Source organism: Aliagarivorans taiwanensis DSM 22990, from assembly GCF_000429505.1.
In the GTDB taxonomy this organism is placed as follows: domain Bacteria; phylum Pseudomonadota; class Gammaproteobacteria; order Enterobacterales; family Celerinatantimonadaceae; genus Aliagarivorans; species Aliagarivorans taiwanensis.
Genome location: NZ_KE386911.1, coordinates 13,044 through 70,714, shown reverse-complemented (window position 1 = coordinate 70,714; position 57,671 = coordinate 13,044). Strand labels below are relative to the sequence as shown.

At 53.1% G+C, this 57,671-nt stretch carries 44 protein-coding genes, 2 tRNA genes and 1 riboswitch (1 of these 47 only partly in view); of the genes, 27 read left to right on the top strand and 19 right to left on the bottom strand.

What is annotated here, in order from left to right:
• The 4 genes from leuB to G462_RS0120410 form a co-directional block, all read left to right on the top strand.
• Positions 1–22, top strand: the 3' portion of a protein-coding gene (leuB, locus tag G462_RS0120425) for a 3-isopropylmalate dehydrogenase (protein WP_026960618.1). It extends 1,085 nt beyond the left edge of the window; the window shows 22 of its 1,107 coding nt (coding positions 1,086–1,107); the start codon falls outside the window, past its left edge; it ends in the stop codon at positions 20–22.
• Positions 23–93: 71 nt separating this feature from the next.
• Positions 94–1,266 carry a cystathionine beta-lyase gene (locus tag G462_RS0120420; RefSeq protein WP_026960617.1) on the top strand — a complete coding sequence of 391 codons (1,173 nt, stop codon included), beginning with the start codon at positions 94–96 and terminating at the stop codon, positions 1,264–1,266.
• Between the two features lie 126 nt (positions 1,267–1,392).
• Entirely contained in the window at positions 1,393–4,518 is a 3,126-nt protein-coding gene (locus G462_RS0120415) for a GGDEF domain-containing protein (RefSeq protein ID WP_157378705.1), read from the top strand.
• Between the two features lie 45 nt (positions 4,519–4,563).
• On the top strand, positions 4,564–5,202 hold the full coding sequence (locus tag G462_RS0120410) for a hypothetical protein (protein ID WP_157378704.1): 639 nt from the start codon (positions 4,564–4,566) through the stop codon (positions 5,200–5,202).
• 55 nt (positions 5,203–5,257) lie between these two features.
• On the opposite strand, the gene G462_RS0120405 is transcribed toward G462_RS0120410, so the two are convergent.
• From G462_RS0120405 to leuC, 3 genes are read right to left on the bottom strand one after another with little or no spacing between them, the layout of a single operon-like run.
• Positions 5,258–6,850: an alpha-isopropylmalate synthase regulatory domain-containing protein gene (locus G462_RS0120405; protein WP_245579594.1), complete on the bottom strand. Its 1,593-nt coding sequence runs from the start codon at positions 6,848–6,850 to the stop codon at positions 5,258–5,260.
• A gap of 30 nt (positions 6,851–6,880) precedes the next feature.
• Positions 6,881–7,498 carry a 3-isopropylmalate dehydratase small subunit gene (gene leuD, locus G462_RS0120400; RefSeq protein ID WP_026960613.1) on the bottom strand — a complete coding sequence of 206 codons (618 nt, stop codon included), beginning with the start codon at positions 7,496–7,498 and terminating at the stop codon, positions 6,881–6,883.
• A 25-nt stretch (positions 7,499–7,523) separates the two neighbouring features.
• A complete protein-coding gene (gene leuC, locus G462_RS0120395) occupies positions 7,524–8,927 on the bottom strand; it encodes a 3-isopropylmalate dehydratase large subunit (RefSeq protein ID WP_026960612.1) in 1,404 nt (467 codons plus the stop codon).
• A 560-nt stretch (positions 8,928–9,487) separates the two neighbouring features.
• Between leuC and G462_RS0120390 the strand changes: the two genes are divergently transcribed.
• The 4 genes from G462_RS0120390 (at position 9,488) to G462_RS0120370 (ending at position 14,754) form a co-directional block, all read left to right on the top strand.
• Positions 9,488–11,596 carry an alpha-amylase gene (locus G462_RS0120390; protein ID WP_026960611.1) on the top strand — a complete coding sequence of 703 codons (2,109 nt, stop codon included), beginning with the start codon at positions 9,488–9,490 and terminating at the stop codon, positions 11,594–11,596.
• A gap of 218 nt (positions 11,597–11,814) precedes the next feature.
• Entirely contained in the window at positions 11,815–13,095 is a 1,281-nt protein-coding gene (locus G462_RS0120380) for an Nramp family divalent metal transporter (RefSeq protein ID WP_026960610.1), read from the top strand.
• Positions 13,096–13,177: 82 nt separating this feature from the next.
• Positions 13,178–13,792, top strand: coding sequence for a hypothetical protein (locus G462_RS0120375; protein ID WP_157378702.1), 615 nt, complete (start codon positions 13,178–13,180; stop codon positions 13,790–13,792).
• A complete protein-coding gene (locus G462_RS0120370; protein WP_026960608.1) occupies positions 13,780–14,754 on the top strand; it encodes a M48 family metalloprotease in 975 nt (324 codons plus the stop codon). The genes G462_RS0120375 and G462_RS0120370 overlap by 13 nt, the downstream gene beginning before the upstream one ends.
• A 48-nt stretch (positions 14,755–14,802) precedes the next feature.
• Here G462_RS0120370 and G462_RS23605 read toward each other — a convergent pair whose 3' ends face one another.
• Both G462_RS23605 and G462_RS0120360 read right to left on the bottom strand, forming a co-directional pair.
• Positions 14,803–15,228: a SufE family protein gene (locus tag G462_RS23605; RefSeq protein WP_051326895.1), complete on the bottom strand. Its 426-nt coding sequence runs from the start codon at positions 15,226–15,228 to the stop codon at positions 14,803–14,805.
• Positions 15,221–16,429 carry an aminotransferase class V-fold PLP-dependent enzyme gene (locus tag G462_RS0120360; protein WP_026960607.1) on the bottom strand — a complete coding sequence of 403 codons (1,209 nt, stop codon included), beginning with the start codon at positions 16,427–16,429 and terminating at the stop codon, positions 15,221–15,223. The genes G462_RS23605 and G462_RS0120360 overlap by 8 nt, the downstream gene beginning before the upstream one ends.
• A 423-nt stretch (positions 16,430–16,852) precedes the next feature.
• Between G462_RS0120360 and nhaD the strand changes: the two genes are divergently transcribed.
• Together nhaD and G462_RS0120345 are read left to right on the top strand one after the other, a co-directional pair.
• Positions 16,853–18,283 carry a sodium:proton antiporter NhaD gene (gene nhaD, locus G462_RS0120350; protein ID WP_035478594.1) on the top strand — a complete coding sequence of 477 codons (1,431 nt, stop codon included), beginning with the start codon at positions 16,853–16,855 and terminating at the stop codon, positions 18,281–18,283.
• 291 nt (positions 18,284–18,574) lie between these two features.
• Positions 18,575–19,639, top strand: coding sequence for a glycoside hydrolase family 43 protein (locus tag G462_RS0120345; RefSeq protein ID WP_211234253.1), 1,065 nt, complete (start codon positions 18,575–18,577; stop codon positions 19,637–19,639).
• A 77-nt stretch (positions 19,640–19,716) separates the two neighbouring features.
• Here G462_RS0120345 and G462_RS0120340 read toward each other — a convergent pair whose 3' ends face one another.
• Positions 19,717–20,124, bottom strand: coding sequence for an ACT domain-containing protein (locus G462_RS0120340; protein WP_026960604.1), 408 nt, complete (start codon positions 20,122–20,124; stop codon positions 19,717–19,719).
• Between the two features lie 279 nt (positions 20,125–20,403).
• Between G462_RS0120340 and G462_RS0120335 the strand changes: the two genes are divergently transcribed.
• Positions 20,404–20,805, top strand: a complete 402-nt coding sequence (locus G462_RS0120335) for a hypothetical protein (RefSeq protein ID WP_026960603.1) — start codon at positions 20,404–20,406, stop codon at positions 20,803–20,805.
• Between the two features lie 65 nt (positions 20,806–20,870).
• Here the strand turns inward: G462_RS0120335 and G462_RS0120330 are convergent, their stop codons facing one another.
• From G462_RS0120330 to imuA, 3 genes are read right to left on the bottom strand one after another with little or no spacing between them, the layout of a single operon-like run.
• Positions 20,871–23,942, bottom strand: coding sequence for an error-prone DNA polymerase (locus tag G462_RS0120330; RefSeq protein WP_026960602.1), 3,072 nt, complete (start codon positions 23,940–23,942; stop codon positions 20,871–20,873).
• Positions 23,942–25,378: a Y-family DNA polymerase gene (locus tag G462_RS0120325; RefSeq protein ID WP_026960601.1), complete on the bottom strand. Its 1,437-nt coding sequence runs from the start codon at positions 25,376–25,378 to the stop codon at positions 23,942–23,944. The genes G462_RS0120330 and G462_RS0120325 overlap by 1 nt, the downstream gene beginning before the upstream one ends.
• Complete coding sequence (gene imuA, locus G462_RS0120320) at positions 25,379–26,035, bottom strand: translesion DNA synthesis-associated protein ImuA (protein WP_026960600.1); 657 nt, start codon at positions 26,033–26,035, stop codon at positions 25,379–25,381.
• A gap of 506 nt (positions 26,036–26,541) precedes the next feature.
• On the opposite strand from imuA, the gene G462_RS0120315 reads away from it, so the two are divergent.
• Positions 26,542–26,940 (top strand): hypothetical protein, encoded by a 399-nt coding sequence (locus tag G462_RS0120315; protein ID WP_026960599.1) that lies wholly within the window; start codon positions 26,542–26,544, stop codon positions 26,938–26,940.
• Between the two features lie 26 nt (positions 26,941–26,966).
• Here G462_RS0120315 and G462_RS0120310 read toward each other — a convergent pair whose 3' ends face one another.
• A complete protein-coding gene (locus tag G462_RS0120310) occupies positions 26,967–27,302 on the bottom strand; it encodes a translation initiation factor (RefSeq protein ID WP_211234252.1) in 336 nt (111 codons plus the stop codon).
• 148 nt (positions 27,303–27,450) lie between these two features.
• On the opposite strand from G462_RS0120310, the gene G462_RS0120305 reads away from it, so the two are divergent.
• The 3 genes from G462_RS0120305 to G462_RS23600 are packed head-to-tail and all read left to right on the top strand — an operon-like array spanning position 27,451 to position 30,247.
• Positions 27,451–27,678: a FeoA family protein gene (locus G462_RS0120305; RefSeq protein WP_026960597.1), complete on the top strand. Its 228-nt coding sequence runs from the start codon at positions 27,451–27,453 to the stop codon at positions 27,676–27,678.
• Entirely contained in the window at positions 27,675–29,972 is a 2,298-nt protein-coding gene (gene feoB, locus G462_RS0120300; protein ID WP_051326894.1) for a Fe(2+) transporter permease subunit FeoB, read from the top strand. Before G462_RS0120305 ends, feoB begins: the two co-directional genes overlap by 4 nt.
• A 32-nt stretch (positions 29,973–30,004) precedes the next feature.
• The gene (locus tag G462_RS23600) at positions 30,005–30,247 is read left to right on the top strand and encodes a FeoC-like transcriptional regulator (RefSeq protein ID WP_051326893.1); all 243 of its coding nucleotides are present in this window, start codon (positions 30,005–30,007) and stop codon (positions 30,245–30,247) included.
• A 25-nt stretch (positions 30,248–30,272) separates the two neighbouring features.
• Here the strand turns inward: G462_RS23600 and G462_RS0120290 are convergent, their stop codons facing one another.
• On the bottom strand, positions 30,273–31,790 hold the full coding sequence (locus tag G462_RS0120290; protein ID WP_026960595.1) for an EAL domain-containing protein: 1,518 nt from the start codon (positions 31,788–31,790) through the stop codon (positions 30,273–30,275).
• 158 nt (positions 31,791–31,948) lie between these two features.
• Positions 31,949–32,120, top strand: a riboswitch (Lysine riboswitch).
• Positions 32,121–32,195: 75 nt separating this feature from the next.
• Here G462_RS0120290 and G462_RS0120285 point away from each other — a divergent pair.
• Positions 32,196–33,803 (top strand): Na+/H+ antiporter NhaC family protein, encoded by a 1,608-nt coding sequence (locus G462_RS0120285; protein WP_026960594.1) that lies wholly within the window; start codon positions 32,196–32,198, stop codon positions 33,801–33,803.
• Between the two features lie 120 nt (positions 33,804–33,923).
• Here the strand turns inward: G462_RS0120285 and rsmS are convergent, their stop codons facing one another.
• From rsmS to dinG, 5 genes are all read right to left on the bottom strand, one after another.
• On the bottom strand, positions 33,924–34,079 hold the full coding sequence (rsmS, locus tag G462_RS24415) for a pleiotropic regulatory protein RsmS (protein WP_084405168.1): 156 nt from the start codon (positions 34,077–34,079) through the stop codon (positions 33,924–33,926).
• A 71-nt stretch (positions 34,080–34,150) separates the two neighbouring features.
• Positions 34,151–34,966 (bottom strand): YccT family protein, encoded by an 816-nt coding sequence (locus G462_RS0120275; protein WP_026960593.1) that lies wholly within the window; start codon positions 34,964–34,966, stop codon positions 34,151–34,153.
• A 2-nt stretch (positions 34,967–34,968) separates the two neighbouring features.
• Positions 34,969–35,577, bottom strand: coding sequence for a primosomal replication protein PriC (priC, locus tag G462_RS0120270; RefSeq protein WP_026960592.1), 609 nt, complete (start codon positions 35,575–35,577; stop codon positions 34,969–34,971).
• On the bottom strand, positions 35,565–36,344 hold the full coding sequence (locus G462_RS0120265; protein ID WP_026960591.1) for a sulfite exporter TauE/SafE family protein: 780 nt from the start codon (positions 36,342–36,344) through the stop codon (positions 35,565–35,567). Before G462_RS0120265 ends, priC begins: the two co-directional genes overlap by 13 nt.
• 5 nt (positions 36,345–36,349) lie before the next feature.
• Positions 36,350–38,365 (bottom strand): ATP-dependent DNA helicase DinG, encoded by a 2,016-nt coding sequence (gene dinG, locus G462_RS0120260; protein ID WP_026960590.1) that lies wholly within the window; start codon positions 38,363–38,365, stop codon positions 36,350–36,352.
• Between the two features lie 396 nt (positions 38,366–38,761).
• Between dinG and G462_RS0120255 the strand changes: the two genes are divergently transcribed.
• The 3 genes from G462_RS0120255 to G462_RS0120245 all read left to right on the top strand — a co-directional run bounded on the left by G462_RS0120255 (position 38,762) and on the right by G462_RS0120245 (position 42,787).
• The gene (locus G462_RS0120255) at positions 38,762–39,745 is read left to right on the top strand and encodes a porin (RefSeq protein WP_026960589.1); all 984 of its coding nucleotides are present in this window, start codon (positions 38,762–38,764) and stop codon (positions 39,743–39,745) included.
• Between the two features lie 356 nt (positions 39,746–40,101).
• On the top strand, positions 40,102–41,097 hold the full coding sequence (locus G462_RS0120250) for a porin (protein ID WP_026960588.1): 996 nt from the start codon (positions 40,102–40,104) through the stop codon (positions 41,095–41,097).
• A 553-nt stretch (positions 41,098–41,650) separates the two neighbouring features.
• Positions 41,651–42,787 (top strand): porin, encoded by a 1,137-nt coding sequence (locus G462_RS0120245; RefSeq protein ID WP_169720204.1) that lies wholly within the window; start codon positions 41,651–41,653, stop codon positions 42,785–42,787.
• Between the two features lie 61 nt (positions 42,788–42,848).
• On the opposite strand, the gene G462_RS0120240 is transcribed toward G462_RS0120245, so the two are convergent.
• Genes G462_RS0120240 through G462_RS0120230 form a run of 3 tightly spaced genes read right to left on the bottom strand, consistent with a single transcriptional unit; the run spans position 42,849 to position 45,974 of the window.
• Entirely contained in the window at positions 42,849–43,181 is a 333-nt protein-coding gene (locus G462_RS0120240; protein ID WP_035478592.1) for a TusE/DsrC/DsvC family sulfur relay protein, read from the bottom strand.
• Between the two features lie 25 nt (positions 43,182–43,206).
• Positions 43,207–45,258: an FUSC family membrane protein gene (locus G462_RS0120235; protein ID WP_084405164.1), complete on the bottom strand. Its 2,052-nt coding sequence runs from the start codon at positions 45,256–45,258 to the stop codon at positions 43,207–43,209.
• A gap of 50 nt (positions 45,259–45,308) precedes the next feature.
• On the bottom strand, positions 45,309–45,974 hold the full coding sequence (locus G462_RS0120230; RefSeq protein WP_026960584.1) for a Bax inhibitor-1/YccA family protein: 666 nt from the start codon (positions 45,972–45,974) through the stop codon (positions 45,309–45,311).
• A gap of 243 nt (positions 45,975–46,217) precedes the next feature.
• Between G462_RS0120230 and G462_RS0120225 the strand changes: the two genes are divergently transcribed.
• The 8 genes from G462_RS0120225 to G462_RS0120190 all read left to right on the top strand — a co-directional run bounded on the left by G462_RS0120225 (position 46,218) and on the right by G462_RS0120190 (position 57,666).
• Positions 46,218–47,135 (top strand): manganese-dependent inorganic pyrophosphatase, encoded by a 918-nt coding sequence (locus tag G462_RS0120225; RefSeq protein WP_026960583.1) that lies wholly within the window; start codon positions 46,218–46,220, stop codon positions 47,133–47,135.
• A 464-nt stretch (positions 47,136–47,599) separates the two neighbouring features.
• Positions 47,600–52,237 carry a glutamate synthase large subunit gene (gltB, locus tag G462_RS0120220; protein ID WP_026960582.1) on the top strand — a complete coding sequence of 1,546 codons (4,638 nt, stop codon included), beginning with the start codon at positions 47,600–47,602 and terminating at the stop codon, positions 52,235–52,237.
• Between the two features lie 9 nt (positions 52,238–52,246).
• Positions 52,247–53,737 carry a glutamate synthase subunit beta gene (locus G462_RS0120215; RefSeq protein WP_026960581.1) on the top strand — a complete coding sequence of 497 codons (1,491 nt, stop codon included), beginning with the start codon at positions 52,247–52,249 and terminating at the stop codon, positions 53,735–53,737.
• A gap of 180 nt (positions 53,738–53,917) precedes the next feature.
• A tRNA-Ser gene (locus tag G462_RS0120210) sits at positions 53,918–54,008 on the top strand.
• A 208-nt stretch (positions 54,009–54,216) separates the two neighbouring features.
• Entirely contained in the window at positions 54,217–54,861 is a 645-nt protein-coding gene (gene uvrY, locus G462_RS0120205) for a UvrY/SirA/GacA family response regulator transcription factor (RefSeq protein ID WP_026960580.1), read from the top strand.
• Positions 54,861–56,717, top strand: coding sequence for an excinuclease ABC subunit UvrC (uvrC, locus tag G462_RS0120200; RefSeq protein ID WP_026960579.1), 1,857 nt, complete (start codon positions 54,861–54,863; stop codon positions 56,715–56,717). Before uvrY ends, uvrC begins: the two co-directional genes overlap by 1 nt.
• Before the next feature lie 46 nt (positions 56,718–56,763).
• Positions 56,764–57,306, top strand: a complete 543-nt coding sequence (gene pgsA / locus G462_RS0120195) for a CDP-diacylglycerol--glycerol-3-phosphate 3-phosphatidyltransferase (RefSeq protein WP_026960578.1) — start codon at positions 56,764–56,766, stop codon at positions 57,304–57,306.
• A 284-nt stretch (positions 57,307–57,590) separates the two neighbouring features.
• A tRNA-Gly gene (locus tag G462_RS0120190) sits at positions 57,591–57,666 on the top strand.
• The last annotated feature ends 5 nt before the right edge of the window (positions 57,667–57,671 follow it).

Below are 57,671 nucleotides of genomic sequence, written 5' to 3'. Positions count from 1 at the left end.
GAATGCTTGCCCTAAACCTTAAGCGTTTACCAACGCGGTAAAAACAGTTCAAGCCAGCCGCCGGCTGGCTTTTTTGTCCTCAGGATCGACCCAATGAAGAATAATACCAAGATCGTAAACGCAGGCCGCAGCCCACGCTGGACCCAGGGGTTGGTGAACCCACCGGTATCACGCGCCTCCACCGTGGTGTTTGATAGCGTTAAACAGATGAAAGAAGCCACCGGCAAACGTCATGACAAGACCTTGTTTTACGGACGCCGTGGCACCCAAACCAGCTTCGCCTTCCAAGAAGCGATGACCGAACTAGAAGGTGGTGCAGGCTGTGCCATCTATCCCTGTGGTACCGCAGCGATCACCGCATCCTTGCAGTCGTTCTTGCAAGCTGGTGATCACCTGTTGATGGTGGATACGGTATACGAGCCGACTCGCGACTTTTGCGACAAGATGCTCAGCCGCATGGGCGTAGAAACCACTTACTATGACCCGATGGTTGGCGAGGGGATTGAGCAGCTGATCAAGCCAAATACCCGAGTAATCTTCCTCGAATCGCCCGGCTCACTGACCATGGAAGTGCAAGACGTGCCGGCGATCACCCGTGTGGCCAAGCAACACGACATCGTGGTGATGCTGGACAACACCTGGGCCTCGCCGCTGTACTTTAACGCCTTTGATTACGGCGTCGACATCTCCATCCAAGCTGCCACTAAATACCTGGTAGGGCACTCGGATGTAATGCTCGGTACCGCTACTGCAAACGAACGTTGTTGGGATCAGCTACGTGAGAATTCCTACCTGCTAGGCCAGTGTGCCTCACCCGATGATATCTATCTGGCGATGCGCGGCATTCGCACCTTGGGCGTGCGTTTGGCGCAGCATCAGCAGAGCGCACTGAAAGTCGCGAACTGGCTAGCTGCACGTGATGATGTTGATCATGTACGCCATCCTGCGCTGGCAAGCTGTCCGGGCCACGAGTTCTTTGAGCGCGACTTTAGCGGCAGCTGTGGCTTGTTCTCCTTCGTGATGAAGGGCGGTAATCAGCAGGCGCTAACCGCCATGCTCGATGGGATGCATCACTTTAAGATGGGCTACTCCTGGGGCGGTTATGAGAGCTTGATCTTGGGCGTCAACGGCGTGGATAAACTGCGCACAGCAACTGAATGGCAGCAAACTGGCAGTTTGATCCGAGTACATATCGGCCTGGAAGATGTTGATGATCTGATTGCCGATCTCGATGCGGGGCTCGCCCGCTTTAATCAACACCTATAGCGGATATAACTATTTTTCGTAACTGCTCTTAGCAAATAGCCGCAAATTGTGACCCAGTTTGCGGCTACTAACCTCACGTTCCAGTAACATAGCCTTTAGTCAATAAGATTCAACGAGTTACCTTGATTGGAAAGGCTTAGTTCACAAGCGCCAGAGACGGCACAAGCAGGCATCCCTCCAGGCTTACATTTTTTCTCCACCCATGAGCATGGGCTTTTCCCCTATGCCCAAAGCGTGGCGTTGGCGCTAAATAGTCCGTTTTGGCCGATTCAGCTAAATAGTTCGGCTATGACCTCGCCAATGGCGGGCTTGCTACCTTTGCTGCGCCGCGAGGTCCATCGCCAACGCTTGGATGTAGATACGCTGGCACACAGCGTGACCCAGTATATCCCGATCCAACAAGCGCTGAGCAACTGGTTGGACGGTCGCGTGGTGGTGCGTGATGAGCTTGCCATCCTCGAAGATTTAAGCTTTGAACAGGGGTTAATGTTCCAAGCGCTAACTGCGCTGATGGACGAGGTGTTTGAAGACAACGCTGTTATCGCTATCGAAGGCGGCGAGCACTTATCTCATTCCAGCCTGTTGTGGCTGCGCAGTCTAAGCGAATTCCCGCTGAAAAAGACATTGTGGCTGATGGTTGGTATGGACGCCTCAGCCAGTTTCTCGACTCGCCAAGAAGACGAGGTGTGGGACAATTTTCACGATTGGGTGGATGACAACTTCACCTTGCAGGCGCCGCCTGCCAATTGCTCGGCGCTGCGCAAACGGCGGCTAGAGTACTTCAGTGATATCGAGCCGGAACTGGTGATGCAGAACCTTCAGCTGATGGCGTGGCCAGAGGCTGAGCTGGCGGCCAGACAGTGCCTGAGTGAGCCGGAGCGTTGGAATAAACGGCAACTGCTCACCTTACATCTGAATTTATCGGAAGCACTGGTAAATCAAGGGGAGTGCGAACAAGCGCTGAACCAGCTCAAGTTGATTCAGGAAACCGATCTGCTGGAACACTACCCACAGCAGCTGTGTATGGTTCAACTGCTAAGCAGCCTCTGTTACGTGCGTTTGCAAAGCTTTGAGCGGGCGCTGGAGAGCGCCGATTTTGCCTATCAGATTGCTGCGCGCAATTCTCACCAGCACAATCGGGTACAGGCACTGTTTATCAGCTTTTTTGCCCATGATAAAAGCTGTACGCCCATTGCACTGGACGACTTCCGCAGTCTGGTTACCCAGTTACGACAACAAGATATGCCGTGTTCGCTGCTCTATTGTCTGCGTAACTTCTACTCTTATCTGCGTTTTTATGACGATCTTACCGGACGTGAAGCGCGCAGCGTGACTGATCAGGCACTTCGCTTGGCGCGCACCATTGGCCACACCCAAGGGATCGCCGCCTGCTATCACAGCAAGGGGATTATCTGCTCCTACTTCAACGACTATCGCAATACCTTGCGCTGTTTTGCCGTTAGTTCGAAGATCCGCGAGAAGCTCGGTGATGATATGGAATGTGTGCGGATCTACAACGGCAGTGGCTACTTTAATACGCTCACTGAGAACTATCAGACAGCGTTTACGCAATACAAGTTGGCGTTTTCTAAGGCGCGGGAGCTGAGTGAACATAGTGAGCTACTGGTCACTCTGTATAACTTCGCTTGGCTGTTTTATTGCGCGCGCGACTATCAGCGCGCCTGCGACATCCTCAATAACTTGGTGAAGATCTGTCGTATACGGCGTTTAACCCATTTCCCCTTCCGTAATCTGCACGATGTACTCACCCTCAAGGGGATGTGCCATGTGCGTTTGCATGAGCTGAGTAGCGCTAAGCACTGCCTGGACAAAATCGATGGACTGCCATTTGGCCCCTCAAAAACTGGCGAGTTTATGGGCTCGATGCTTAGAGGCGGTTTGTTTGCGGAGCAAGGCCATTTGCAGCAGGCCCTACAGTGTTTTGAAGGCACGCCTCAGCTGTTAGGCTCGGTGATTGATCTCGACTCTCGTTTGGTGCCGCAGTGCTATATGGAGCAGCTGTTGGTGCTATCGCAACTCTCTGAGTGGGACGCGGCGCAGCAGCTGCTCGCCAACTGCCATGAGATATGCGCGACCTTCCAGCTTAAGCAGCTGGGTGTTGCGTTTACCTATGTGCAGCAGAAGATAGACGCTTGTGAAGCAGTCTACTCCGATGAGCTGCCGGTGCCAGTCGAGCTACCGACAGTAGACCTTGGGATGAAGAGCCTGGTGGAGGCTGCACGGCTCTCGGCCAAGTTGACCGCGGCCAATCAGCGCCTGCGGGAGTTTCGTCTGATATCCCAGCTGCATGATTTGGCGGCGCGCATTCGCGTGCCTAAGCAGCTGGCGGAATCTGCGCTGAAGCTTATCTGTGATAACTTCAACCTGCAGCGCGCCTCGATTTTGCGCTATCGAGGTGAGGAGTATATTCCTTGGTGCCACTATGGACACAACCAAGAAACCGTTGAGTTAGCCCCGTACTTGGCGCGTTATCACGCCAATGAGCAAGGGCGTTTACTTGAGCAAATGCCTTTGAGTGTTAAATCGGGCCTGCGAGCCCGCTACAACGCAGTGTTCTGCCTCAGCCTATACGATAACGAGCAGGGGCGGGCGGTGCTGTGTTTAACCAACACCAACGGCAGTCGCTATTTTGACCAGCAGGATGAGGAGATCCTGATGCTGTTGGCCCAACAGTTGGGCACCCAGCTGCTGCAAGCCCGCCATCAACGCCAATTACTTAAGATGTCCAGCACCGATGGCTTAACCGGGCTGCTAAATCGCAGCGCGATGCACGGCCATTTGGCGCAGATGCTCGAAGATCAGCAGCGCTTCTCTGTGGCCTATGTCGATCTGGATAACTTTAAAGAGATCAACGACCGCCTTGGCCACGATGCGGGCGACAAGGTATTGCAGTGGTTCGCCACCTTGCTGCAAGACAGCCTACGTGAGCACGATATCGCCGCGCGTTGGGGCGGCGATGAGTTTGTGATTGCCTTTAAGAACACGACTCAGCAGCAAGCCCAATCGGTGGTGGAGCGGATCCTTGAACGCCTTGCCGAGCGCGGCTACTTTGTGCCTGAGTTGTTGGTAGTAACCCATATGTCGAGTGAGCGTATTCCCCGGCTCGGCTGCTCGGTGGGCATTGCGGAATCGGATGAGCACTCAGATTCGGCAAGCGTGCTGCTAAAACAAGCAGATGCCGCTCTCTATCACGCCAAGGCTGCCGGCAAGGGTTGCGTCTTTATTGCGTAACCTGCTTTCAGTACACTAGCGTCAAACCAAACAATAATAATAGCGATGTTAAATAAACGAGTTCTCTACACGACGGCCGTTGTGATGGCGCTGAGCGGCTGTTCTTCCACCGGCGACAGCCCGGCCAATGACTCTGTCGCCAGCCAAATCTCGAGCGAACCTTCTGAGCCACTAGCCGCTGATACCGCCGCGCAGATCCTGTTCTCAGAGGTGGAACGCTTCGCCGAGGTTAGCCGCTTGCTGGCTATCGATACCCAACGGTTCACCCAACTGATTGATGGCCTGAGCGCTGCTAGCAGCGTTGAGCGTGGCAGCCAGGAACTGGCAAGCTACCGAGAACGCGCCGATAAGAGCAGCAAGCTATACCGCGACAGCGTTTACCGGCTTGAACTTCGATTGAACGATGTATTCGAGCGCACCGATTCTGCTAACCCTCGTTACCAAGAGCTTCGAGACGGCGCTGATAAACTCTCCGACCTTGCCCAAGACGCGGTAGTTTTGCTGGACGATATCGCTGCCCGAATCGCTGAACAGGAGCGTTTATTGGAGCGCTACCCCAGCAAGCGGGTGTTAGAAGATATTAAGCGGCAGAACTCGCGTTTGGGTTCGGATCTGAATCTTGCGGTGAAGGTGTTAGCGCGAGTCAGCTTAGAAGGCGGCCGCTACCTGTCGACGATTAACTAATAATGCTAGCGCGGGGGAGAGCATACTGCCTCGATAAAGGCAGTATGCTTGGTATTTAGCGACCAGATGGCCCTTCGACTTGGCGGTGTAGCCTGACGTTAAGCATACGCAGGGTCGCTTGAACTGCTGCAAATACCTGGTTGGCATGTACGCCGCGGCTGCGGAAGCTGGCATCTTGGCCCTGCCAGGTGATCACACACTCGGTGAGTGCATTGGTTTGACCACCGGGAGGAATGCGCACCTCAAAGTCCAACAGCTCTGGCATCTCAATACCGGCACTGGCCAAGGGCTCTTGCAGCGCCTTCATAAAGGCGTCAAAGCCGCCATTACCGTGGCCGGAGCTTTTGTAGATCTCATCCAAAACCCGCAAGCGAATGTTGGCAGAGGATTCCAGTTCAAGGCCCGAGGTAATCGAGCAGTTCAGCAGCTCGATATGGGAGAAATCGTTGCTCTCCATAATATCGGCAATGATAAACGGCAGATCATAGGGAGTGATGGTCGCCTTCTGATCGCCCAACTGAACCACCTTATTCAGTAGCTTTTTCTGGTCTTCAGCGGAGAGCTCAATATCCATCGCTTCCAGGTTTTTCAGCACCGAGGCCTTACCGGCCATTTTGCCCAAGGCATAGCTGCGTTCACGGCCAAAGCGCTCAGGGCTGAGTTCGGTATGATATAGGTTACCCTTTTGATCGCCATCGGCGTGGATCCCGGCGGTTTGGGTAAACACATCGGCGCCGACAATCGGTGCGTTGGCCGCCAGCCGTTTGCCGGAGAAGCTCTCTACCAACTTGGCCAGGTTATGGATCTCTTTCTCGTTAACTTGCAGCGCGAATCCCATCTTGTCTTTAAGTACCACTACCACCTCAGCTAGCGAGGCGTTACCAGCGCGCTCGCCCAAGCAGTTCATGGTGCAGTGCAGGGCGCTGACACCGGCTCGCGCGGCCGCCATAGCGTTGGCTGTAGCCAGGCCATAATCGTTGTGAGGGTGGAAATCGAAGCAGGCATTGGGGAAGCGGCTTTGCATATCGGACAGGCTGGCAAAGACCTCATCGGGGGTCATCACGCCGAGGGTATCCGGCAACATGTAATGCTGGATATCATGTTGTAGCAGGCCTTCCATCAGCTCATAGACGTATTCTGGGCTGTCGGCATAACCGTTTGACCAATCCTCGAGATAGACATTTACGGTCAGGCCTCGAGTCTTGGCGTAGTCGATGGTGGCGGCGATATCGGCCAGATGCTGTTCCAAGCTTTTCTTGAGCTGATTCTGGCAGTGATTAAGGCTGCCTTTGGTCAGCAGGTTGATCACCTTGGCACCAGCGTCGACAATCCAGTCGACACTCTTATTGCCATCGACAAAGCCTAGGATCTCGATGCGCTCAACCAAGCCCTCATCGCTGGCCCAGTCGGTGAGCTTTTTCACCGCCGCTTGCTCGCCATCGGAGATCCGCGCTGAGGCTACTTCGATACGATCAACTTTTAGGTTTTGCAGTAAGGCTTTGCCGATGCTGACTTTTTCTTCGGGGAAGTAGGATACGCCATGGGTTTGCTCGCCATCGCGCAGGGTAGTGTCCATTATCTCTATCGAGCGGTTTGGCTCCATAAACCACATCTCATTATGTTGAAAGGCGGCGCTTAAGCGCCGCACTTATTATTGCTATTGCAGGAGTGACGGGGATTAAGCACTCGGCCACAGCCAAGGTAGCTGCTGGCGATGCTGTACTTCGTACTCGCTGATCTTGTCTTCAAACTGCAGGGTCCAGCCGATATCGTCTAGGCCTTTAAGCAGGGTGTCTTTACGGAAGGGGTCAACATCAAAGCTGATGGCTTGGCCGCCCGGGGAACTGATCTGCTGTGAAGCCAAATCGACGGTGATCTCAATGCCGGGGTTGGCTTCCACTTCGTCCATCAATGCTTTAAGGGTGTCGGTATCCACTTTGATAGGCAGGATGCCGTTCTTAAAGCAGTTATTGAAGAAGATGTCGGCGAAGCTGGTTGAGATAATGGTGTTGAAGCCGTAATCGGCAATCGACCAAGGGGCGTGCTCGCGTGAGCTACCACAACCGAAGTTGTCGCCGGCCACCAAGATCTTGGCGCCTTTAAACTCAGGGCGGTTCAGCTCGAACTCAGGGTTGTCGCTGCCGTCTTCCAGGTAGCGCCAGTCGTGGAACAGGTGCACGCCAAAGCCGCTACGCTCAACTTTCTTCAAGAATTGTTTTGGGATGATCTGGTCGGTATCCACGTTACTACGGTTCATTACCGCGGCCACCGACGAATGTTTCTTATATGCTTCCATGGTTTAACTCCAACTTGTCAGTGACTTATTTCCAGCTGCGTAGATCAACGAACTTACCTTCGATAGCAGCAGCGGCTGCCATTGCAGGGGATACCAGGTGGGTACGTCCACCCTTGCCCTGACGGCCTTCGAAGTTACGGTTGGAGGTAGAAGCGCAGCGCTGCTCAGGTTGCAGGTAATCGCCGTTCATCGCCAAACACATTGAACAGCCCGGCTCACGCCATTCCCAGCCCGCTTCAATCAGCACCTTGTCGATGCCTTCCGCTTCAGCTTGAGCTTTTACAGGGTAAGAGCCCGGTACGGCGATAGCTTGTACGCCATCGGCAACTTTTTTGCCTTTGCTGACTTCTGCAATTGCGCGGAAGTCTTCGATACGGCCGTTGGTACAAGAACCGACGAATACCACATCAACGCCTACATCGGTCATCTTCTGACCGGCTTTTAGGCCCATGTACTTTAGCGCGCTTTCAGCGGCTTGAGATTTGATCAAGTCGTTGATTTGGCTTGGCTCTGGCAGTACCGCATCGACTGGCAGTACTTGCTCAGGCGAAGTACCCCAAGTCACTTGTGGGGCGATATCGGCAGCGTTCAGTTCAACCACTGCGTCGTACTCAGCACCGTCGTCGCTCTTCAGTGACAGCCAGTACTCAACCGCTTGGTCCCAATGCTCTTCGCTTGGCGCAAACTCTTTGCCGTTCAGGAAGTCGATGGTTTTCTGGTCAGGGGCAATCAGACCGGCACGGGCTCCACCTTCGATGGCCATGTTACACACGGTCATACGGCCTTCCATGGTCAACGCTTCAATGGCAGAACCGGCGAACTCAATCACGTAGCCAGTACCACCGGCTGTACCAATCTTACCGATAATCGCCAGTACGATGTCTTTGGCGGTCGCGAATGGGCTTAGCTCGCCATCCACTTTCACCAGCATGGTTTTAGATTGCTTCTGTTGGATGGTCTGAGTGGCCATGATGTGCTCAACCTCAGAGGTACCGATACCGAAGGCCAGGGCACCAAAGGCACCGTGGGTTGCGGTGTGGCTATCGCCACAGCACACCACCATACCCGGGTGAACGAAGCCATGCTCAGGGACCACAATATGAATCACACCGTTATTGGCGCTGTTCATGTCGTACAGGTTGATGTCGTTGTCGGCACAGTTTTGCGCCATTACTTCGATCTGCTTTTTACCGATAGGATCAGGCAGGGTCGCGCGCTCTTCAACCTTGGTAGGTACGCAGTGGTCCATGGTGGCCAGAATACTGTGAGAGTTACGCACCGGGCGGTTGGCGATCCGCAGGCCTTCAAACGCCTGTGGGCTGGTCACTTCATGCATTAAGTGGCGATCGACATACAACAGGGCTGCGCTTCCTTCTGGCTGATGAACCAGATGGGCATCCCATATCTTTTGATACATGGTCTTTTTCATTGCTTCCTTCACTGGCACCTCGACGGTGCTCTCCTGGTGCTTACATGCGTGTTTGCTTTTATTCGCGTGTTGCTAATTCAGATTTGCTGAATCAGTTTTGCCAAAACATTTTTGCCAAATTAATGGGGGGCGAACAAATAGACGGACAATCATAAATCAAGCATATATATCCGGCAACTGCCGTAGTTGAGTGATGACTTGGTTTATGTTGCTGAGTCGCTACGAACCCCTACCGTGCAAGCAGTATATCGCCTTAGCATTAGTATGTGTTTGCTTTGGTTGCTTGATGGCGAGAAAATTTAGCAATGGCGTGTCGCAATATGACGATAAAGGGGTTAGTAATTGCGATATATTTATGTCTTTAGCAATGTGTGCTGTTGTTTCTGCATGAAATAGCTTAGCGATGCCATTGCTTCAATTTATTGCCTAGATTTTGACTGTATGGTTGAAAGCGCTGTCAATCAAAGTTTTAGCAAGCGATGTACGGCTAACCGTGAAACTTGCAGTGAGTTTTGATTTGATTAGCGGATAAAACGATATAAAACAGCAGGGAGTAGCGTGTGAAATCGCTTAGTTGGTTAGTTTCAAGTCTTATGGTCGCAGGTAGCAGTGTCGGTACTGCGTGGGCGACCGACTATCAGGTGCGTTTTGCCGAGGGCGAGTTGCCTGCGGTGAGCTTTGAGCAGCAGGGTGAGCAATTGCAAGCCGTAGTGTCGTTGGAAAAGCAGCGTTACCCCATCTTTATTGAAGGCTCAGGCGAAGATTGCGCCTGGGGCGCCGCACCAGATACCAAGGTGCGATTTTCTCAGCCCTTAGCACTGGAAAAGTGTGGCGAAACCGCCCTCGAGCTTAATATCCGCTTCGCCGGTGACTACCTGTTAACCCTCGATAGCAGCGCTAAGCCACTGACCGTATCGGTTGCCCGCCAAGCCAAGAAGTCTACCTTCAAGCGCACGCCACCTGCGGTGGAATGTATCGCGTGGGATGGCCAGCCGGTTACCGTGGATGTCTCGTCGGTATTCGCTAACGGTGAGATGGTTAAAGACTTCTACAGCGGTGAGACCGCCAAGGTAGCCCAAGGCAAGGTAACGATGATGCCGGCACCTGAGAGTGGTGGCTTGTTGTTGCTCGAGCCGGCTGGTGCCAAGGCCAGCGAGTTTCATTGGGATAACGCCAGCGTTTACTTTGTGATGACCGATCGTTTCTATAACGGCGATGAGTCGAACGATTACCCGCTGGGTCGCCGCGCCGATGGTGAGCGAGAGATCGGCACCTTTAATGGCGGCGACTTCAGTGGCATTACCCAGAAACTGGATTACATCAAAGAGCTGGGCATGAATGCCATCTGGGTGACGCCGATTGTTGAGCAGATCCACGGCTTTATCGGCGGAGGCGAAAAGGGCAGCTTCCCATTTTATGGCTATCACGGCTATTGGGCGCTGGATTTCACCAAGATTGACCCGAACTTAGGCTCGGAAGAAGACTTCGGACGTTTTGTTGACGAGGCCCACAAGCGCGGCATTCGCGTATTGGTGGACACGGTGATCAACCATGTGGGTTATCCCACCATGTTGGACATGCAAAACGCTGGCATCGACGCCATTCCGAAAAACGCCCCCGTGCCCGAGAACTGGCATGAATGGCAGCCACGTAAAGAGCGCAGCGAGAACTGGCACCGCTACAACGACTACATTCGTTGGAACCACGGCGATTGGGTCGAGAAGTGGTGGGGGCCAGACTGGGTGCGTTCCGGTATGGGCGGTTACACCAAGCCCGGCGCCGACGATATCACCATGAATCTGGCGGGCTTGCCCGATCTGCTCACTGAGAGCACCAAGCATGTCGGTCTGCCGCCAATCCTCAAGAACAAGCCCGATACCAATGCGGTTGAGCGCGAAGGCTACACCGTGCTTGATTACTTGGTGGAGTGGCACACCCGCTGGGTACGTGACTTTGGTGTAGACGGCTTCCGCGCCGACACCGTGAAGCATGTTGAGCCAGAGGCTTGGTTGCAACTGAAGGAGTCCGCCACCGCAGCTCTGGCGGAATGGAAAGCAGAAAACCCCGACAAGAAAGTCGATGATGCGCCATTTTGGATGGTGGGCGAGGTGTGGCACCACGGCGTATATCGTGATTTCTACTTCGACAATGGCATGGACAGCTTGATTAACTTTGAGTACGCCGACGCCAGCGATGCGGTACGTGGCGCTCAGTGTTTAGCGCAAAACGATGCGATTTATCAGCGCTATGCCGATACTATCAACAGCGATGACAGCTTCAACATGCTGACCTACATCAGCTCGCACGACACCAAGCTGTTCTTCTCTAACTACGAAGACATTCCGCTGCAAGCTGGTGCCGGTAGTGCACTGATGCTAATGCCCGGTGGCGTTCAGCTCTACTATGGCGATGAGAGCGCTCGCCCAGCCGGCCCGCTAACTGATGCCTTCGATTCGCCAACCCGCTCATTGATGAACTGGGAGCAGCTAGACAAGCAACCTGAGCGCCAAGCCTTGCTGAAGCACTGGCAAACACTGGGTCAGTTCCGCGACAAGCACACCGCCGTGGGCGCAGGACAACACAAGGTGATTAGTGAGCAGCCTTACGCCTTTAGCCGCGTGAAGGACGATAGCCGGGTTATCGTGGTATATGCAGGGCAGCGCCAGTAAGCGCTATTTTGTCATACAAAATAAACAGCGATGCGGGCCTTGATGGCCCGCTTTTTTATCGAAAAAATGCGTAAAAATCTGATCGCTGCACGCTTGTGGTGGCTTGAATTGGCTGCTAAATCGAAATTGACTGAGCGCTTGGGTATATTGGTAACTGACTGTTTACTATACCAATAAAGCAGAGTAGTAGCTCTGTAGAAACACCTTAAGGAAACGCAATGGAAAGCGCACAGCAAACGGTAGCAGCCGATCAAACGGTTAGCTCCTCTCCCTCTTTCAGTACCAAACTCTCCGCCCTCGGTCCCGGCGTTATGATGGCTGCGGCTGCCATCGGTGGCTCGCACCTGGTGGCGTCTACCCAGGCTGGCGCCTTATTCGGTTGGGCGCTACTCGGGCTGATTGTTCTGGTTAACTTCCTTAAGTATCCGTTCTACCAGTTTGGCGCCCGTTACACCGCAGTCACGGGAGAGAGCCTGCTGGCGGGCTACCGCCGCTTAGGCAAACCAGTGCTGGTGGCGTTCTTGCTGCTATGCCTATTCGCTGGTGTGGTAAGTGTGGCGGCGCTGATTGGCTTGAGCACCGCCTTGATTCAGTGGTTTTTGCCCGGAGCATCCAAAGCGGTAATTGCCTGCACACTCACGGCCATCAGCGCTGCACTGATTCTGCTTGGGCACTACAAGATGGTGGATCGGGTAACCAAGATAATCGTGGCGTTACTGGCCTTGATTACCGTTGTGGTAGCGGCAATGGCATTGACTCAACCGAGTGTTGCCCAAGTTGATTTTGTTAGACCATCGCCATGGACTCTGGCCTCCATGGGTTTCTTGATTGCCCTTATGGGCTGGATGCCAGCGCCGCTTGAGATCTCGGCGATGAACTCGGTATGGGCCAAGGCCAAGTACCAGCACCGTAAGCCCAACCTTAAAGCGGTGTTGTTTGATATGAACGTCGGCTACATCGCCACGGCATTTCTGGCGGTGTGCTTTTTGGTGATTGGTGCGCAGCTTATGCATGGTAGTGGGGTAGAGCTCTCCAGAAACGGCGCTAGCTTTGCCGGTCAGTTGGCCGACGCCTATGCGGCGATCTTTGGCAGCAGTATTCGCTATGTGGTGGTGTTTGCAGCGCTCTGCTGTATCTACAGTTCTGCGCTGTCGTGTACCGATGGCTACGCCCGGGTAACCTGGTCGGCCATCTCTAACCTTGCCGGGCAAGATCCCCATGACAGCGAGAGCCCATTAATGATCTGTGTGATCAGTGCCGGTGCACTGGCGATGGTGCTGCTGTTCCCCGGCAGCCTGCTGGGCATGTTGCACTTTGCCATGTTGGCGGCATTTTTAACCACGCCGTTTATCGCGCTGATCAACCGCGCCTTGATGCACTCTGATCACGTTCCTGAAGACCAGCGCCCGGGACGATGGATGAAGCTATGGTCGCTGAGTGGACTGCTGTTCCTGTTCGGTTTTGCTGCCGTCTTTGTCTGGTGGCAGTGGTTTAACTAAGGGCTATTTTCCCGCGCAACTTGTCGCGCCTGCGCTTCCCGCCTAGCTTTAGTAGCAGTGCTTGCTAGCAGCCGGAGGCGCAGTGGACGCGACACTGTTTGTTACCCCAATCATTTTACGCATGTTGGAGCGGCTATTGGTCGTTGCCATCGGCGGTCTAACCATCTATCTCGGCTACCGGCTGTTTATTAATTTGCCGTTGCAGACCAATCAGCAAGGTAAGATTGAGCTTCCCGGGTTGTCTGTCACCCTGAGTAAAGTGGGGCCGGGGATCTTTTTTTGCGCGTTTGGCTGTCTGGTTATCGCCTATGCGCTGGCTAAACCGGTTTCCAGTCAGGTTACTCAACAGCTCGCGTCTACTAGTGATGGATTGGTGGCCGATGCTGAGCCGAGCGTCATCAGTGGTAGTTTCACTGGCATGAGCAGCGTTGCTCCGGTCGACGACGCCGATGTAGACAGGGCTCGGGCACGCATTATCGAGCAAATCGGACAACTCAACTGCCTCCTCCAGCAGCAAACGGAAAACATTGCGCTCTATCAACGCAGCTCCGGGGCCGTCGCAGAAGCCAAGGCACTGATGCTGGCATCTGTCTGGAGCGAGCAATGGGGCGAACAAGCACAGCTACGCTTTGGGCAGGCGGGTATCGAGAACGAGGCCTTGCTTGCGCTGTATACGGAGGTTGTATGCGCTCAGTAGTAGCCAAAGTAGCAGTTGTGTTGACGGTATTTCTTGGACTCGCCGCAAGTGGCGGTGTGGCCTTGGCGCGCGATTACAGCGCGATGTACTCCGCCAGCGAACTTAAACGCGTGAGTGAGGTTTACGGGGCTAATATCGAAGCGGTGCTGTACGACGACCTGCGCCCTCACTTGACTCAAGACGAGCTAGCATTGCTGGCGCGAGTGCGCTTGTACCAACCTTGGGAACGCACCGAAGACCCCTTTGAGTTTGCTGCCGATAGCGCGCAGGGGATTATCTTGATTCCCGCTTTTTCAGTGAAGTTTCTCGATGATTTGGCCATCGCCACCGCCTGGTTCGAGCGTTTTAACTGTGACAAGCAGGCGATTTTCGATTATCTGGCAGCGCTGGATTTCTCCACGCAGCCGCTGGATGCGCCGCTTAAGGCCTTGGGGGTACCGGATAAGGCCTATCTGCTCGATGAGTACGTTGATGATGTGTGGCAAAAGCTGCTCAAATCGGCACTGGGATTCATCTTGCTGCACGAGCTTGGCCATGTGCATTTTCGCCACAAGGGCTATGGGCAGCTTAGTGCTGAACAAGCCCAGCGCCAAGAGGCCCAGTCAGATGCCTTTGCCTTAGCCATTTTGCGCCGCGTGCACTTGCCACCGATGGGGATGGCATTGTGGTTTTCAGCGGTGGCAGTGCGTGACCCGCTAAGCGCCGGGTCGCCGCGGCAGACCCATCCTTTAAGTGCGCAGCGGCTCCGGGCGATTGCCGAGGCGCTTAGAGACCGGCCTGAGGATTTTATCGAAGCGGGTAACCGCGACCGTTGGGATGCCAATACCATCAATGACATCTCCAAGCAGTTTGATGTTATCGCCGACACCTTAGCTGATGCACAAGCGCGCCAGTTGCTGCGTCAGCGGGGTGAAGCGCTCGACCCAAGCAAGCTAGCGCACAGTTGCCCAGGCGCTAACTAAGGGTTTGACTAACCAGCTGAATCAAAGCGGCCTAGCGGCGATCTACCACTAGCGACAAAAGGTCTGCTCGTCACCTTGGGCGATAGCATACATAGCCTGCCAAATTCCTTGCAAACCATTGTTCCGTGACTCGCTAAGGTGTTGGGCTAGCCCGAGTCGTTTGAGTAGGGCGGCAAACTCGCTTTGTGCCTGAGAAAGGGGATAGCTGTCGAGGCAGGCAAGCAGCATCACCAGCAGGCCGCGAATGATCTTAGCGTTGCTGTCCAACTGCAGTTGCTGCTGCTCGAAGCTGAGCCATACATCGCTCTCACAACCATCGATAAGGTGGGCCTCTTGGCGCAGCGTCGGGTCGGCTTTACCTAAGCCTTTAGCCAGCAACAGCAGCTGGCGATAACGCTCTTCCCAAGCACGGCAGTCGCTAAAGCGCTGTTCGATGGCGTCTAAGTCAAGTTGCAGTTGCGGCAGTTTAGTCATCGCCTAATAGCTCCACACAGTGATCGATGGCCTGCATCAGTGCATCAACATCAGCAGGTTCGTTGTACAGACCAAAGGAGATCCGCAGGCTGCCTACGTCGCTCAGCTTGGCGCTAAGTGGCATGGCGCAGTGGTGGCCACAGCGCAGGGCGATCCCTTGCTGGTCTAGCAGGGTGGCGGCATCCTGTGGGTGAATATCGCGCAAGCGAAAGGCGATGACCGAGGTTTGTAGCATCGGCTTGGCCAGCAGCTCTACCTCGGGGTGGGTGGAGAGTTGCTGTAAGGCATAACTGAGAAGCTGGCGTTCATGGCGATGACGCTCGTTAAACTCGATATCGGCCAAAAACTGCGCAGCAGCGCCCATGCCCAATGCGCCGATAATATTCGGGGTGCCTGCTTCTAAGCGGTAGGGCAGTTGGTTCCACTCGCTGCCGCTTAGGCTAACCTTGCTGATCATCTCGCCGCCAAACTTGCTGGGTTGCAGCGCGTCCAACGCGGCGGGTTTGCCATAGAGCGCGCCAATGCCCGTGGGACCATACATCTTGTGGCCGGAGAAGACGTAGTAGTCGCAATCTAACTGGTTCACATCCACCTTGAGGTGGGCCACGGCTTGGGCGCCGTCTACCAATACCTTGGCATCAAACTGCTGGGCCAGGCGGGCAACCCGCGCGACCGGATTGATCGTACCCGTGGTATTCGAGACATGGGCGATTGCCACCAATTTGCAGCGCTTAGATAGCTGCGCCTCGAAGTGGGCGATATCGAGGTCGCCATTTTCCAGCACGGGAATGTAGCGCAAGCTAGCCCCAGTGGTTGCCGCGAGCTGTTGCCAGGTCACCAGGTTGGCGTGGTGCTCAAGCTCAGTGGTCCAGATCTCATCATCGGCTGTGAGCAGGTGGGTAAGCCCTGATGCGACCGTGTTGATGGCATCGGTGGTGCCCGAGGTCCAGATAAGCTGCTCAGCTTGCGCGCCGATATGTGCCGCAACTAATTGACGTGTTTGGTTAAATTTGTCGGTGGCCTGACGTGCCAAAGTGTGGCCGGAGCGGTTGACATTCGCATGTCCGGCGCGACAATAGTTAACTTGTGCATCAATAACACTCTGGGGAAGTTGAGTGGAAGCGGCACTATCCAGGTATACCGGGAAGCGATCTTTAGTTGAAAAACATGGAAAGAGAGATCGAAATGCTGTTTGGCTCACGCGCTTGTTCGGCTTGATTAAAAGGGCTTTATTGTAGTTCCAAGTACCGCGCTAATCCAGCCACCTGAGGTCTTACTATCTGGATGATGATGAAATGAGAAAATGTTTATTTTTCTCTCCCAAATTTGCAGGCGAAGCGCTATAGTATGCGCGTTTTTTGTCGGGTTATTCTGGTAGTTATCTCAAAGCGCCGACCTTGTCGGATACCTAAAGCGCGCTATTCACACGCTCACCGCTGCACCGGTTGCGAGTTCATCAACTCCCGGTTTGCGGTTATGTGCTTGACTTGCGTTCGCCAATTCTTCGCTTGGCCAGAGTTCAAACTCGGTGCGTGACACGATTTTCGCTGTGATGAGTGCGTGGCTCATTGCGGCCACAGTATCAATTTCTTCGTTTTATATGTGTGCCAATGGAGTGGAATACATGCACGTTTTATTACCCTTTTTATTACCCTTGGTTTTTTTAATCTTTCCTGTTGAAGCCTTTGCCTCTGAAGCCGGTGTTAGTCTGGTCGACTCATGGGTGGGCACGAGTTCGTTAGTGGTGTTTGCCATCGCCTACCTGTTGGTGATGAGCGAAGAGGTGATTCACCTTCGCAAATCCAAGCCGGTGCTGGTGGCGGCCGGACTTATCTGGCTGTTTATTGCCATGTTCTATCATGGCAGCGATCAGCAGCATCTGGTGACCGATGCCTTCCGCCATAATCTGCTCGAGTTTGCCGAACTCATGCTGTTCCTGCTGGTGGCGATGACCTATATCAACGCGATGGAAGAGCGGCGCCTGTTTGATGCGCTGCGTGCGTGGCTGGTCAGCAAGAATCTGACCTACCGTAAGTTGTTTTGGCTCACCGGTGCCTTGGCTTTCGTGATTTCGCCGATTGCCGATAACCTGACTACCGCGCTGCTGATGTGTGCGGTGGTGACTAAAGTAGCCAAGGGCAACAGCCGTTTTATTAACCTTGCTTGTATCAACATTGTGGTGGCAGCGAATGCCGGTGGTGCGTTTAGCCCCTTTGGTGATATCACCACCCTGATGGTCTGGCAGAAAGGCTTGGTGGAGTTTAGCCAGTTCTTCGCGTTGATGGTTCCCTCGCTGGTGAATGCGGTGATCCCCGCCGCCATTATCTCGCTGTTTATCGGTAACGAAGTGGTGCAAGCCTCCGATGAGAAGGTGGAGATGAAGCGCGGTGCCAAGCGGATTGTGTTGCTGTTCTTGTTCACGGTAGCCACCGCCGTCATGGTCCATAGCCTGTTCCACCTGCCGCCAGTGATGGGCATGATGACCGGCCTGGGCTATTTGCAGTTCTTCGGTTTCTTCCTGCGTAAAACGCTGGCGCGCAGCCTTCATCGCAAGGCGCTTAGCGCGATTCAACATGGCGATGATGCGCGCTTACGCTCGCTCGGCAGCATCGTACCGTTTGACGTGTTTAACCGGGTTGCGCGCGCCGAATGGGATACCCTGTTGTTCTTCTACGGGGTGGTGATCTGTGTCGGTGGCCTTGGGTTTATCGGCTACCTGGAGTTGGCCTCGAACCTGATGTACAACAACTGGGATGCCACCTACGCCAACATCGCGGTGGGTGTGCTTAGCGCCATTGTCGATAACATCCCGGTGATGTTTGCGGTGCTGACCATGGAGCCAAGCATGTCCCTTGGCCAATGGCTGCTGGTTACCTTAACCGCCGGGGTGGGTGGCAGCATGCTGTCCATCGGCTCAGCAGCGGGCGTGGCGTTGATGGGGCAGGCGCGTGGCCATTACACCTTTATCAGCCATCTGCGCTGGAGTCCGGTGATTGCGCTGGGCTATCTGGCCTCGGTGGCATGTCATATCTGGCTAAACGGTTCGTTGTTTTAATGCCGCTTTAGTCATCGATATAGGGCGCCGATTGGCGCCTTTTTGTGTCTTCCTGTCGATAGGAGCCCTTGAACGCGCCGCTTGCTAATGGGTGTTTCGCTCTGTTGCGCATTTTGCAGACGAGAATTTCATAAGTTTCATGGTCAGTGCGACACGCGTTGCCTTTGTCATAAAGCCATTAAAAACCTACGGATTATTAAGATTTAACAACATGGGTTGTCACAAATCATAAGTTACCGGGGCAGTGGCTTTGTTATCCTCGCTGCAGCTGTTAATAAAGTGAAGAACACCATGACTATTGATGTAATCGATGCCGAACAGGCGAATGTAGAAATCAGTGATGCAGAGCGCGTAAGCGAGCTCGATTTGGCCCGCGCCAATGCGCTCAAGCCGGTCAACCCACCGTTGGTGACCAACATGTATACCGCAGACCCCTCTGCCCATGTGTTTAATGGCAAGATCTATATCTATCCTTCGCACGATGTCGACAACGGCCAGCCGCTGAATGACAACGGCGATCATTTTGATATGCGCGACTACCACGTGTATTCGCTAGAACGCCCACAAGGTCTGGTGACTGACCACGGTAATGCGTTGGATGTTAAAGACGTGCCATGGGCCGAGCGTCAGATGTGGGCGCCGGATGCTGCGGAAAAAGACGGCAAGTACTACCTGTACTTCCCAGCGCGTGATTACGATGGGATCTTCCGCATCGGTGTCGCAGTTGGCAATGCGCCAGAAGGGCCATTCGTTCCAGAAGCTAAGCCTATCGAAGGCAGCTTTAGTATCGACCCAGCGGTGCTACAAGATGATGACGGTGCCTACTACATCTACTTCGGTGGCCTGTGGGGCGGTCAGCTGCAAAACTGGCGTAATGGCGAGTTTGGTGAGGAAGTGTTCCCAGCCGACGACCAGCCTGCGCTTAAGCCAATTGTTGCCAAGCTTAGCGACGACATGCTGCAGTTTGCTGAGAGCCCGCTGGAAATTGATATCTTAGATGAGCAGGGCAATCTGCTGGTGGCCGGCGACAACGACCGTCGCTACTTTGAAGGCCCATGGGTGCACAAGTATCAGGGCAAATACTACCTGTCGTACTCCACCGGCGATACCCACAAGATTGTCTATGCAACCAGTGATTCGCCTTATGGACCGTTTACCTATCAAGGCGTGATCCTGGAGCCGGTATTGGGCTGGACCACCCACCACTCAATCTGTGAGTTTGAAGGCAAGTGGTACCTGTTTTATCACGACAGCAGCCTGTCAGGCGGTCAAACCCACCTGCGTAGCATCAAGATGTCTGAGCTGCATTATGATGAAGATGGCCGTATCCAGACCATCAAGCCGTATTACGATTAAGCGCTAATCGCGTAAGTCATTAAGCCGCAGTCCTGTATACAGGACTGCGGCTTTTCTGTTTTCAGGGGGCGGGGCTTTTAGCAAACCGAGCGGGCGGTTTCCTCTAGTACGCTCACCGCGAGCTGCGCCTGATCGGCGGGAACAAAGATATGGTCGTGGTAGAACGCGGCAATCACATTGGCGCTGATGCCATTTGAGGCCAGTGCCGCCGACACCGCAGCGGTTAAGCCCACCGCATCGAGGCTGGAGTGAACCGATAGGGTGATGCAGCGGAACACCGATTGATAGGCCACACCTTGTGCTTGCGCCTGCTCGCGTGGCACCACCAGTGTCATGGCTTCTTGCTCTTGAAACATCGCTATCGGGTTGAGCTGGGCACCATCGCCATAAGCCCCTTGCTCCAGGGCGATGAACACATACTCTTGCGCCATCAGTTGGGGCTGCATACTGCTTATCAGTTTGGCTAGATCGGTTTCACCACTCATTGTCTGATCCTTGTATATCGAGCTGTCCACACCTAATAAATATCGTAACTGCATATTTTCAAAATCAGTATCTGGCGTTGGAGAGTATCATTTAAGCCTAAAGTAAAAGGGTTTTGGCACTTTGTGACTTAAGCTGACTCACATCTAAATAACCAGATACCATAATTTGAATGTGATTTATTGCGATTGTTTTGGCTTGTCACCGCGCCGTACACTGGCCGCTTCTGCTATCAGAATATCCGTTGAAACAGATATTTTTGTTCAATTAAGGATCGCAATATGAAATATCTATACATTGTCCGTGGCCCATTTGGAACCGGCAAAACTGAGTTTGCCCGTACCATTACCAGTAACGTAGTGTCGTGCTGGGATTACTATGCCTCTCATGGCGAAAACAAGTGGAATGAAGATCTTAAGCCCTTCGCTGATAACTACTGCCGCAAGCAAGTAGACACCTTTATGCAAGAAGGCCGTGAAGTGATTGCGGTAACCAACTCGTTCTCACAAAACTCCGACCTTGATTACTACTACGAGCTGGCTGAGAAGCAGGGCTACAAAGTATTCTCATTGGTGATGGACTGCCGTGACCACGAAGAGTACAAGCGTGATGCTCCGCAAAGCGTGGTACTGAAGCAGATCTTGAATCTGAAGAACAACCTGACCTTCCATCATTATTTCTAAAATTCGGTCAGACTGCTTACTTGAGCGCCGGCAAATGCCGGCGTTTTCGTACATACATCTGTGTCTCAGTGAAAATCTCGAGATTCTGCCCTTAGCTCACCAAGGCGCTCTGTATAGTCCTCAAGGCGTCCGGCGATAACGTGGATGACGTCGCCTTCACGCTCTAACACGCCCACAACTTTTAGCACTTTGGCCCGCAAAAACGCGCTCTTTTGCTTGTGTGAGGTGGCTGACCACACCACCACGTTGATGTTGCCGGTATCGTCTTCCAGGGTGATAAAGGTGACGCCGGCCGCGGTGCCGGGCGATTGTCGCCCGGTGACTACGCCCACTACGCTGACCAAGGTGCCATGCTCTACCTGTTTGAGCTGCTCGGCGCGGCGAAAACTGCCGAGTCGGCCGTGCTGTTCCAGTAAGGTCACCGGGTGGTGCTCCAGGCTCAAGCCTAAGGCGGCGTAGTCTTCTTTAAGCTGCTCAAGCGGCTGTGGCTTGGCAAGGCGAGGCGGCGGTGATTGTTCCTCGGGGAGGTCTGCAAACAGCGGCAGGGTGTGCGGCTCCATCAGCTCCCAGCGGCTTTGGTAGCGGTTGCCACTGAGTGCTTTTAGGGCATCGGCGCTGGCTAGGGCCGCCAGCTCGCCTTGGTGGATATCCAATCGCCGTAGCTGTGAGATGCTTTGGTAGCCATCCGATGGGCGCTCAGCCACCAGCAACTCAGCGGCAGCGCGACTTAGACCTTTTACCAAACGCAGTCCCAAGCGCAGTGCTTTGTCGCTGTTGTGATCGCATAGCAGGTGATCGTAGTCCGAGTGATTAATGCACACCGGCAGTACTTCAACCTTATGGCGACGGGCGTCTTGCACCAGCTGAGAGGGGCTATAAAAGCCCATCGGGTGGCTATTGAGCAAGGAGCAAAAATAAGCGGCAGGATAGTAGTGCTTGAGCCAAGCGGAGGCGTAGGCGAGCACCGCAAAGGAGGCGGAGTGGCTCTCCGGGAAGCCATACTCGCCAAAGCCACAGATCTGGCGGTAGATCTGCAGGGCAAATTCCTTATCGTAGCCGCGCTCGGTCATGCCCTTGACCAGCTTGTCCTGAAACTTTTGTAGCTCGCCGCTTTTACGCCAAGAGGCCATGGCTCGGCGCAGCTGATCCGCCTCGCCGCCGCTAAAGCCCGCCGCCACCATGGCCAGCTTGATCACCTGCTCTTGGAAGATCGGTACGCCCATGGTGCGCGCTAGCACCTCTTTGACCGCCTCAGAGGGGTAGCTGATCGCTTCTTCGCCGTTCCGCCGCTTTAGGTAGGGGTGCACCATATCGCCTTGAATCGGCCCGGGGCGGACGATGGCGATCTGGATAACTAGATCGTAATAGCTGCGTGGTTTTAGCCGGGGCAGCATGCTCATCTGCGCCCGCGACTCAATCTGGAATAGCCCCACGGTATCGGCGCGCTGGATCATCTGATAGACCGCTTGATCATCTTGCATGGCGGTGAGCTGGGCCAGAGTGAGTTCGCGTTGGTAGTGCTGCTTCAACAGGCCAAAGCACTTGGACAGGGCAGTGAGCATGCCCAGCGCCAGTACATCGACCTTGAGCAGGCCAAGGCTTTCCAAGTCGTCTTTATCCCACTGGATCACCGTGCGCCCGGGCATGGCCGCATTCTCAATCGGCACCAAATGATAGAGCGGACCGGCGCTGATCACATAGCCGCCCACATGTTGGGAGAGGTGGCGGGGGAAGCCCATAATCTGTTCTACCAGCGCCACCAGTTGACGCGCTTTGGGCGAGTCGGGGCTCAGGCCTAACTCGCTCAGTTGTTGCTGCCAACTGGAATGACGATCGCGTCGGTCGATGTTTTTGATAAAGAAGTCCAGCTGGTGCTCGGCCAGTCCAAGGGCTTTGCCCACCTCACGCAGGGCACTGCGAAAGCGATAGGTACGCACCGAGGCGGCCAGCGCCGCGCGCTCCCGGCCATATTTTTGATAGATGTACTGAACCACCTCTTCACGGCGCTGGTGTTCGAAGTCGACATCGATATCCGGCGGCTCATTGCGCTCTTTGCTGATAAACCTCTCGAACAGCAGCGAGATCTGGCGCGGGTCCACCGAGGTGATCTCCAGACAATAGCAGACCACCGAGTTGGCCGCTGAGCCTCGCCCTTGGTAGAGGATCTGCTGGCGGCGGGCAAACTGCACCACATCGTGAATGGTTAAGAAGAAGTGGGCATAGCCTTGCTCGGCAATAAGGCCCAGCTCTTTCTCGATGAGTGTCAGGATCTGCTCATCGGCACCTTCGGGGAAGCGTTTCTCACAGCCTTGGTAGGTGAGTTTGCGTAGATAGCTGTCGGGGCTGTCGCCATCGGGTACCAGTTCGGCGGGGTATTGGTAGCGTAGCGAGTCGAGGTTAAAGTCGCAGCGCTCGGCCAGTGTAACGCTCTCGGCCAGCCAAGTGGGGGGAAAGATATGCTGCAGCTTGTCTAAGGGACGCAGCGCATACTCTTGATTGGCCAGTAGCTTTCGGCCCAGCTTGTCTAAGGGGCGGCGCAGGCGGATGCCATGCAGGACTTGCTGCATCGGTAGTCGCTCGGGGTGGTGCATCAGCACCCCGCCACAGGCCGCGATTGGCAGTTGGTGCTGGGTGGCTAATTGCTCACAGTGGGCTTGATAGTGGTGATCATCGGCGCGTAAATAGCGGCGAAAGCCGATGGTCAGGCGGCTGCGGTGGTAGCTAAGCAGGCTCTGCAGATGCTGGTGGTCGCGCTCATCGCCACGGGGCAGCCACAATAGCAGGCAGTGCTTAATGGTGTTGAGATCCCACTGGCTAAACTGATAGCTGCCTTTCTCGGCCCGGCGTCGGGCATTGGTGATCACCCGGCACAACTCGCTATAAGCGGGCTGATTAGGGCAGAGCGCCACTACGCTGATCCCCTCAAAACGCAGCAGGCTGCCAACGATTAGCTTGAGCGGTAACTGCAACTCTTTGATGCGTTGATGGGCTTTCACCACCCCGGCTAAGGAGCACTCATCGCACAGCGCCAGCGAGTGGTAGCCCAGCTCGGCGGCACGCTCCACCAGCTCTTCCGGGTGAGACGCCCCATGCAAAAAGCTGAAATTGCTCTGGCTAAATAGCTCGGCGTAGCCCATCAGCTGAAATACCCATGCACAAACCACTGCTGCTGCGGGGTACGAAACACCCACAGATACTGGCCGTCGCCGCTGAGCGCAATAAAGTAGTCGCGCTCGATGGGCTGCTGATCCCACCAACCGGCAACAAGCCGCTCCGGGCCTTGCTGCAGGGTGATGGGGTGTTTTAGCGGCTGGGGAGATGGCAGCAGCAGGCTAGGGCGCAGAACCTGCTCAGCGATAAGGGCACTGGCGGGTGCTAGATCGCCGGGATGGGGGACGCTGGCTCGCTCTGGGCGGAGATCATCGAAGCGGTCGATGCCGGTCAGGCTGGCATCGCCCAGCCGAGTGCGCAGCTGCGCCACCAAGGTGCTAGCCGGAATAGCAGCGTGCTGTTGGTTGAACAGATCGGCCTTATCACCAGCCAGCGTCTGAGCGTGACACAGACTCAGGCTAAGCCGATAGACCGGTGCGGCCAGTGGATGACGCTCCAGGCGCAGCGCAAACAGCTTAAGCCACTGGGCCGCACTGTTTTGCCCGGCGGGGGCGTGGATTTGTAGCGTTTGCTCCGGCTGTTCGCGAAAGATCAGGCTTAGCTGCATTCGCGGAGCGCCCAGCTGACGCTGACGCAGATGCTGTTCGAGCTGTTTGAGCAGTGGCTCGAGTATCTTGAGTAGCTGGGGGCTCTGCTTTATCTCGTAGCTTAGCTCGCAGTGGCGCTGAAACTGCTCGGGTGCTTGATAGCCGGGAAGGTTTAACGGCAGCTTGCCTTGCAGCTGTGCTAGGTAGACCTGCGATGCAGGGTCGAGCCGCTCAATCAGCTCGCTGCGGGGCAGGGCCTCCAGCTCGCCCACGGTTTGCAGGCCTAGCCGCTCAAAGTGGCTGAGCTGCTTGTCTGGAAAGTCGCAGCAGGCCAAGGGCAGGGCCTGCAAGCGTTGCGCGCTTTGCTCATGCGTAAGCAGCTGGTCGGTTTTTGCTCGAGCCAGCAGCTTGGCGGCTAATAAGGTGGTGGCGCTGGCAAAGTGGTAACGGAGCGGCAGCGGCGCGAGCTGCGTTTGTAGCTGCTGCCAGTAGTTGTCGAGATCTTGATATAGCTGGCCCATGGTATCGAGGCGTAAGCCCAAGCCCTTGGGCGGGTCGAGGCTGATATCGCCATTCAGGCTATATAGCTGCTCGGCCAAGTGCTCGAGTGCGTCTTGCTCCAGCTGGCTTTGATAGGCATAAACCTGCAGCTTTTCCACCAAGGCCGCGGCACTGGCTAGCCCCATGCCGACCTGCAGGCCCTCTTTAATGGCGGTATCGCTAAGCTGTACCAATTGGTGGCTGTGTGGGTCGACCACCGCCTCAAGGGCTTGCTGGGCGCTTTCTTCAGTACCGCTTTGAGCATCGCTATTGTTTGCAGGCATGATCATGCTATCGAGCTGCAGGCGCGGGAAATACAGGTAGAGCCAGAACATCTATCCCACCTTCTCCTGTGGGAAGGGGATAACCTGAGAGGCTTGCTGCTGGGTTAGCTCTGGCCAGTGGCGGGCAAAGTGAATCAAGCGGCTTTGCCCCGGCCAGCCTCCGCGGCGTTTGAGTACCGTGACCTGCAAACCTTGCGGATGCGCCTGTAGTTCCAGCTGCAGGTCGAAGGGCAGGGAAAACTGGCTGTCGTGGGGCGGGTAGAAGGCAAACAGGCGGCTGTCACCGTGCTGGCAGGCCAGCTGCAAGCGCTTGAGCTGCGCTACGTTCATTCCCTGTTGCCACAACAGCACATGACTGCTGCCGCTGAGTAGGCATTGCTCGGTGGCCCATAAGGTCTCCTTGGCGCTATTGGGGCGCAGCACCAATAGCTGATGGTTGCCAATACCGTGCTGGGCAAAAAACTCCGCATTGGGCAGGGCGGGGGGATTAATCAAGATCCACAGCCGTTGCTGCTGTTGCAGCTGGGGCATAAGTAGGCGCAGCTCGCCCACCGCGGGTTGGGTATGTAAGGCGGTGACCCCTTGGGCCGGAAAGCCGCCTTGTAACAGCTCGTCTAGCTCGGGATAGCCACTGCTTTTCTTGGGGAGATTCTGGGTTTTAAAGCCTCGCCAGACTTGCTGGTGGGCGAGCAGTTGTTCGAGACTCATAATACGATGCTGCACTGTATATACTGTATTTATATACAGTATATTTTGCGATGTGGTGTATCGCAAGCACCGGAATCTTGTTAGCTCGTTGGGTGCAGTAAAAAACGCTTAAAAAACAAGCGTGAAATTGCCCATCATGTGATGAACTTCAAAGTCTGAATTGCGACTTAGGTCTAATGTGGCTGCAGTTAATTTAATCATTAAATTTTGCCGACCACACCGCACACCGAGATAGCAAACCGTGCCAGCGAAACACGAGGCTGGCTGGCTATCTGGTGCTAATTCGAGCAAAGCGCCAAGTGAGTTTGGCGAGCGATGACCTTGCTGTTATCGCCATGGTGGGTGTTCAGGTTTATGTGAGTGCCTGAGAAAAGAAGCGTGTCATTGTCGGTATCATAATGGCTCTCTTCTTACGCATTACAGGCAGTTGTCGCGCAGTGTAGTGACTTGTTCATTCACGACAGGATTAGGTTAGGTGCCAAGGCAATGCATGGAGGCCTTTGAGCATGAGCTGGACCTATGTCGATGCAGCAGACGATCTGACATATCGCCAACCCCTACCTACCAATACCCCGCTTACCGAATACGATATCCCACACCAAGAATGCGAATTACGCCAGGCCATTGAAGAGTGGTTGTGTTCGGCGTTTATTCCGTTTAGCTCACGTCCGTGGCTGGACAACCTGTTTCATCATCACGATGTGGATCAAGCCAAGCATGTGCTGGAAGAGGCGGATGAGCGCTTAATGGGGGTGTTGTGTAGCGAGGAACATCGCGCCGCCTTGGCTCGGGTTATCTCGGTCACTCCGGATAACGCACCGCATAAAAAGTACTTAGTGAGGCAGTTTTTACTGCCTCTGTTGCGTAAGGCCTTGCCGCATGCGCTTAGCGTGAGTGCTAAGTAACAGCAAGTTTGCCTCGATAGAGGCGATTAGCCGCCGATACGCTTCACCTTGTAGCCTTGCTGCTCCAGCCAGGTTTGCAGCTTGTCGCGCTGATCGCCTTGGATCTCGATGACATAGTCTTTGACGCTGCCGCCAACGCCACACAGCTTCTTCATCTGTTTGCACAGATCTTTAAGCTCGCTGGCTTCCACGCCAAAGTCGCTCAGGCAGGTGACGCCTTTGCCTTTTCGGCCTTTGGTTTCGCGGCGCATCTTGATAAAGCCGTCGGAGGCGGGGATCTGTTCTGGCTGTGGCTCAGCCTCAATTTTTCCTTGGTCGGTGGAATACACCAATTGCGACAGTTGATCGCGTAACGATGACATAGTTGCCTCAAAAGCAGAGAAATTACCCCGCGAATAATACGTTGTGGCAATTATCTTGTGAAGCAAGATGAAATTGATATGTATCAAGGTAATGTGAGCTGGATCGGTTCAAGATGCAAATGGTAATAATTGTTATTTGGAGTAAGGGATGCGACTCAATCAGTTAACTCCGGGCCAGCGTGCACAAGTGCTCGACCTCAATCTTTTATCATCTGCGATGCGTCGCAAGCTCTTATCAGTGGGTGTTTTGCCCAATACAGAACTCCAGCTTATCCGAACCGCGCCATTTGGCAGCCCGTTGCAGCTTAAGGCCAAAGGGATCAGTTTCGCCTTGGATTTGGATCAAGCGAAGAAAATCGAGGTACAAGCGCTATGAAGGATTGCTGCGATAGCCAACGTGAACAAGCGATACTGAACAGGGATAGTTTGAATATCGCCACCATCGGTAACCCGAATAGCGGGAAGACCACCTTATTTAACGCCTTAACCGGTGCCCGTCAGCGTGTGGGTAACTTCAGCGGCGTGACCGTTGAGAAGGCCAGCGGCCAATTCACTGCCAGCGATAAGCAGATTAACTTAGTCGACCTGCCGGGTGTTTATAGCCTGGAAAGCATGGGCGACAAGGGCGCGCTGGATGAAAAGGTGGCGCGTGATTACCTGGAGCAGCACCAACTGGACTTGGTGATTAACGTGGTAGATGCCTCGAGCCTGGAGCGCGGCCTATTCCTCAGCCTACAGCTTAAAGAGCTCGGCCTGCCGGTTCTGCTGGTGATCAACAAGATGGATACCGACAAGGCCAAGCAGCTAGATATCAACACCGCCGCCCTAAGCGAAGCGCTAAAGATGCCGGTAATGGCCTTAAGTGCCACCCACAAAGGCGATGTGGAAAAGCTCAAGCGCAAGCTTATCGCCCAAACGGCCTTGGCCCAGCAAGCTGGCCAGCCCGCGGTGAGCTACCCCGAGGCCATCAATCAATTCTTTTTAGGGGCAGAGGCGATTGGCCTAAGCCGCCGCGACGCCTTTGACTTGCTCAATGACGAGCTGCCCGCCTGTGTTGACGGCGATGCAGCCTTGAGTGAACAAGCGCAGCGCCTGCGCACCAATATTGGCAACTACGACATTGAGCTCGGTTTGGCAGAAGCACGCTATAGCCGAATCTATGAAATCACCCAGTTTGCGGTGAGGGCAAAAGGGCAGTTATCGCAAGATGTTAGCGAGCGCCTGGACAAGCTATTGCTGAACAAGTGGCTGGGGATCCCGGCATTTTTGCTAAGCATGTACGCCATGTTTATGTTTGCCATCCACGGTGGGGCGGTGTTTATCGATTTCTTCGATATCACCTTTGGCACCGTGTTTGTCGATGGTGTGGCTCAGCTGCTGGAGGCGGTGAGCGCCCCGGGCTGGTTGGTGATGATCCTCTCTGAAGGGATCGGTGCCGGTATCCAGACCGTTGCTACGTTTATTCCGGTGATTGCCTTTTTATACCTGTTCTTGGCAGTGTTGGAGAGCTCCGGCTATCTGGCCCGTGCAGCCTTCGTGGTTGACCGCTTTATGCAGAAAATCGGCCTGCCGGGTAAGGCCTTTGTACCGATGCTGATGGGCTTTGGCTGCACCGTGCCTGCGGTGATGGCAACTCGGGTGTTGGAAAAAGAGCGCGAGCGTATTCTGACGTCGGCGATGAGCCCGTTTATGTCCTGTGGGGCGCGTCTGCCGGTGTACGCATTGTTTGTAGCGGCCTTCTTCCCACACAATGGCCAGAACGTGGTGTTTGTGCTCTACCTGCTGGGGATCTTGGCGGCCGTTGTTACCGGTCTGCTGCTCAAGCACACCTTGCTACCGGGGAGCGCCCAGGAAAACCTGTTGGAGCTGCCTGACTATCAAATCCCCCGCGTGAGCAATATCTTGCTGCTGACTTGGCAGAAGGTACGCGGCTTTATCATGGGGGCGGGTAAGACCATTGTGGTGGTAGTGGCCATCCTAAGCGTGCTTAACTCGATTACCCTGAAAGGGGAGGCCACCGATCCGGGTAGCGATGACGCCATCTTGGCTCAGGCATCACAGCTGGTTACGCCGGTATTCGCGCCGATGGGCGTGGAAGAGAACAATTGGCAGGCTACTGTGGGGATTGTAACCGGCCTGTTCGCCAAAGAGGCGGTAATCGGCACCCTTAACACCCTCTACTCAGACGCCGGTGAAGACGAGGCCTGGAGCTACGGCGAGCGCTTTGCCGAGGCCTTCGCCACGATTCCCGACAACCTATTCGGTATGAGCTTTAGCGACCCGCTGGGGATTGCGGTGGAAGAGGGCCTAAGCGAGCAAGAGGCAGCCGACGAGCTGGAAGTGGACCTGACCACCATGAACATGCTGCAGCAGCACTTCACCAGCGCCTCTGCGGTGGCCTACATGCTGTTTATCTTGCTGTACATGCCTTGCGCGGCGGCGATGGGGGCGATAGTGAAGGAGCTGGGCAGTGCTTGGGCTCGCTTGATTGCAGTGTGGAGTACCTTGCTGGCTTACTGTAGCGCAACCGGCTATTACCAAGTGATGAACTTTAGCCACGCGCCGCTGAAGTCGAGCCTAACCCTGCTCGGTGTCGCCCTTGCCGTAGGGATATTTGTTGTCGCACTAAAACGTATGGGGCGCCGCAACTATGACCTCGCAGCAGCGTAAAAAACTATGACCTTGCAGCAGCGTAAAAAACTATGATCTTGCAGCAGCTTAAACAAGCGATTATCGACCAGCCGGGCATTAGCCTGGCTGAGCTGGCGCGAAAGTTCCGACTGAGTGAAGATGCCTGCAGCGCCATGCTACAGCCTTGGGTCGCCCGTCAACGCCTGACCATGCAATCATTGCCGGGCTGCTCGGGCAGTTGCGGCTGTCAGATCGGTGAGCAATTCACCCTGTATTGGCAGCCTGAGCAACAGATCGGCGTGCGTTTGTGCTAATGACTCATGGGCGACAGGCTGAACGCTAGTCGCCCAAGCCATCTAAAAATTGCTCGATGCTGGTGGGTTTGCCATACATCCAGCCTTGAGCATACTCCACCCCTAACTCGCGCAGCGCGCGGGCTTGCATAATATTCTCGACCCCTTCAGCTACCACTTTCAGTTCACTGCTGTGGGCAATATCGACAATCATTGGGATCAACGATGAGCGTATCGCACCTTCTTCCAGTTCGTAGGTGAAGCTACGGTCAATCTTCAGGTAATGACAAGAGAAGCGCTTGAGCTGCTGCAAATTGGAGTAGCCGGTGCCGAAATCGTCGATGGCGATCTCCAAGCCATGATCGATCAAATGTTGGATATTCTGTCTCGCTTGCGGGGCATCGAGGTGCAGATCTTCGGTGATCTCTAAGGTGATAGAGCCGGGGAAGGCCTGCACTTCTGGCCAGTCGAGTAGCTCGACAATCTTGTTTGACTCCACATCGCTGGGGAACACGTTAAAGCTGAGCTTAAGGTGTTTGAGTTGCTCGCCGGGGCCGATCATCCGTTGCAGGCTTTCGGTGACGATGTGTTGGGTGAAGCGCCAGCTCAGGCCTTGGCGTTGCAGCTCGGGGATGAACTGATCGGGCGTTAAGCTGCCTTGCGCATCGTTAAAGCGCGCTAAGATCTCACCGCCAATCACCTTGTCGGTGTTGATATCGACAATTACTTGGATCACCGGATAGAAGCAGTGGCGGCTTAGCCCACGGCGTACTCGGCTGGCGATGGTGGCGCGATGCTGCAACCAATAAAAGGCGGAGTTGTAGCTCAGTAGCAGCATTAGCAGCAAGACCATTAGCGACATTAGCACCAGCTCAGGGCGAGTCTTGAGGATGCTTAGGTGGTCAGTCTCTATGCCCATGCAAAAACGCGAGTGAACCGCGCAACGTTGGCTTAGGTGGGACTGCGCGCTACGGTGCAAAAGGGTGCCCGGTTGGGTTATGTTAAATAGCTCAGGTTCGCCAAATATTGGGATCAGGCCATCGCTGCTGCGCCCAACAATTTGCCAGCGGTGGCTGGTGATGTCCGCTGGGTTAAGTTGGTTGCCATCGACCACCGCATTAAAGCGACCAAGCTGCATAATATGGGCGCGGTAGGCGAAATCGAAGATGTATAACTCTTCATCGATCCACACGCTGATCTGCTTATCGGTGCGATAGCTGGGCGCTTGGATCGGCAGTGGCGGCTCAATCGGTCCACTGGCGGTGGTGCAGGAGAGGTGATCGTTATCGATAAGGCCGATGTCTTGAATAAAGGGATTGAGAAAAACCGCCCGGCGCATATGCAGTAACAGCGCTTCGTCGCATTGCTCAGAGGGCAGCTGATTGAGCTGCTCAAGGGAGCCTGCCACCGAGGTAAACACCTTATCAGCGAGGTTTAAGTAGCTATCAAGTAATCGCTGCTGCTCGCGAAATAGCCAACTGGAGAAGATCAGCGTGAGCGCCAGCGTGCCCAATAAGGTGATGGTAACGGCAAAGGAAAACGACAGAAAGCGGTGTTTATTCAAGCAATTGTCTCAGAGCTAAAAATGTAACTACTTGAATATAGACGAAAGCAGCTGGTTCGCTGGGGCTTGATGATTAAATTTTGCTCCTAGATAAATATTCGAAATATACAGCTTTGGCTAGTTGTAAGTATTGTGAATATCCCTATAATGTCGGCTAATCTTTTGGTAGAGGAGCTTTAGTCAAGAGTATTGCAACACCGGGTGATGCCTATGGGGTTGTGAGAAAGGGGCCAAAGCCGAAGTGGATAACACATCAATGTTATCTGCTGGTGCTGTACTTAACAGGTACAGTACTGTCATGGTTTTATACCGTGGAGCGCTACCGGTGATCAGCTCCCTTCGCAATAGTGGTTCTCTGATCTCGTGTATCGCTCCTAAGATGTTACACAGAAATACAGAGAACATATGCAAACACTACTTACAACCTATCCCGCACTGTCATTGCTGCCACCGCTTCTAGCACTAGGTATGGCGCTGATTACCCGCAAGGTTATCTTGTCACTGGCTGGCGGTATCATCCTTGGCGCGTTGCTGGTCAACAATTTTGTCCCTGGCGAAACCGCACAGTACATCTTTGATACTGCACTGGCTTTGGTGTGGGAATCAGCCGAATACGACGCCGCTGGTAATCTGCTTGAAGCGGGCGGACTCGAGCTGTGGAACGTTGAGATCATCATCTTCCTACTGGTACTCGGTGCGATGACCAGCATCATGACCCTAAGCGGTGCTACTCACGCCTTTGCAGAGAAAGCCAAGCAACGCCTGACTAAGCGTCGTGATGCCACCTTGCTAACGGCACTGCTAAGCTTCGTGGTCTTTGTGGATGATTACTTCCACAGCTTGGCCGTGGGTAGCGTTACCCGCCCGGTAACCGACCAGTTCAAGGTGAGCCGCGCCAAGCTAGCTTACTTGCTGGACTCAACAGCAGCGCCAATGTGTGTATTGATGCCGCTGTCGAGCTGGGGTGCCTACATCATCGCGCTAGTGGGTGGCCTACTGGTTACCCATGGCATGACCGAGATGGCGCCGCTAACCGCCTTTGTTGCGATGATCCCATTTAACTTCTATGCCCTGTTTGCGCTGATGTTGGCCTTGGCGGTTGCCTACTTCAATATCAACCTAGGCAGCATGAAGGTGCACGAAGAGCGCGCCCAGACTCAAGGCTTGCTGTTTGACCCGGCTAAACCAGAGCCTGCCGGTGCGAGCGCTGAGTTCGAAGAGTCAGCCAATGGCCAAGCAATGGGGCTGATCCTACCTATTCTGGTGCTGATCCTATCAACCTTCGCATGCTTTGTGATCACCGGTCATATGGCCTCTGAGCCAGAAGCTGGCTTCTCGATTCTGGCATCGCTGGAGAACACCGATGTGACCCGTTCACTGGTGATCGGTGCGGTATTGGCCACCGTTGTTGCGCTGGGCTTCACCATTACTCAAGGTGAATCTGCTGGCCGCATCGGTCACGCCACCCTGCTGGGCGCGAAATCAATGTTACCTGCCATCCTTATCCTGCTGTTCGCTTGGGGTATTGGCAGTGTGATTGGCGACCTGGAAACCGGTAAGTTCCTGGCCACTATGGTGGAAGATACGCTAAGCCCAAGCTTGCTGCCGCTATTGGTATTTATTCTGGCTGGCATCATGGCGTTCTCTACTGGTACTAGCTGGGGCACTTTCGGCATTATGTTGCCCATCGCTGCAGATATGGCGGCAGGTACCGATATCAGTCTGATGTTGCCAATGCTGTCGGCAGTACTGGCCGGTGCAGTATTTGGTGACCACGCATCGCCTATCTCAGATACCTCTATCCTGTCTTCAACCGGTGCGGCTTGTGACCATATGGACCACGTTAACACCCAGCTGCCTTACGCACTGCTGGCCGGTGGTATCAGTGTGGTTAGCTACCTGGTATATGGCTTCACCGGTAGCGTGATTCTGGCGCTGGGCCTTGGCTTAGCGATTCTGGCAGCGTTGGTAATCAAAGGCTGTCAAAACGCACCCGTTGCGCAGAACGCTTAACTAGCAAACTCGCTTAAACGCAAAAGCCCGGTGAATACCGGGCTTTTTTATGGCCGAACAACAGCCAAACAACGACCTATGATTGGGAGCGAGAAGGGCACTAGTGCCTATTAAGCGTAGTTACTCGCTGCGCTGTTGCTCCAGCTTATGATGGTAGTCTTGCTCAACGATTGCCAGCGCATCTAATACCACTTGCGGCTCAAGCTGGTTCTCTTCCAGCAGCTGGATCAGGTCGACGGCGAGCTTGATATGGGCAGGGGCGGTTTCTAAAGACATAGGGACCTTATTCGTTAGATAAAACAAAGGCCGGACAACCGGCCTTTATACGTTGCTGGCTTACTCAGATTCTACTGCTGAATAGCCCACACTTGAAACTGTTTACGGGTAGCTTCGTCCGCTTTACCGTACCAGAACTGCAGCATTTCCATTTCGGTACCGGCAGCTTCAGGTGCTTCGCCGGTAATCGCCCACACTTGAATCTGCTTGCGCGTCTCAACCGAGGCCTTATTAAACCAGAAGGTCAACATCTCCATTTCGGTGGTGTTGCTGGTGGAGGTTACCGCTGGCGCAGAGGCTGCTGGTGCTGCCGCTACAGCGGTAGTGGCTGCTGCAGTGGTCGCTGCCGCCGCAGGCTGGATAGCTTTTGGTTTTGGCGCCGCAGCCGCGCCTGCTGGCGTGGCGATAATCTGGCTAGCGTTTTGGCTTTCATAGGCCGCGATCTCTTCAAGGTAATCACGGTTTAGCTGGAAGCCTGGCTTAAGCGGCAGGTGGTAGTACTCGTGACGAACTTGGCCACCACGCTTGTCACTAACACTAAAGCGAGGTTTCTTCGCATATTCTTCTGCTTTACGCACGGTGCGCGGTGAGTCACCCTTTAGCACGATGTCTTGATCGGCGCTGAGCTCGAGGTTGATCACGATAGGGCCAGACGAAATAACTTCAGAGTTGTCTGAACCGCCAACGGTATCGCGATAGCGCACTACGACTTGGTGAACTCCACCGTCGAGATCAACTTTAGATTTGCTGGTAAAAAATGAGCTGACCTTCTCTTTATCCACGTAAAGCAGTTCGAAATTGGTCGGGACAGAAAAGCTCGCAGCAGCTAGTTGGGCACTGGCCAAGGCAGCGACAGCAGCTGTCATAGCTTTCGTAAAGAGGTGCATGTTTACTCCTTAAAGCGATTGCGGATGAGTTCCATTTTGTGTTCGATTTTCCAGGTGGCTTTCTGACACTCACCTAAGCGAGCCTGTAAAGCCAACAATTCGGCGCCCAGTCTAGCAGTTTCCTTGGGGTTAACGCTATTGCTACGCTGTTGATTTTTTGCGGCTATTTGTTGATTTAACTGTGTTTCGAAGTGCCGTTGCTGCTCAAGGCGACGTTGCAGCGCACTTAAGTCATCATTTTGTAGGGTTTGGTTTAGCTGGCGCTTCCACTGTTTCACCCGCTGTTGCTGCTGTTGGTTGCTTTGCTGCTGGTGGCTGCGGTAATTGGCACTGTTGAGCTGCTTTCTCAGCATGGCGAACTTGCCGACAAAGCGGTCGCGATAAAGAGCAAGTAAGTCGATATCTTGGCTCAGCTCGCTGAGCTTCACCAGCCGCTGCAGATCGTGAGTAAGCTCTTCTACATAGTCGAGGTAGTTATCACTGCGGCAGGAAAAGCGCTCGTCTAACACGCTCAACCGAGCATAGGCGTGGCGCTCGCCTTTTTGGTCGATCTGTTCTGCCAGTAAACGCAGCTCGTAGAGCTGGCGATTTAGACGATCTAGCTGAACCATGCTTGTAATGCCAACTTACCGGCGATGATCAGTACCACCGTAATAAACACCGGGCGAATAAACTTCGCGCCGAACTTAATCGCCGAGTGGGCGCCGATATAGGCCCCGACCATAATGCTAACGCCCATGCTCAAGCCCAGCGCCCAGGATACGTGCCCCAAGTACACAAAGGTTAGGAAGGAGACAAAGTTACTGGTAAAGTTCATCGCCTTGGCAAGGCCAGATGAGAGCAAAATGTTCATTTTGTACATTGCCATGGACGACACGGTCCAAAATGCGCCGGTTCCCGGGCCTGCCACACCATCATAAAAGCCCAGACTAAAGCCTTGGGTAAGGGTGCGACGATGGTGCTGGGGGCTTACCTCTGGCAGGGCATCTTTGCCTTCCGCCTGCTTGCGATTGATGATGGTGTAGATGGCGGTCGCGATAATCACCAGTGGCAGTAGCTTGTCCAGCCACGCAGTTGAGATAAAGTCGACCACAAAGGTGCCCACCGTGGCGCCCAACGCTGTGGCGACAAAACTCCAACGCCAGAATACTGGGTTAAATAGCTGCTTGCGATAATAGGTCCAGGCTGCAGTAGAAGAGCCAAAACTGGCCGCGAGCTTGTTGGTGCCCAAGGCGAGGTGAGGGGGAAGACCTATGCTGAGCAGCGCGGGTACCGTCAACAAGCCGCCGCCTCCGGCAATCGCATCGATAAATCCAGCGCTTAGGCCGACACCAACGACCAGCAGCAACACGGAAAGGTCAAAACCCAGTTCTAGCATTCAAATTACTCTTTGTGGTTATAGGGTGGTAGCGCGGCTATCAGCTGTTTTCCGTAACGGCGGGTGAGGATGCGCTGATCAAGGAGCTCGATTGTACCTGAGTCTTGCTCCTTTCTCATCAGTCTTCCGCAGCTTTGTAGCAACTTACGACTCGCCGCTGGCAGAGTTAACTGCATAAAGGGGCTAAGGTTTTTCGACTCTAGCAGCTCGGAGTGGCTCTGCATCACCGGATCGGTCGGTACTGCGAAAGGAAGGCGGGCGATGATCAGGTGAGTGAGGTAATCGCCGGGCAGATCGATGCCCTCGCTAAAGCCAATGGTAGCGAGAATCACCGATGGTTTTTTGTTGTCGCAACAACGGCGGTGTTTATCTAATAGTTGGTTGTTACTGAGCTCCCCTTGTATCCACAGGTTGTCGATACGCGGATCCATGGCTTGGCGCACTGAATCGACCAAGCGATAGGAGTTGCACAGCACGAGCACTGCAGCGCCTGCTTGGTAGGCTTTTAGCACCCGCTCAGCAACAAACGCGGGGTACTCGGTGGAGTTAGGATCCGGCTGCTGTTTGGGTACTAGCAAATCGACCCGCTTGTAGTCGAAGGGCGAGGGCAGTTTCACGATCTGCTCAGAGCTGAGCTTTTTCACCAAACCGGCTTGTTGCAAGAAGAAATCAAAGCGCCCCAGGGCGCTGAGGGTGGCAGAGACCGCCACAGCGGCGAAGGCTTCTTGCCATAATATGTTCTGCAAGATCCCACCAATCTCAATGGGGGAATGACAAAGCTGTAGCTCGTGTTCGCTACGCTGCAACCAATAGGCGTTGTTGGTGCTGGGCTCTTGATAGGCATACAGGCACTCCGCCCAACTTTCTACAAAATAAAGTAGCTGGTTGACCTGGGTGAGGTAGTTCTCAGCAACGCCGGCTTTTAGCTTGTTATCGTTAAACGCCTCTTGGATCGCCCCAGCATAGCTTTGCAGACAGGAACGCAGCTTGGTCGCTGCTGGGCGGGCGTTATTCGCCAAGTTAGTCAAAAAACTAGGCAGCTCGGCATTGGCAAAGCGCCAGTTGTGGTTGTCATCAAACTTAGTGGGGTTTTGAAATGCGAAATCGCTCAAGCTGGCAAAGCAACTGGCCAAGCTGGCACAACACTCTTTAAGGGTAAGTCGGTGGCCGTGTAGGCCGTGGAGATCGAGTTTGCTAACCAGCAGCTTATCGAACTGAACGATGGCCTTGAGTTGCTTGTCAGCATGTTTCACCGCCAGCGCACTGGCATTGGCCTCGCGGGCAATCTCGGGAAACTGATGGGCTTCGTCCAGTATATAGATGCAATCCTGAGCGGGAGGGAGGATATGGCCACTGCCCGCCAACAAATCCGCCAGCAGCAGGCTGTGGTTGGCGACAATCACATCCTGTTTCTTCAGCCCATGACGCGCCTTATGAAACGGGCAGTTGCGGTGTCGGGGGAACTGCGGGCTACAGCTAAGCCCATCTGCCTCGATCTGCTTCCACAAGCTGTCGGAGATCTTGGTTGGCCAGCTATCGCGATCGCCTTTCCATTTGTTCTGCTGAATCGCCGCCAGAAGCTTTTTCGACAGACTCTTCTGCCTATCGCTCAGACCTTTGCCATTGAACTCAAGGTTGGCAAGTTTGTGGGTACAGCAGTAGCGGTGGCGCCCTTTGGCCAGCGCAAACGAAAACTTACCTTCGGCGGCCAAGTGTAATAAAGGCAGGTCTTTTTCAATCAACTGTTGCTGCAACGATACCGTCGCAGTGGAGACCACCAAGGTCTTGTTAAATGCCTTGGCCAATGGAATGGCAGCAAGCAAATAGGCTAGAGATTTACCGGTACCGGTACCTGCTTCGGCCAGCAAAATACGTTGTTTACGATCTATATCACCGGCAATGGCGCGTGAAATTTGCGCAATGAGTGAGGCCTGCGCCGGGCGTGTAATAAAGCCCCGGTTCTGCTCTTGCAGTTGTTTGTACCAGTGTCGAATGGTGGATTTGTGTTTGCTACTTAACAAAAGTCAGCTCTTAAACTTGATGGATTTACTGCCGCCGGAAGTAGTGCCTGCCAACATTATATATGGAGGCGTTTCCCTCGATTTCCCGCATCACTACTTAGAATACCTCGCTCATTGTCTAAGTCGAAGATAAATATGCTGTTATGGGCAAAAATTGCAGCACGCGAAAAATACATATTTTTGACATATCTAGCTAAGAACTTCGCCTTTTAGAGTAGCTCTAACCGCTGCCCTGTGTAAGCGCATGATAAATCGCGCATTTACGAGTTTGCGAAAAAGTTCACAAAAAATATTGCAAAATGATTATGAGTTGATAAATTATTTTTGGCAGCGAGAAATCGCTGTTACACAGGGAATAATGGAACAAGTGTTTAATCGCAAAGAAAGGCACATAAAATGAAAAAGACAATTCTTGCAGTAGCTACTTCAGCTCTATTCGCAGCATCAGCGCAGGCAGCAACCGTTTACGATAGTGAAGATGTTAGCGTTAACCTTTATGGTCGTGCGCAATTCGATATTATCGACACTGGTGACGATACCGATGGCGTAGGCTCAGCACGCTTGGGCTTCAAAGCCAAATCTATGATCAGCGATGGTCTGTACGGCGTAGCTCGCGGTGAGTGGCAAGTCGCTGCAGAAAATGGTGACAGCAGCAAGTTTACTGCTCGTCACGTATATGCAGGTTTCTCAGGTGATTCTTGGGGTACTGTAGTATTCGGTCAAACCGATACTGCTTTCTATCAAGCCGTTGCGGCTACCGATATCTTCAACAAGTTCGGTTATGAAGCTTTCACCTTGGTTGAAGATGGTCGTCAAGAAGGTCAAATTGTGTACAACGGCGAGTTTGGTGGTCTTTACGTGGGCGCTTCTTACCAGTTCACTGATGAAAACTTCCAAATTTCAGCGGGTAATCCAGAGAACGATACGTCAGTAGTGATTGGTGACCTGGACAACAGTTTCGCAGCTACCGTTGGTTACAACACCGACTTCGGTCTGGGTGTTTACGGTGGTTTCCACGTAGAAGAGTTTGAAGGTGGTGCTGACAAAACTAACTACGCGCTTTCTGCAACCTACAGCCTGGATGCCCTATACTTGGCTGCGGTATACGTTTCTTCAGAAATTGACACTGCAACAGCTGATCTGGACATCACGGGTTACGACCTAGTGGCTTCTTACAACCTGGGGCAAACTGACATCTATGCAGGTTACGCAACGTCAGAAATTGAATCAGGCGGCGCATCTGCAGATCTCTCTGACGTATTCACTCTAGGCGTAAGCTACAAGTTCAACAGCAACATCAAAGTATTTGCAGAGTACGCTGCGCAGCAAATCTCTGGCGCTGATGATGCTTGGGATATCTCAGTTCAGTACAACTTCTAAGCTGTCCTGACACACGTAAGTTAATTGGAACTACCAGAAACCCGCTGCGGCGGGTTTTTTTATGGCTGAAGCCTTGAGCCGACATGGGTTGAGCTACGATCATTACTAACTAAAAACCTGTCTAATGCTGCAAGATACTGTTTCTTAGAACCTTCTTGATACTTAAAAGGTTAATTACTAAAGGTCACCTGTCTGACATAAAAGTTCCAAAAAATTTTAAAAAAAGCTTGAACTAGGTTTGATATTCGGCAAATATCTGTATCCGCAAATGGATGTGCTGCTGAAAAAATATAGTTCAGTCAATAATATCGTTACATGGAGAGTATGAATTACATACAACTTTAGGCAGTGGAAAAATGAAAAAAACCATTCTAGCAATGGCCGTTCCAGCTATGATGGCTGCAGGCACAACTCAAGCAGTAGAACTTTACAACGATGGCACTAACGCATTCTCTGTAGGCGGTCGTCTGGTACTGAAAGTTGAAGCTCGCGACCAGTCTGGCAAAGACAGCACTGTTAAGCTGCAAAACCAATCTTCACGCATCAACTTCGGCTTCAAGCGCCAGTTGAACGAAAACCTGCAAGCGCGCGCTCTGATGGAGTACGCCATGGTAAGCCCAGAGAAGAACGTTGATTCTTCTTTCACCAACCGTCTTGGTTTCATCGCGCTTGATCACAGCGATTACGGCTCTGTTGCCTTCGGTAAGCAATGGTCTACTTTCTACAACGTAGCTGGCGCTACCGATGTATTCTGGGTATACGGCGGTTCTGCGCTGGGTATCTACAGCAACGCTGGTGACGCTCGCGGCGCAGCTCGTGCTGACGAAGCTATCAAGTACGATATTGCTCTGGGCGGTCTAAACCTGTCTGCGATGTACCAGTTTGAAGGCGATGCAAGCAAAGCTGACTTCTACCGCGATGGCAGCTACTCTGCAGCCGCTAGCTACGATCTGGGTAACGGTCTAAGCTTCGGCGGTGCCTTCCTGGAAACCAAGATTGCTGACGAAGACAACGCTAAGCAGTACGTTCTAAATGCGACTTACAAGCTAGACAGCCTGACCACCGGCCTAAGCTACGGTGAGTCTAAAAACGTAGAAGACTTCGAAAAAGCCCGTGGCTACGAAGGTTTCGTAAGCTACAACTTCGCGTCAGGCTTCCAAGCTCACGCTGGTTTCAACATCCTGGAAGAGCGCAGCGGTGACGCTGAGCACAACGAGTACATCGTTGGCGGCTCTTACAACATGAGCGGCGTTATCATGTTTGCTGAGTACGCAAACATCGATATGAAAGACACCGCTGGCGCGAAATCTCGCGACAACAAAGGTGCTGTGGGCGTACGCTACCACTTCTAAGACTTGTTAAGTCTTATGATATGAAGCCACCGAAAGGTGGCTTTTTTAGTTTATGACCGGCGCTGAATAAGGTTGCCACTTCTCCTCAACCAGTAGGAGAGCTGTCATATAACCAATCACTAAGCGAATTCTACGTGATTAAGCCTTGCCTTTTAGTTTGCGGTCTTAGCACAAATCGAGAAGACAAAATGCTCTTCCACCACACACTCTATTGCCTTGGTATAGACCGCGAGTTACACGGCGCAATGTCGTTAGCTAACGCACTTTCAACTCTAATGCTCGCACTACATTAAATTTTAGCGAGTGTGCTTCTCTGCAGGTTCGATAACCTGCTCCATGAGCGCAAAATAGAATCAGCTGGAGCGATATGTTTCATTGTGTCGGCTAATGTAGCCTATATGTGACGGCACGGAATTACATACTACTTCGGTGGGTTATGCAGGATGAAATAACCACCAGCGCCGCTTGAGAGAGGGGATTGTGCGTGATGGTAAATTGAGCAATAAATGCTGTCATTTACATGACATCAAACTGTCATAAAAGTTCAAAAAAAATGAAAAAAAAACTTGAACGCAGCGTAAGCTTTTGCAAAATTGTGATCCAGCAAACGGAACGCCTGAGCAGGTGTTGCATTTGCAAAATATTTTGTTGCCCAGAATTGGGCAAGGGAAATGGATTAAATAACTACAAAGGCAGTGGAACAATGAAAAAAACAGTATTAGCTTTGGCTGTACCAGCGCTTCTGGCAACTGGCGCTACTCAGGCAGTTGAACTTTATAACGATGGCAGCGCAACTTTCAGCGTTGGCGGTCGTTTAAATCTGATGATTCTAAACAGCGACTCTTCAACCGTGCTGACCAACAACTCGTCTCGCATTAACTTTAACTTCAGCAAGACTATTACCGACAGCGTAACAGCTCGCTCTACGCTAGAGTACGGTCTAGGAAATCCTCAGAACAATAATGTTGATGAAGACACCGGTATTAGTACGTCTTTCTTCAACCGCCTTGCGTTTATCGCTTTCGACCACGATTCAGCTGGTTCTATCAGCTTTGGTAAGCAATGGTCAACCTACTACGAAGTTGCCGGCGCAACTGACGTATTCTGGGTAAATGGCGGTACAGCCATGGGCATCTACGGTGGTGGTGATGAGCGTGGTACTGCGCGTGCTGATGAGTCTGTTAAGTACGATAACAGCATCGGTAACTTCAACCTGTCTGCTCAATACCAGTTTGAAAACGAAAGCAACAACCGCGACTCAAGCTACGCACTTGCTGCTAGCTATGATTTCGACTTTGGTCTGAACATTGGTGCTGCATACCATGTAGCTGACTACACTGCTGCTGGTCAAAAAGACAGCAAGCAACTGGCTCTGGCTGCGACTTACGCAACTGATGCTTGGTATGCTTCTGTTGCTTACGCAGACCTGAAAGACCTGTACGACCGCAAGTCAAACGGTTACGAAGGCGTTGTAGCTTACACCTTCCCGAATGCCGTTCAACTGTACGCAGGTTTCAACTACTTGGACTACGATGCAGCTAGCACTCGTGACACTCAGTACATCGTGGGTGCGGCTTACTACATTGCTGGTGTTCGTTTCTACGGTGAATACGCTAACGTAGAAGAGAAAACCGGCGGTAGCAAAGCTGATGACGACCTGTTCGCTGTTGGTGTTCGCTACTACTTCTAATCTAACCTTAAGTTAGACAAAGAAAAGCCACCGTTCGCGGTGGCTTTTGTCGTTGCTGGCGCTAAATACATTTAACCGGTTTCGGCAGCCCGGCAATCTTAGTTGCTTGTTTCGCCGGCCCTTTCGGGAACAACTTATACAGATAGCGGCTATTTCCCTTATCCGGCCCAAATCGCTTGGCCATCGCTTTTACCAGCGCGCGCATGGCAGGGGAGGTGTTGAACTCCAGATAAAACTCGCGCACAAAGCGCACCACTTCCCAATGGGGTTCTTCTAGTTCGATCGCTTCTTGTTCGGCGATGATTGCTGCGAGTTGTTCGCTCCAGTCGTTGTGATCGCTCAGATAACCGTGTTTATCGGTGGCGATCTCGATGCCGTTAAGGCTCAGTGTCATGGTGTTTCTCTCTATTAGTAAGCTGCTACCATCCGCCTTCGCTGATCTCAGCTTGCATGCGGCTTACGTCTTCGGCGAGCAATTGTAATTGAAAAGCGATGATTTGTTCACTGCCTTGTAGCAGTGGCAACAACCTTCTGTTGGCCAGTGCCACATCTGTCGTAAGGTCGTTCACCGAGGCCTGCCATAGTTGGTTTTTCTCCAGATAGGCATGCAAGCTACCCAACTGGTTGCAAAAAAGCTGACAGATCCCATCGATCTCTTTGAGTGCTTTAGGGCTGATTTGCTGAGTACGGTGGGCAGACAGCGCGGCTGTATGGCTAACAAAGTTTTGATAGTGGCCAATAAAGCGATACAACTGCGGGCTGGTAGCGCGTTTAGATTGGGGCTCTGCCATCAGCTGTTGCCAGTGACGCAGCAAATGCGCGCTACTTTGCTGAGAGTAGTAGCGGGACATACGAAATTCTTGCAGCTCATCGCTTTGCTGCGCTAACAATTGAAGCGATACCGAGCGCAAATACTGTTGTCCGTGCAGCAAGGCATCAGCCACCGCGCCTTTGGTATGTTTTTCACCCCAATCGGGCCAAAACCAGCGTAATGCCGCGAGCGCCATCAAGCTGCCGCTTAGTGTGGCCACAAGACGAATCACCAACACTTGGCCGCCTTGGCTACCTTGTAAGGTCAGTGACAAGCCAACGAACAGCGTGATCAGGCACACCGCCAAGCCATAGTTGTGGTGGAAGAACAAAAAGAAGCTGAGTACCAGCGCCGCTAACAATAGCGATGCGGCAAACCATGGCAGGTATAGTTGGGCTAACAGCGCTGCCAACAAGATGCCGACTGCAGTGCCAATACTGCGCTGAGAAAAGCGGCTTTTAGTATCCTGATAGTTAGGCTTGGTGACCAGTACACAGCTCAGCATGAGCCAGAATGCCTGTTCGTGCCCAGACAGTAGCACTGCGCCGTAGCCTATCAGCATCAAGCTCGACACGCGCAGGGCATGGCGGTTGATGTTGGTATTGAGCGTTAGGCTTTGCTTTATGTAGCCTATTAATCCGCTGCCAGTGCGGGTCGTAAATTGATGTTCTGGCTCAGGGAACTCTGGCGGTTCGGCGAGCAGCTCAATACAGTGTTGCACGTTATCAAGCAGGCCGATAAGCGCGGGCGAATCAGGTTCGCTGCCCGCCAGTGCCTTTGCGCGTTGGGCGACCGCCGCGAGGTTATTCTCGTCATTGGTAATACAGCGTGAGAGGTCTACCAGCACCTGGCGTACTTGTGCCCGCAAACGCGGCTTGAGCTGCAGGCGCTGAATATCTGAGTAAGCAAAGTGCGCGGCGCTAAGTCGTTCAAACAATAATTGACCAAGGAAAAACGTATCCATTTGCTCTGAGCCAATCTGACCACGACGGCGCTGCTGCTGCAAAAACAGGCCGTAGCGGACCTGGCTGCCGCGCTCGGAGATGGCTGCGGCGCGTTCACGCAATTGCTGCAATATCTCTTGCGCATTGGCACCATCTTGAAACAGGCGTGCCTTACACACAGCGTAGCCGCTTAGTTGGCGATACATCTGTCGCAGCTGTTTATCTAAGCTAAGGGTTGGGAAGGCGCGATCGAATAGTAGCGCTGAGCTTGCGTAGATTAGGGCGCCAGTCACCAGCCAAAGTGGCTGCATCAATGGCTCGTCGATGCTGTGGTAGCCAAGCATGGTATACACCGCAACAATCAACGAGCTCAGTGCGATGGAGCCATATTTTTGCCCAACTACCGGCATCAGCATAAATAGATAGGTAGAGCTCACCAGCCCTAGCGCAAACAGCCAAGGGTAGGGGAACAATAGCGTGACTGAGAGGCTGGCAAGGCTAAAACTCACCAACATCATGGTAATGCTGGCAAAAGGTTGGCGATAGAAATCTGGCCCGTCGGCTAAACCTGCAGCAATCAGGCCCAATACCATCGTAAGGATGGTATCGCTGTCGAGCCAAGGAATGAGCGCACAAAAAACGATTGTGAGCAATCCGGCACGTAGTGCCCGAGGCCAATCGAGTTGATTAAGAAGAGTTGAAATAGTCTGTGTCATATAAAGAAACGCCCCGACTAGCGGGGCGTTTAGTACTGCATAATTTAGGTTTAGTCGTCGTTCATTACACCAAGGATGTGCAACAAGTGAACGAAGATGTTGAACAGGTTTAGGTACATGCTAACAGTTGCTGCGATGTAGTTGGTCTCCTCACCGCGTAGGATGCGGCTGGTGTCATACAGGATGAAACCAGAGAACAACATAACTACGGCGGCGCTGATAGCCAGGCTAGTTGCAGGCGTACCGAAGAAGATGTTCAGTACCATACAAATCAGCAACACAATCAGGCCTGCGCCCAGGAAGCCACCCATAAAGCTCATGTTCTTCTTGGTAGTCAGAACATAGCCCGACATGGCAAAGAAGATAAGGCCGGTCATGCCAAGTGCTTGCATAACAATCATTGGGCCTTGGTCCAAACTCACATAGTAGGTGAGTGTTGGGCCAAGCGATGCGCCCATCAATGAGGTGAACACAAAGGTCCAAACGATACCCATTGAAGAGTTAATGCTGCGTGGCAAAATAAACCATACGATGACGATGGCGCCGATCATCATGCCCAAAGAAGCCATAGGACCAATGCCAATCGCCATAGCAAATAAGGCAGCCAAGGCACTGGTGAACAAGGTCATCGAGAGCAGGGCGTAGGTGTTACGAAGTACTTTGTTGGTTTCTAAGGCAGAAACCGCAGAGTACTTAATGGTGCTTGGTTGGTTCATGTCATGACTCCGTAATTCAAATCAAACCACTCGGGCAAGAGTTCGCCCTAGTATAACGGCAAAAATCCCAAAAAGATCAAAGATCAAGGTCAAATAATCGAGTAAAACACTCAGGTTATTAGCAAACCTTTAACATTTTATGCCGTTTTTACAGCCTAATATCAAGGTCTAGTTGAACTCAAAGGCGCTGCGCCCTATCATCGCCAGACAGTTATCGTTATACAACTTAGAGTGGATATTTAGATGTTAGTTCTCGGACACACCAATCCCGATTGCGACAGTATCGCTGGTGCTATCTCACTGGCAGAGCTTTTAACCAAGAAAGGTACCCCGGCTACCGCGATTGCTCAAGGCACGCCGAATCCAGAAGCTCAGTTCCTGTTAGACAAGATCGGCTTTGATGCCCCGGAAGTGCGCACGGAAATCGCGGGTGAAGAAGTTTGGCTTATCGATTACTCAGATTGGGGCCAGGCACCAAAAGATGCCAAGCAAGCCACCATTCGTGGCATCGTTGATCACCACAAACTCGGTGATATCACCACCGCTGAACCGCTAGAGTGCTGGATCCGCCCAGTTGGCTGCAGCTGTACCATTGTTTACAGCATGTATAAAGCAGCAGACATTACTCCTAGTAAAGAAGCCGCTACCCTGATGTTGGGCGCCATTCTTAGCGATACCGTGAAGTTCAACTCGCCTACTTTTGTAGAAGAGGACCGCACCGCTGCATTGGCGTTAGCCGAGCTGGCTGGCGTTAGCGATGTTGAAGCCTTCGCCGACGAACAGTTTGCGGCTAAATCTGATGTGAGCAAGGTACCTGCTGATGAGCTGGTGCTACGTGATCAAAAAGTCTACGAGATCGGCGGCAAGCAATTCGCTATCGCTCAGCTCGAGCTGACTTCTCTGGACCCGGTACTGGCCCGTGAAGAAGAGCTGCAAACCGCGCTACAAAGCCTGAAAGACAACGAAGGCTACCATACTGCACTGGTGATTCTGACTGACATCAACGCCTTGACCTCAAAAGGCTTGATCTGCAGTGAAGAAGCCGAGCTGGTAACCGAAACACTAGGCGGCAGCTTCGAAGGTCAAATGATCGACCTGCCAGGCGTCGTTAGCCGCAAGAAGCAGGTAATGCCACCGCTGCAGAACCGTTTCGACGTGTAAGCGAGTAGGGTTTGATGAGCCGGGCTTTTGCCCGGCTTTTTTCTGCCTGAACGCCGCAAAATGACTTACCAATGAGTAAAACTTTCGTCATTTAATTACTTACGTGTCGTTGGCGATAGTTAAGTAGTTTAGATGGTGCATCAATTTGCAAAAATACTGAGATATTAGGCATATATGGTCAATATTTCGCATAACGACAGTTAATTATTTAACTAAATTATCTGTCAAGTGTGAAATTTACTTTCTACCTGTGGTAAGGTGTCCTTTCGGTCTGCCGAAAAAGCGACAAAGCTTCTGCTGGTAGATACTGGAAAATCAAGGGAAAGCAGAGTATTCGACTAACAATCTGCGGTAATGCCACCATTAATAAAGGTGGTCACTCCCAGCGAGAACTAAACGTGCTTTGGGATGAATAGCACTAGCGGTTAGGAACGCCCAAAGTAGCAGTAAATAGGAATTACTGGATGACAAACACAACTCAACACCATCAGGGCCTATACAGGCCAGACTTCGAGCACGATAGCTGCGGCATCGGCTTTGTTGCGCACCTGAAAGGGCGCAAGAGCCATGATGTAATTGAAAATGCCCTGACTATGCTCACCTGCATGGAACACCGGGGTGGAACCGGTTGCGACGTCGACAGCGGCGACGGCGCGGGTATTCTGATCCAACTTCCTCATGAATTCTTTAAAGAAGAAACCAGCAAGAATGGCATTAACCTGCCACAGCCCGGCGATTATGGCGTGGGTATGGTGTTCTTCCCAAGCGACGCGTCACTGCGTGATGAGTGTCGCTCGATTCTGAACCGCAACATTGAAAAGCTTGGGCTTAAACTGTTGGGTTACCGTTTGGTGCCAAAAGATAACAGCAGCTTGGGGCAAGCCTCACTGGACAACGAACCACAAATCGAGCAGGTGTTTATTGCCAAGCCAGCCAATCTTGAGCAGCAAGTGTTCGAGCGTAAGCTGTTTGTTCTGCGCAAATATACCCTGCATTTGGCCGATGCCACCGTGAGCGGCGTTGACGAAGACTTCTATATCTCTTCTATGTCATCGCGCACCATCGTATACAAAGGTCAGCTAACTACCGCGCAGGTACGTAAGTACTACTTAGACCTGCAAGAAGAGCGAGTCGTGTCGGCGATTGCGATGTTCCACTCGCGTTTTTCTACCAACACTTTCCCAGCTTGGCGTTTGGCTCAGCCATTCCGCTATATTGCCCACAACGGCGAAATTAACACCGTGAAAGGCAACGTAAACTGGATGCGCGCCCGCGAAGCGCTGTTTGCCAACATCAACTTCTCTAAAGAAGAGTTGGAGATGATCTACCCGGTGTGTGACCTGTCGCGCTCTGACTCGGCCAACCTCGATATGTGTGTTGAGCTGTTGGTAATGAGCGGTCGCCCGTTAGAGCAGGTGATGATGATGGTTGTGCCAGAGGCATGGCAAACCCAGGACGACATGGATCCAGTTAAGCGCGCCTTCTACGAGTACTACTCGTGTGTAATGGAGCCGTGGGATGGTCCAGCGTCTATCTCGTTCACCGACGGTAAAAAGATTGGCGCCACCCTAGACCGTAACGGTCTGCGTCCTTCGCGCTACCTGGTAACCGACGATGGCTTGGTGGTAATGGGCTCTGAAACCGGCGCCTTGGTTGTTGACCAAAGTAAAGTGGTGCAGAAAGGCCGCTTGCAGCCCGGTAAGATCTTTATTGCTGACCTAGAAGAAGGTCGCATCATCGCCGATGATGAAGTGAAGCAACGCGTATGTTCAAGCCAGCCTTATGGCGATTGGGTTGAGAACAACAAGATTGTTCTGGATGAGCTTCCACTGCCTTCCGGTAATGACCGCTTTGCCACCCAGCACAGCTTGGAGAAGCGCCAAAAGGCCTTCGGTTACAGCCAAGAAGACATTAACGCCATCCTTAAACCGATGGTAAATGGCGGTAAAGAGCCGCTGGGGGCAATGGGTACCGATACGCCATTGGCGATTCTGTCACAGCAGAACCCGCACCTCAGCCACTACTTCAAGCAGTTGTTTGCCCAGGTAACTAACCCGCCAATCGACCCTATCCGTGAAGAGATGGTGATGTCGCTGCGCACCTACGTGGGCGCCGACTTGAACCTGCTGGAAGAGACTGCACTTCATTGTCGTAAGGTCGAGATCAAACAGCCGCTGCTGACCAACGAGCAGTTGGCCAAACTGCGCCATGTGGATCAAAACCACTTCCAGGCGGCCACTATCCACACCACCTTCCAGGCCAATGGCAAAGAAGGCGAGTTGGAGAAGGCGTTGGAGCGCATCTGCCGTCACGCCAAAGACTACATCGAAGATGGTTTCTCTATCATCATCCTGAGTGACCGTAAGGTCGACAATGATCATGCGGCGATCCCATCTGTGCTGGCCACTGCAGCGGTTCACCACTACCTGATCCGCGAAGGTATCCGTGCGCAAGCCGATATTATCGTTGAGTCTGGCGATATCCGCGAAACGCACCACTTTGCCACTGTATTGGGCTTTGGCGCAGCCGCGGTTAACCCGTACTTGGCCATCGAAACCCTGTTCGACATGCGCGACCAAGGTATCTTGAGCACTGATCTGAGCAATGATCAGGTGATCGCCAAGTACACCAAGGGTATTGGCAGCGGTTTGTTGAAGATTTTCTCGAAGATGGGTATCTCAACCCTGCAATCCTACCAAGGTGCGCAGATCTTCGAAGCGCTGGGTATCAACCAAGAAGTGGTTGATAAATACTTCACCGGCACCGTAAGCCGTGTGGAAGGCTTGAGCCTGAATGACATCGCTGGCGAAGCACTGGCACGCCACCGTGAAGGCTTCCCAACCGATGACAACCCATTCGGTGATTTGCTGCTTAAATCTGGCGGTGAATACGCATGGCGTAAAGATGGCGAGCGTCACCTGTTCAACCCGAACACCATTCGTTTGCTGCAACACGCCAGTAGCACCAACAACTACGACGTGTTCAAAGACTATGCGCGGCACGTTGATAACCAAGCCAAAGAGTCGTACACCCTGCGTGGCTTGCTGAAGTTCAACTCCGATCGCCCAAGCATTCCGCTGAGCGAAGTGGAATCTGCCGATGATATCATGAAGCGTTTCGCTACCGGTGCGATGAGCTTCGGTTCGATCTCTTGGGAAGCGCACACCACCTTGGCGATTGCGATGAACCGCATTGGCGGTAAGTCCAACTCGGGTGAGGGCGGTGAGGATCCAATCCGTTTCGAGAAGATGGAAAATGGCGACTCGATGCTCTCCAAGATCAAGCAGGTCGCCTCTGGTCGTTTCGGTGTAACCAGCCACTACTTGGCGAATGCCGAAGAGCTGCAGATTAAGATGGCCCAGGGCGCGAAGCCCGGTGAAGGTGGTCAGCTGCCCGGTGATAAAGTAGATGCATGGATCGGTAAGACCCGTGGTTCTACTCCGGGTGTAGGCTTGATTTCACCTCCGCCGCACCACGATATCTACTCGATTGAAGATTTGGCGCAGCTTATTTATGACCTGAAGAACGCTAACCGCGACGCGCGTATCAACGTGAAGTTGGTATCTGAGGCGGGTGTTGGCACCATCGCATCGGGCGTATGTAAGGGCTATGCCGACGTGGTACTGATTGCTGGCCACGATGGTGGTACCGGTGCATCGCCACTGAGTTCGATTAAGCACGCGGGTCTGCCGTGGGAGCTGGGGCTGGCTGAAACCAACCAAACCCTGATTAAGAACCGCCTGCGCTCGCGTATCGTGGTTCAAGCCGACGGTCAGATGAAGACTCCGCGCGACCTTGCTATCGCAACCCTGCTAGGTGCGGAAGAGTGGGGCGTAGCAACCGCTGCCTTGGTGGTAGAAGGTTGTACCATGATGCGTAAGTGTCACTTGAACACTTGTCCTGTGGGTATCGCGACCCAAGACCGTCGCCTGCGTGAGCGCTACAAAGGTCAGGTAGATCACGTGGTGAACTTCTTCACCATGCTGGCTGAAGGTCTGCGTGAGATTATGGCTGAGCTGGGCTTCCGTAGCATCAACGAGATGGTTGGCCAGGTTCAGTGTCTGTCACCACGTGAAGATCTGGAAACGTCTAAGCAGAAGAGCGTTAACCTATCGCCAATCCTGTTCAAGGAGCCTCTGGGCGAAGGCGAAACCAACTACTGTAGCAGCGAGCAGCAACACCTGATCCACGATATCGTGGACCGACAGCTAATCAAAGATGCCAGCGAAGCCCTCGAGTCGGCCAAGCCGGTATCGCTGAGCTACGACATCATTAACACTAACCGAAGCGTTGGTACCATGGTGTCGAACGAAGTATCCAAGCGCTACGGCGCAGAGGGTTTGGCTGAAGACACCATAAAAGTGAAGTTCGATGGTAGTGCCGGTCAAAGCTTCGCAGCCTTCGCCGCTAAAGGCGTGAGCTTCGAGCTTGAAGGCGATGCCAACGACTACTTCGGTAAAGGCCTGTCAGGTGCCAAGCTAGTTGTTTACCCAGCTAAACAAGCACCATTCGCCGCGCGCGATAACATCATCATTGGTAACGTGGCCTTCTTCGGCGGCACCTCGGGTGAAGCCTTTATCCGAGGTATCGCAGGTGAGCGTTTCTGTGTACGCAACTCTGGTGTGACTGCGGTTGTTGAAGGCGTGGGCGACCATGGCTGTGAATACATGACCGGTGGTAAAGCCGTCATCCTGGGTGAGACCGGTCGTAACTTCGCTGCCGGTATGTCAGGCGGTGTTGCTTACGTACTGGATCGCAGCGGCAAGTTCGCTGAGCGTTGCAACATGGAGATGGTGCGCCTAGGCGGAATCGACGATGAGCAGGAAGCCTCAGAGCTGAAAGCGCTTATCGAGAAACACTATCAGAACACCGAATCTGACGTGGCTAAAGAGCTGTTGGATGATTGGCAGGTAGCGGTTAAGCAGTTCGTACGTGTTATGCCGACTGACTACGAGCGCATGCAGGGTTACATGAAGCAAGCGCGTGAGTCTGGTCAGTACGACAATGACTACGATATTGCGGTAGCGGCATTTGATATGCACCTTGCCAAAGTCAACGAAGCGAAAGAAGCGGCCAAAGCTGCCAAGCCAGCGACAGTTTAGGAGAGAGAAATGGCTAATCCAACTGGATTTTTAGAGATAGAAAGGAAGCTGGCTGCGGACCGAGATCCGGCTGAGCGTCTAATTGATTGGCTAGAAGTAAAAAGCCCAATGAGTGAACAGGCTACCAAGGACCAGGCATCACGCTGCATGGACTGTGGTATCCCGTTCTGTCACTCCGGTGACTCATCGGTCGCCCCTCGGGTAGCCGGTTGTCCGATTAACAACCTGATCCCTGAGTGGAATGACTTGGTGTATCGCGGCCGCTGGCAAGATGCCATCGACCGTCTGCACAAGACCAATAACTTCCCAGAGTTCACTGGCCGGGTTTGTCCTGCGCCGTGTGAAGACTCGTGTGTTCTGGGGATCAATGCGCCACCGGTGGCCATTAAGAACCAAGAGTACAACATCATCGAGCGCGCCTTTAAAGAGGGCTGGGTGAAGGCCAATCCGCCGAAAACCCGCACTGGTAAAAAGGTCGCTGTTGTCGGTTCAGGCCCCGCCGGCCTGGCCGCCGCTGCGCAGCTTAACTCTGCTGGTCACAAGGTAACAGTATACGAGCGTGCCGACCGTATCGGTGGCCTGCTGATGTACGGTATTCCGAACATGAAGCTGCAGAAAGAGATCGTTGAGCGCCGTATCGACCTGATGCGCGAAGAGGGCATTGAGTTCAAGACTGGCGTTGAAGTGGGTAAAGACATCTCAGTGACGCGTCTAAACGATGACTACGACGCGCTGCTAATCGCGACCGGTGCAACCGTGCCGCGCGATCTGCCAGTGGAAGGCCGCCAGCTTGAAGGCGTGCACTTCGCCATGGAGTTCTTGGGCAAAAACACCAAGAGCTTACTGGACAGCAACCTGGAAGATGGCAACTACATCAGCGCGAAAGACAAGCATGTGGTGGTTATCGGTGGTGGTGATACCGGCACCGACTGTGTGGGTACCTCGCTGCGCCATAAGTGTGCTCAGGTAACACAGCTTGAGATTATGCCTCAGCCTCCGGAAGAGCGGGCGTCTGATAACCCATGGCCCGAGTTTAAGCGCACCCTTAAGCGTGACTACGGTCAAGACGAAGCTATCGCCATTCAAGGCGAAGATCCACGTCGCTACCTGGTAATGACGCAGAAGCTGGAAGGCAACGAGCAAGGCCAAGTGACTGCCGTTCACACCGTGAAAATCGAGTGGACCAAGAACGCTTCAGGTCAAATGGTGCCTCAGCCAGTACCGGGCAGCGAAGAAGTTATCAAGGCCGACCTGGTGTTGCTGGCAATGGGCTTCTTAGGTCCAGAGGCGGCAATCATCGACGAGTTGGGTGTAGAGAAAGATGCACGCAGCAACGCGAAAGCTGAATACGGTGAGTACGCCACAAGCGCGAAAGGCGTGTTTGCTGCGGGTGATGCCCGTCGTGGACAGAGCCTGATCGTGTGGGCAATCAACGAAGGCCGTGGTGCTGCACAAGCCATCGACACCTTCTTGATGGGTAAGAGCTACCTGCCTCGCTAAGTGAAACGCTTGTTGAAACAAAAAAGGGCTCGCTACGGCGAGCCCTTTTTGCATTTGCTTAACCAAGCGGTAGAGCACTGAAAACACACAGATTGATCGGCAAACAAGCAAACAACACAGTTTGACGATTTAACTGTTTACAAGCAGCAAATCGCTCAGTATTATGCGCCCGTCTTCTGCGGAGGGGTGGCAGAGTGGTCGAATGCACCGGTCTTGAAAACCGGCGTGGGTTAATAGCTCACCGAGAGTTCAAATCTCTCCCCCTCCGCCATCTACTAAACCGAGCCTCTAGCTCGGTTTTTTTTATGTCTTGTTTTTGCCTGCGTTGGTAGGTACTTCGCTTTTAGACTCTTTTCCTACTAATTCGACTAACATTATCAGTGGTAAATACTTTTCTTTTTTATATCGTTGGGATATAAAGTTTTCTGGTTGCGCAACTGCTCAACTAACGATGTTTCCAACAGCCTGGAGTATACCCTTTGATTAATGTCTTTCTGGTTGATGACCATGAGCTTGTTCGTAAAGGAATTCGACGCATATTAGAGGACGTAAGAGGCTTTAAAGTTATCGGTGAAGCACAGAGTGGCGAAGAAGCGGTGCAATGGTGTCGTCAGAACCAAGCCAGCGTCATTCTGATGGATATGAACATGCCCGGTATTGGTGGGGTAGAAGCCACCCGCAAGATCCTGCGCTATAACCCTGATGCCAAAATCATTGTACTCACCGTACATACCGAGAATCCATTCCCCGCCAAGGTAATGCAGGCCGGCGCCTGTGGCTACCTGACCAAGAGCGCGGCACCTGAAGAGATGCTCAACGCTATCCGTGCCGTCAATGCGGGTCAGCGTTATCTCTCACCGGAGATCGCTCAACAGATGGCGCTTAGCCAGTTTAGCTCGCCGGGAGAGAATCCTTTCGACGCGCTGTCTGAGCGAGAGCTGCAAATTATGCTGATGATCACCCGGGGTGAGAAGGTTAACGACATCTCAGAGCAGCTTAGCCTGAGCCCGAAAACCGTTAACTCCTACCGTTATCGCCTGTTCGAAAAGCTCAGTATTAAAGGCGACGTAGAGCTAACCCATTTGGCGATCCGCCACGGAATGATCGATTCCGAAAAACTGTAATGTCGCAGCCGCTTCAACCTGACTCCGCGGATACGGAAGGCTTTGACAGCAAAGCCTTCCTCAAGCGAGTGACCGAAGAAAGTGGCGTCTATCGCATGTATAGCGCCGCCGACGAGGTTATCTATGTCGGCAAGGCGAAGTCACTCAAGAAACGCTTAAGCTCCTATTTTCGCAAGCGGGTCGACAGCGCGAAAACCCGCGCCTTAGTCAGCCAAATTGCGCGCATTGAAGTAACGGTCACCCATACCGAAACAGAAGCGCTGATCCTCGAACACAACCTGATCAAAAAGTACTTACCCAAGTACAACGTGTTGTTGCGCGACGACAAAAGCTATCCATACATTCTGGTTACCGATCATAAGCACCCGCGTATTGGTATGCACCGAGGGCCTCGTCGAGCCAAAGGCGAGTATTTCGGTCCGTACCCCAATGGCGGCGCCGTACACAAAAGCCTGCACCTGATGCAGCGCTTGTTTCCTATTCGCCAATGTAGTGATAACGAGTACGCCAATCGTACCCGCCCGTGTTTGCAGTATCAGTTGAAACGCTGCTCTGGCCCGTGTGTGAAAGGCTTGATCAGTGACGACGATTATCAGCAGCAAGTCAATCTGGCGCGAATGTTCCTCAAGGGCAAAAGCCAGGAAGTGATCAACCTGCTGGTAGAGAAGATGCAGCAAGCCAGTAGCGAACTGGCCTTTGAAAAAGCTGCGGCGCTGCGCGATCAGATCCAGGCGATGCGCGCCGTACAAGAGCAGCAGTTTGTAACTGGCAACGTCGGCCATAGCGACGTGATTGGCTTTGCCTTCTCTAACGGTGTCGCAGTAGTGCACCTACTAATGATCCGTGATGGCCAAGTGCTGGGCAGTCGCTCCTACTACCCAAAGGTGCCTGCTCAGGTTGAACCAGAAGAAGTGCTGCGCAGCTTTGTGTTGCAGTACTACCTCTCAGAGCAGCGTCAAAGCAGCCGGGTAGAGGAAATCTTACTGCCAAGTCTGGATGAAGATTGGGACGCGATTGCCAGCGTGCTGTCTGAGCAGTCGCAGCTGAGCGTGTCATTACGCGTGCCTAAACGCGGCGAGAAGCAACGCTTTGTTGCGCTGGCCAATACCAACGCTGACAACGCCCTGCAGACCAAGCTAACCCAGCGCAGCACCGTGCATCAGCGCATTACCGAGTTAGAAGCCGTGTTGGATATGCAGCAGCCCATCAAGCGTATGGAGTGTTTCGATATCAGCCATACCCAAGGCGAGCTGACCGTGGCCTCTTGCGTGGTGTTCAACCGTGAAGGGCCGCTTAAAACCGATTATCGCCGCTTCAACATCGAAGGTATTACCGGCGGTGATGATTACGCGGCGATGCAACAAGCGCTGCTGCGTCGCTATGGCAAACAGCAGTCAGCCGATAAGATCCCCGACATTCTGTTTATCGATGGGGGCAAGGGGCAGGTGAATGCCGCCTTCAAGGTGATTGAATCGCTGGATATGGAGCGTCAGCCATTGCTGGTCGGCGTTGCCAAAGGTGTGACGCGTAAGCCCGGCCTCGAAACGCTACTGATCGGCGAGAGCCGCAGGGAAGAGCATCTACCTTCGGATTCTAAGGCCTTGCACCTTATCCAACATATTCGCGATGAAAGCCATCGTTTTGCGATTACCGGTCATCGAAACCGCCGCGATAAAGCCCGCCAGCAGAGTAGTTTAGAAAAGATCCCAGGAGTGGGGCCGAAGAAGCGTCAGGCTCTACTGAGCTATCTGGGCGGTTTGCAGCAAGTTAAGCAGGCCAGCGTGGAGGAGTTAAGTAAAGTGCCAGGGATTAGCAATGAACTGGCGCACAATATTCATGATGCATTGCATCACTAGCCGTTTTTATGCACCATAGCGCCATCAATGCTGTTAATGACACACTATGAACAATATCCCAAATATACTGACACTGTTCCGAGTCGTACTGATTCCGTTTTTTCTTATCGCCTTCTATCTTCCTGTCGAATGGGCATATATCGCTGCAGCACTGATTTTCAGTTTGGCGGCAATCACCGACTACCTTGACGGTTATCTGGCGCGCAAACTAGAGCAAAGCACCCCATTTGGGGCGTTTTTGGACCCAGTGGCCGATAAAGTGATGGTTGTTACTGCACTGGTAGTCTTGGTTCATCACTATCAAGATTTGTGGGTAACCATTCCTGCCGTGGTGATGGTCGCGCGCGAAGTGATCATCTCGGCACTGCGCGAGTGGATGGCAGAACTGGGTAAACGCTCCACGGTTGCGGTGTCAAATATCGGCAAGTACAAGACCACCTTCCAGATGATCTCGCTAATTGTGCTAATCGCTCAGCTACACCCAATGCTGCATATCGTTGGTATGGTTAGTTTATGGCTGGCAACGGGCCTAACTCTTTGGTCTATGGTGGTTTATTTACGCGCAGCTTGGCCAGTATTAATGCGTTAAGTGCACTAAATAAACGTTGCGGGCTAGTTTTTACTCGAACAGTCAAAAACATTAAAAAAGACTGTTGACCTAAATCCTGAGGCCGCTACAATGCACAGCACATCGAGGGGGCAGGGCGCTAAACCAGCTTCTTCGGTATCAGCAAGACCTCTTGCTTGAACGGGAAGCTTAGCTTTCAGTTCGCAAAATGAAGCGGCACTAGCTCAGTGTGGATATAGAGAGTAGCGCAACCTCGGTTGCCGTTGCAGCAAACTCCTCAGTGAATTAGTAATGCTCAAAATGAAGCGGCACTAGCTCAGCTGGTAGAGCGCAACCTTGCCAAGGTTGAGGTCACGAGTTCGAACCTCGTGTGCCGCTCCAAATTT

Excerpts from the sequence above, each read along its gene's own strand:
- G462_RS0120370 (WP_026960608.1), top strand. The coding sequence starts at position 13,780 with ATGCGCTCAGTAGTAGCCAAAGTAGCAGTTGTGTTGACGGTATTTCTT.
- imuA (WP_026960600.1), bottom strand. The coding sequence starts at position 26,035 with ATGAGTCTCGAACAACTGCTCGCCCACCAGCAAGTCTGGCGAGGCTTT.
- pgsA (WP_026960578.1), top strand. The coding sequence starts at position 56,764 with ATGAACAATATCCCAAATATACTGACACTGTTCCGAGTCGTACTGATT.
- gltB (WP_026960582.1), top strand. The coding sequence starts at position 47,600 with ATGACAAACACAACTCAACACCATCAGGGCCTATACAGGCCAGACTTC.
- G462_RS0120335 (WP_026960603.1), top strand. The coding sequence starts at position 20,404 with ATGAAATATCTATACATTGTCCGTGGCCCATTTGGAACCGGCAAAACT.
- G462_RS0120240 (WP_035478592.1), bottom strand. The coding sequence starts at position 43,181 with ATGACACTGAGCCTTAACGGCATCGAGATCGCCACCGATAAACACGGT.
- G462_RS0120265 (WP_026960591.1), bottom strand. The coding sequence starts at position 36,344 with ATGCTAGAACTGGGTTTTGACCTTTCCGTGTTGCTGCTGGTCGTTGGT.
- priC (WP_026960592.1), bottom strand. The coding sequence starts at position 35,577 with ATGGTTCAGCTAGATCGTCTAAATCGCCAGCTCTACGAGCTGCGTTTA.
- leuC (WP_026960612.1), bottom strand. The coding sequence starts at position 8,927 with ATGAAAAAGACCATGTATCAAAAGATATGGGATGCCCATCTGGTTCAT.
- G462_RS0120345 (WP_211234253.1), top strand. The coding sequence starts at position 18,575 with ATGACTATTGATGTAATCGATGCCGAACAGGCGAATGTAGAAATCAGT.
- G462_RS23600 (WP_051326893.1), top strand. The coding sequence starts at position 30,005 with ATGATCTTGCAGCAGCTTAAACAAGCGATTATCGACCAGCCGGGCATT.
- G462_RS0120235 (WP_084405164.1), bottom strand. The coding sequence starts at position 45,258 with ATGACACAGACTATTTCAACTCTTCTTAATCAACTCGATTGGCCTCGG.
- G462_RS0120310 (WP_211234252.1), bottom strand. The coding sequence starts at position 27,302 with ATGTCATCGTTACGCGATCAACTGTCGCAATTGGTGTATTCCACCGAC.
- G462_RS0120245 (WP_169720204.1), top strand. The coding sequence starts at position 41,651 with ATGAAAAAAAAACTTGAACGCAGCGTAAGCTTTTGCAAAATTGTGATC.
- rsmS (WP_084405168.1), bottom strand. The coding sequence starts at position 34,079 with ATGTCTTTAGAAACCGCCCCTGCCCATATCAAGCTCGCCGTCGACCTG.
- G462_RS0120215 (WP_026960581.1), top strand. The coding sequence starts at position 52,247 with ATGGCTAATCCAACTGGATTTTTAGAGATAGAAAGGAAGCTGGCTGCG.
- G462_RS0120230 (WP_026960584.1), bottom strand. The coding sequence starts at position 45,974 with ATGAACCAACCAAGCACCATTAAGTACTCTGCGGTTTCTGCCTTAGAA.
- G462_RS0120410 (WP_157378704.1), top strand. The coding sequence starts at position 4,564 with ATGTTAAATAAACGAGTTCTCTACACGACGGCCGTTGTGATGGCGCTG.
- leuD (WP_026960613.1), bottom strand. The coding sequence starts at position 7,498 with ATGGAAGCATATAAGAAACATTCGTCGGTGGCCGCGGTAATGAACCGT.
- G462_RS0120330 (WP_026960602.1), bottom strand. The coding sequence starts at position 23,942 with ATGGGCTACGCCGAGCTATTTAGCCAGAGCAATTTCAGCTTTTTGCAT.
- G462_RS0120285 (WP_026960594.1), top strand. The coding sequence starts at position 32,196 with ATGCAAACACTACTTACAACCTATCCCGCACTGTCATTGCTGCCACCG.
- G462_RS0120340 (WP_026960604.1), bottom strand. The coding sequence starts at position 20,124 with ATGAGTGGTGAAACCGATCTAGCCAAACTGATAAGCAGTATGCAGCCC.
- G462_RS0120275 (WP_026960593.1), bottom strand. The coding sequence starts at position 34,966 with ATGCACCTCTTTACGAAAGCTATGACAGCTGCTGTCGCTGCCTTGGCC.
- G462_RS0120315 (WP_026960599.1), top strand. The coding sequence starts at position 26,542 with ATGAGCTGGACCTATGTCGATGCAGCAGACGATCTGACATATCGCCAA.
- G462_RS0120325 (WP_026960601.1), bottom strand. The coding sequence starts at position 25,378 with ATGTTCTGGCTCTACCTGTATTTCCCGCGCCTGCAGCTCGATAGCATG.
- feoB (WP_051326894.1), top strand. The coding sequence starts at position 27,675 with ATGAAGGATTGCTGCGATAGCCAACGTGAACAAGCGATACTGAACAGG.
- nhaD (WP_035478594.1), top strand. The coding sequence starts at position 16,853 with ATGCACGTTTTATTACCCTTTTTATTACCCTTGGTTTTTTTAATCTTT.
- G462_RS0120380 (WP_026960610.1), top strand. The coding sequence starts at position 11,815 with ATGGAAAGCGCACAGCAAACGGTAGCAGCCGATCAAACGGTTAGCTCC.
- uvrC (WP_026960579.1), top strand. The coding sequence starts at position 54,861 with ATGTCGCAGCCGCTTCAACCTGACTCCGCGGATACGGAAGGCTTTGAC.
- G462_RS0120420 (WP_026960617.1), top strand. The coding sequence starts at position 94 with ATGAAGAATAATACCAAGATCGTAAACGCAGGCCGCAGCCCACGCTGG.
- G462_RS0120305 (WP_026960597.1), top strand. The coding sequence starts at position 27,451 with ATGCGACTCAATCAGTTAACTCCGGGCCAGCGTGCACAAGTGCTCGAC.
- G462_RS0120250 (WP_026960588.1), top strand. The coding sequence starts at position 40,102 with ATGAAAAAAACCATTCTAGCAATGGCCGTTCCAGCTATGATGGCTGCA.
- G462_RS0120255 (WP_026960589.1), top strand. The coding sequence starts at position 38,762 with ATGAAAAAGACAATTCTTGCAGTAGCTACTTCAGCTCTATTCGCAGCA.
- G462_RS0120225 (WP_026960583.1), top strand. The coding sequence starts at position 46,218 with ATGTTAGTTCTCGGACACACCAATCCCGATTGCGACAGTATCGCTGGT.
- G462_RS23605 (WP_051326895.1), bottom strand. The coding sequence starts at position 15,228 with ATGACTAAACTGCCGCAACTGCAACTTGACTTAGACGCCATCGAACAG.